The sequence below is a fragment of the Bacillus stercoris genome (assembly GCF_029772985.1).
Taxonomy (GTDB): Bacteria; Bacillota; Bacilli; order Bacillales; family Bacillaceae; genus Bacillus; species Bacillus stercoris.
The window spans coordinates 230,344-287,569 of the sequence record NZ_CP121861.1 but is presented as its reverse complement, the minus strand read 5'-3'; the positions used below and the strand labels follow the sequence as shown (position 1 = coordinate 287,569).

Here is a 57,226-nt window from a genome sequence, read left to right as displayed (position 1 = left end):
ATAAATTGCAAGATGAGCATAACAACAATTGGGCGGATCTTAATTCTTTTTTTGCCGCTGCTCGCGATCCACGCGAGGCCTAAAAACACGATTAAACCGATAATCCCAATCAAATACTTCATATGTGTTTCTCCTTTATTTGTATTCGCTTACAATCACTGTTTCCTTAGAAAACGGAAAGCAGTCTGCCTTCCGTCAGCTTTTTAATAGTTGTCCCCGCTTGATGCGTTTTCTCCTTTTACGATGGAAACGCCTGCGCTGGCGCCGATTCGGCTTGCTCCAGCCTCAACCATTGTGTCTACATCTTCTTTCGTTCTGATTCCGCCAGATGCTTTCACGCCGATATCAGGGCCTACTGTTTTGCGCATTAAGGCGATATCTTCCTTCGTTGCGCCGCCTGTAGAGAAGCCTGTTGATGTTTTCACGAAGTCCGCTCCCGCAGAAACCGCTAAACGGCACGCACGTTCTTTTTCTTCATCGGTCAGAAGGCATGTTTCGATAATGACTTTGACAAGCGCTTTTCCGGCTGCAGCTTCCACCACTCCGCGGATATCCGCTTTCACCACATCGTCTTCCTTGTCTTTCAAAGCGGCAATGTTAATGACCATGTCCACTTCAGTGGCGCCTTTTGAAATCGCGTCTTTTGTTTCGAACGCTTTTGTTTCAGTTGTATTGGCACCGAGCGGGAAGCCGATGACCGTACAAACGTCGACTCCAGTTCCCTTGAGCTCTTTCGCAGCAAGCGCCACCCATGTCGGATTGACACATACTGAAGCAAACTTGTATGTTTTCGCTTCTTCAATAAGTTTTAGAATTTCCGCTTTTTGTGTATGCGGTTTCAAAGCTGTATGATCAATTATGTTAGCTAATGACATCCTTCGCACACTTCCTTTTTTGTTAAGATATTTTTTAGCATAACCGACTTTTGAACATATGTAAATTGGTAATTGAAATTTTGTTCAGCGAACGGTTTGAACGTGTCACAAATCATTAACAAGCGCCCTTGCGGTATGCTGGTCAATGATTAAAACATTGGCATATTTTCCAATTAATGCTCCGTGAATGGAAGATACTTTTCTGCTTCCGCCGGCCACTAAAATCGAGCGTTCCTTCAGTCTGAGGTCTTCAAGCTCAACACCGATGGTCCGGTCATTGATGGCACTGCTGCAAATATTCCCTTTCGCATCAAAAAAGCGTGAACAAATATCCCCGACGGCCTGTTTTTTCAGCAGGGCTTTCTCTTCTTCGTTAAAATATCCGAGCCGAAACAACAGCGCTTCGTCACGGACAGTGCCAACCGTGAAGAGAGCGATATTCGCCTGCTTGCCCATTTCAATGATCCGCTCAATATGACGGTCTTTCTCTACCATTCGCTTCACATCCGCATTATCAAACACGACGGGAAGCGGGAGATAGCGCGGCATCGTTTGAAAAGCCTCCGCAAACAGCTGAATTGTTTCAGCGGAATACGTGTTCACCCGCGAATGGCTGATACCGCCTTTCAGCTGGACGACCTCGACGCCTTTTACCTGCTTCGGCTGCATGTTTTGCGCGATTTGATACATGGTGGTTCCCCAGCTGACGCCGACAATGTCGCCGTCTTTTACCGTTTCATGCATATATTCTGCACCATAGCGGCTTAGGTCATGTGTAATTCCTGCATAATCGGGTGTCGGGGAAAACACAACATGAGCCTCGAGGAGACCATATTTCTCTTCAAGCATGGAACCGAGCGCATCCAAATCCTCAAAAGGGTCCATGACGCGAATCTGGACATACCCTTTTTTCTTTGCATATTGCAGCAGCCGGGAAACGGTTGGCCTTGAAATGTTGAGCTGCTCAGCAATTTGCTGCTGACTGTAGTCAGACTGATAGTAAAGCCTTGCCGCTTCTATGCTTAATTGTTGTTTTTCCCGATCCATTCCGCACCTCCTTGTGGATCAGTCCTGATGAAAACTGCTTTTGATTTGCTTTTATTATACAGGCTGGCGCCAGCTTTCATCCACCTGATTTCTGAGAAACTGAAAAACGCTCTTGGCGCGGACCCGCCCAGAGCTCACCTCTCCCATGACATATGCTGATAAATGCCTTTCATAATGGCATACATTCCATATAAGATCAGGCCTAACGCTAATATAGATAGAATCAATTTGCCATGCGGCTGCTGCGCGAGTTCGGCGAGCGCGCCGTCAAAGCCTCTTGTGTCGTCGGGATCAGCGGTCATGGCTGTCTTGATGAGAAAATAGCCGATAGCCGAGAAAATAATGGCCCGGGCGATATTGCCTGCGCGTCCGGTGTTTTTCGTAATGCATATCATCTGTTTGTTCATTTTTGACGTATCGAATTCTTTCATAAAAGCAGCCCGAACGCCTTTCATAAATTGAACAATCGCAAATACGATAAAACCCGCACCCGTAAGCCCTGTAAGCCATTGGCCGAACGGCTGCGCCAATATGTAAGCTGACCACGTCTGTTCTGAAGTGCCGCCTTTCCCTTGGCCAAACACAAATCGCAAGGCATTCCAAGCGATGGATGCGTAAACGGCGGCACTGAAAAAGTTTCCTATTCTCCGTGACAGGCCGCGCCTGCTGTTTCCGTGGCCCTCCGTGTCCTTGATCGCGCTTAACACCATCCAGATCACATAGCCGATAAGGCCGACACCTATTAAAAAAAGCAATAACGATCCATACGGCATGTGTGATAGCGTTTGGAGCGCTCCCCTCGAGTCTTTCGCGCGGCCTGCCCCGGCAGCCGTCATAAATGCCAAAATCCCAAGCAGAATAAAAACGCCGCCGAATGCAAAATAACCAAGCCTACCGAATCGTTTGATCCAAGGCTTGGTTTCCTGTTTTATTTTTGACACGTACTGGTCTTTCCCCGCCATGTGTCCAACCCTCTTTCAAGAAATCTTTACTGTAACATTCCCGATTGGACAAAGTTGAAACAGCTTCTGCCTCAGCTGTGGCCGGCTGAGATACGTTTTTGCTGATCAGCTGACTGTGCAGGCATCATCCAAGCAGCCGCGGCGGCAGCTGTGACTCCGCCTGCTACTTTTCCAATGATCATGGCCGCCGCCATTTCTTTTTTCATTCCGGCTACAAAACCGAGATGGCTGCCGAGTACAAAGGCGCCGCTGACCGCAAACGCGACATTGATGACCTTTCCTCTCGGCGTCATATCCTTTAATGAAGCCAGCATCGGGATATGATGCGCCAAAGAGGTCACTAAGCCTGCTGTTGCTGTCTCATCTAAATGAAGGCATTTCCCAAGAGCCTGAAGCGGTTTTTTAAAGGTTTTTGTAATAAAAGCCGTCATCGGAAACGCCCCTGCCAGAGCAATGGCGATGGTCCCTGTCGTTTGTATCCCAGTCTCGGCATTCTCCATTCCCGGAATCAGCACAATGCCTGTCAGCGTTTCAACGGAGACAGCCGCAAGCCCGATAATCGCAACCACACTGACCGCTTTCCCGAAGAGATGAAACAACCGAATCATACTGTCGGTATACCTCCATAACCCAAAAGCGATCACAGCAGATAACAGACTCGGGATCAGAAGGTTTTTACCTATCATGCCGATGTCAAAGCCCGCGCATAATCCGCCGGTGAAACAACCGATCGGCACTGTGCACAACCCGATTAATATGCCTTTCGCAAAATACGGATGGTCCTTTTTTTCGATGATGCCAAGAGCGACGGGAATCGTGAAGACGATTGCCGGTCCCATCATTGTTCCTAAAAACACCCATGAAAACAGCCCGGCCTGCGGATCTTTCGCCATTTCTCCGGCCAGCGCATATCCTCCCATATCAATCGCCAAAATGGTGTTCGCAAAGGAAGAAGGGTCCGCGCCAATCGCTGTGTAAACAGGAGAAACAATGGGAATCAGGATTGCCGCCAGCACGGGCGCCAGTGACACAATACCGATCATAGACAGCGCAAGCGGCCCCATAGCTTTAAAGCCGTCCGCAAACCGCTCGCCTAGCCCCCATCTGTTTCCCAAACAATAATCCGCCGCTCCCCATAGTAAAAAGGCAGCCAAAATGAATACAACCGTGTCATTCACCGTCATGGTTTTCTCCTTTTTCAAACGTATGATTGGTTTTATCATATCATCTGAAATCATTGATTGGAGCTGAATCTTATTCTATATGAGCTAAAAATTCTTTGATATCGGCTTTTTCAACGGCTGTTATAATGCGTCGCGCTTTTTCCTGCGGAACCGTTACTCTCAATTTTTCTTTTATGTCTTCTTCCGACAGCTCATTTCCCGGAGCCCCTTTTGGACAGTCCACACGCGCTTCGCAAATCCGGCCGTCTGATAAATAGGCCCGGACAATCGTGAAACGGCCTTTCGGAACGGCATGTGGAGCCGGCTGAATAGCATTGTCATATACTCGCTGAATTCGCCCCATTGTTGTTTGAATGTTGCTAGGGATCGGCTGGCTGTTGAAATGTTCAACGGTCAGCTCGTGTCCTTGCAAAGCAAGAGAAATCACATATTCAACGCTGAAACGGCCTTCCTCTCCAGTTTTCGGAGACCGTTCCGTCAATGCAGCATCTCCGCCTGGCGGAAAAACCACTTCAACCCGCTCGGTATTGGCAGCAGAAATGGCTTCTCTAGAGATAAGCTTTCGTACCGCGTCTGCAGCATGGTGTGCCGCGGAACAAAATGGATAGATTTTAAACCATAGGCCCGGCTTTACGATTCTCCACGGTGCGCCCCAATCGTTTAGCAAAGTGTGTTGTGCTTTTTCCAAATCACCGTACAGATTGAAGAAACCAGTTTCTCCATCAAGTGCCGTACGGGACCCGCCAAATTCTGATTGGGCCAGCTTAACGGCCAGCAAGCCAGCCTGGGCCGCCAGACCTGCGTGCAGCGGTTTCATTTCTGTTCCAAATTGTACCCTCATCCCAGCAGATTGCGTAGCCGCAAAACCAATCGCTTTTTCCAGCTCTTTTTGAGGCAGTCCCTCAACATAACCTACGGCGCAGGCGGCAGCAATCGCACCAAGCGTTCCCGTATTATGCCAGCCCTTTTCGTAGTGGCGGCTGCCAATTGATTCGCCCAGCCGTGCCATTACTTCAACACCAACAACATAAGCGCCAAGAAGCCGCTCGTCATGTCCGCGAGCGGCAGAAGCCATAAGAGCAGGCACGATGACTGCACTTGGATGCCCTCTTACATCGGAGTGGACATCATCGAAATCCAATGCATGGGCGATAAATCCGTTGAGCATCGCGGATTGTAATGGCGCGGCCTTTATGCCTTGTCCGATAATAGGAACAAGGGGCCGGCCTCCTTCATCCTCTATCAGACGGAGGAGCTTTTGAATGCCTTTATCTTCTCTTCCTGCGAATGAAGCGGCAGTAAAATCAAGTAATCCTTTTTTTGCTTCGCGAATCGCGTCAACTGAATGCTCCGGCTGTGACGTTCTCACAGCCTCTGCAAGACCTGCTGTCAGCCCTTGTTTGCTCATTTGATGGTCTCCAATACAATAACCGCCAGCTCCGCAAAGTAGTGAGAGGCAACCGTAAGGGCTTCTTCATCCAGTGTAAAGGCCGGATGATGCCACTCCTCCGTTCCGTTCGTTCCCATCCAAACAAAAAATCCCGGGATCTTCTCTTGATACAGAGCGAAGTCTTCTCCGCCCGGAGACTGCTCAGCGTGAACGGTTTGATAGCCAAGCCGTGCCGCAGCTTCGGATGCCGCATTCAAAAAGGTGCCGTCATTCTGAACGGAAGGCAAATAAGGAAACCACCTGAATTCGGCTTGTGCCCCATAGCCCGCTGCAATTCCTTCAACCACCCGTTTCATATGCTCTGGAACAGCCTGCCTCGCTCCTTTTTGAAAGGTTCGAACCGTTCCCTCCATTTCAGCTTGATCGGGAATCACGTTCCACGACGTGCCCGCCTGTACTCTTGTGATACTGACGACTGCGTTTTGCAGTGAGCTGATGTTTCGGCTGACCACAGATTGCAGGCCGCTGATGATTTGTCCTGCGGCAGCAATTGGATCAATACTGTTATTCGGGATGCCGGCGTGACCGCCTTTCCCTTTGATGACGATCTCAAACCGGTCAACACTTGCCATTAACGGACCTTCCTTTACACCAATGGTCCCGACAGGCAGATCCGGCTTATTGTGCATGCCGAAAATGGCAGAAACACCATCAAGCCCGCCAGCTTCTATGACCTTTCTTGCTCCCGCGGCAATTTCTTCGGCCGGCTGAAAGATAAAACGGACGGTACCTTTCAGCTCGTCCCGTCTTTGGTTCAGCAAAATGGCTGTGCCAATAATAGAAGCGGTATGAAAATCGTGTCCGCACGCATGCATCGTACCGTCAACCTTAGAAGCAAACGGCAGGTTCGTCTGTTCATGGATCGGGAGTGCGTCAATGTCCGCCCGTATCGCTATCACAGGGCCGTCTTCCCGTCCTTTGATTTCCGCAATCACACCAGTCTCCAATTGAGGAACGTCCAGTATTTCGATTTGCTCCTCCTCAAGCCAGCGGCGGATTTTTTTCGTCGTTTCAATCTCTTGAAATGACAGTTCAGGATGTTCATGAAGATCACGCCGCATATTGATTAAACGGGTATGAAACGTTTTGTCGGCCATTGTTCTTCTCCCCTTCTTATATAAGCTCTGCAGGCTCTCCCACCTGCTTGATAAATCGTTTCGTCCGTTCGTTTTTCGGATGGTCAAACAGTTCTTCTGGCGTTCCCTGCTCGATAATATGGCCGTCTGCCATAAAAATCACTTGATCAGCGACCTCTTTTGCAAACGCCATTTCGTGTGTCACGATGATCATCGTTGTTTGTTTTTCCGCAATGGATTTGATGACCTGAAGCACTTCTGCGACGAGCTCAGGGTCAAGCGCTGACGTTGGTTCATCCAGTAAGATCGCATGCGGATTGACCGCAAGCGCCCGGGCGATGCCAATTCGCTGCTGCTGGCCGCCTGACATTGTGATCGGATAGCTGTCAGCCTTATGCTCCAGACCGACTTGTTTCAGAATCTCCATTCCAATGCGTTTTGCTTCGTCGCGTGATTTGTGTTGAGCCACAATTAAAGCTTCTGTAATGTTTTGCAAAGCCGTTTTATTTTTAAACAGATTGTAGTTTTGAAAAACCATGGCCGTTTGCTGGCGAAGCCGATGTGCTTCTTTGCGTGTGAATTTTTCCGCGTTCAGTTTGGCTTCTCCGATTTCAATGAGGCCTTGATCCGGACGCTCTAATAGATTCAAGCACCGGAGAAGCGTTGATTTTCCGGAACCGGACGGACCGATGATCGCTACCACTTCTCCGCGCTTCACTTCTAGATCAATTCCATCGAGCACGACGAGATCTTTAAACGCTTTGCGAATATTTTTTACTGTTATCAACTGATTTCACCTCTAAGTCCGGTATGGCTTGCTCATGGCGCGTTCAAACAAGTCCTGCAACATGCTGTAGATAATGGTAAGAACCCAATAGACGATCGCAACCGCCAAATACGTCTCAAAATATTTGAGGTTTCCTGAGGCGTACATCTTCCCTTGGGCGAACATCTCCATGACCCCTAATGTAAAGGCCAGTGACGTTTCTTTTAGCAGTCCGATAAATGTATTACCCGTTGCCGGAATCGCATTTCGGATCGCTTGCGGCAAAATAATCCGTCTGTATGCCTGAAGTTTTGTCATGCCGACAGACAGACACGCCTCCAGCTGCCCGTCATCAACCGAATTGAGGGCCGCCCGGAATATTTCTGCCAAATAAGCGGCGTTTTTTAAGCTTAACCCGATGATGGCGGCAGTGAGAGCTGTCATTTTGCTCATCTCTGGAAATAGCTGCGGCAGCCCGTAATAGATTAAGAACAGTTGCACAAGTGTCGGCACGCCCCGGAAAAAGGATATATACAGCTTTGACAGCTGATGAAGCACTGGAATTTTGTTCTTTGTAATGAGTGCGAGAATAAGTCCTCCGATAATGGCAAAAATCATAGCCGCTATGGCCATAAACAAGGTGATCGGAAGGGCCTGAATTAAAGTCGGGAACGCTGATATCATGAATTCCCAATCAATCGTGTTCATTCTGGTGATTCACCGCCGTTTCTTAATGCTTCTGTTCTACTGTGATATCTTCATTAAAGTATTTTTCAGAGAGTTTTTTCAGTGTTCCGTCTTTACGCAATTCGTCAAGTGCCTTATTGACTTTTTTGCGGAGCTTGTCGTGTGCATCGTCCTTGGCGAATGGGAATGCAACCTGTTCGTAAACAATCGGATCTCCTGCAAGCTTTAATGGCAAACCGGTCTTCTTGATTTGCGCGATCAATACAGTTCGGCTGTTAACATAAGCGTCAACACGGCCGTACGCAACATCCTTCAGCGTGCCCTCTTGTGTTTCGTACGTTTTAATATTGATTTTTTTATCAGGATCTTTGCTTTCAAGGTTTTTCGCGTGGTTTGAACCAAGAACGGCCGCGACTGTCTTCCCTTTTAAATCGTCTACTGATTTGATATCTGTATTGTCTTTTTTGACGACAATCTGTGTTCCCGCATAAGCGTATGGTTTCGTAAAGTTATACGTTTCCTTGCGTTCGTCTGTCACAGCTACCTGGTTGGAAATGGTGTCAAGCTTGCCTGTTTGAAGCTCTCCCATCAGCCCGCTGAATTCAAGAAGCTTCCAGTCCAGCTTCATGTCAATTTTCTTAGCGACTGCTTCCATCACTTCTACATCAAAACCTGTCAGCTTTCCGTTTTCTTTATATGCAAATGGGTAACTTTGTCCTGTCGCACCGACATGAAGCACATTGTCATCCTCTTTACTGCTGCTGTTTCCATTGCCGCAAGCGGAGAGCACCGCTAATAATGCAGCAACGACCAGCACAGTCCATTTTTTCATTTTCATTTGATTTTCCCGCCTTTTCTATTTTTATAGATCATGTCGCAATTGTTTTTTCATATAAACTGTGATATGCCCTTTGCCAAGGTCTTGTTCACCTGCGCGGACATATCCTTTTCGTTCGTACATCTCAATCAGCCACGGATGCTTATCCGCTGTTCCGAGTGAGACAAACGGAACCTTTAACGTATCGCGGAGGATTATTTCCTCCAGCCATTGAAGCAGTTTAGTTCCGATTCCTTTTTTACCGGTATCGGGGTCCACAGCAAACCACCAGATATGTGGAACGCCATACGGTCCCGGCTGCTGTCCCCACGGCATTCTTAAGGAGATGGTCGCGATAATCCGCCCGTCTTCTTCCATGACGTAGCAGGCGTTTTTCCGGATATTTTTCAGCACCAAATCCAAATCCGCATGAGCGGCGGCAAAACGAATGCCGAGCTTTCGAATCGGTTCATAAGCCCGCAATGTCAGCTCGAGAAGCTGTTCAGCATCACGTTCAACTGCAAGGCGATATTGTGGCTTCATCTAGCGTTCCTCCTTACTTTGCATAGCGGTTGACCGGCTTTTCCAAACCGAAGTGCTCTCTTAATGTTGTGCCTTCATATTCTTTTCTGAACACGCCGCGTTCCTGTAAAATCGGAACCACTTGATCAACAAACACTTCAATTCCTTCTGGTAGAAGCGGAGGCATGATATTAAACCCGTCACACGCTTCCTTTTCCACCCATTCCTGCATCTTGTCAGCGAGCTGCTCCGGCGTGCCGACGAAGATATGGTGTCCTCTGGAGCCTGCAACGTATTTGTAAAGCTCGCGTATCGTCATATTGTCCCGTTCAGCCATTTCCTGAACAAGCTTGAAGCGGCTCTTCACCGCATTGGAAGCTTCTGCGTCAAGCTTCGGCAGCGGCCCGTCAAGCGGATACGCAGACAAATCAATTCCGCCTAAATAATTTTGGAGAATTTGCAGACCGACGGATGGAATAATCAGGTCTTGAAGCTCCTTGTATTTGGCTTGTGCCGCTTCTTCGGTATCAGCAATGATCGGGAAAATCCCCGGCATGATGGCGATTTTCTCTGGATCACGTCCGAATCCCGCAGCCTGTTCTTTAATGGATTGATAAAATTCTTGAGCGGATTCCAGGTGGTTTTGCGCTGTGAAGATCACTTCTGCTGTTCTGGCAGCCAGCGCTTTTCCGTCTCCTGATGATCCTGCCTGGATAATGACTGGCTGGCCCTGCGGCGTTCTTGAAACGTTCAGTGGCCCGCGAACCGAGAAATATTCTCCTTTGTGGTTCAGCTCATGCATTTTTTCCTTCTCAAAGAATTCACCTGTTTCTTTATTGCGGATAAAGGCGCCCTCTTCCCATGAATCCCAAAGCCCCTTTACAACCTCGACAAATTCCTCTGCCCGCTTGTAGCGCAAATGGTGTTCAAGGTGTTTTTCACCGCTGAAATTCAGCGCTGTTGATTCAATCGATGAAGTGACGACGTTCCATCCGGCACGGCCGTTGGACAGATGATCCAATGACGCAAACTGTCTGGCAATGTGAAACGGCTCGCTATATGTAGTGGAGGCTGTTGCTGTCAGTCCGATTCTTGATGTGACCTGTGCCAAGGCAGAGAGCAAGGTGAATGGCTCAAACCTTGTTAATACATTTGGATGTGATTTACTGTCAATTGATAGGCTATCTGCTAAAAACAGCATATCCAGCTTGCCCCGCTCCGCTGTTTTCGCAAGTTCTTTAAAATAATCCAAATTCATGCTCGCATCTGAAGGCGCGTCGGGGTGCCGCCAAGACGCGACGTGATGGCCTGTACCTGCTAAAAATACCCCTAATTTGATTTGTTTCTTTTTGCTTGTCATGACGATACTCCTTTTATCATGTTTTAGGCTGAATAATCCGAAAAATAAACTCCTATATTCCTAGTCGTTTAATATGAATAAATCAAAATGTACCTTTGTCTTGGACGTTTGTCAATGAGTTAAGATCAAATTTTTCTTTTTAAGCTGAAAAGAATCTCGCAGCATCATGGGATGGCATTTGTGCAACCTGTATCCTTACAAAACAGCCTGATGATGCTGAGACTCGTTTTGATTCAAAGTTTTATATAAATGCATATCTGTACTTCCGACCATACGCGTTTTGCCGCCGCTTTTGCTCTTTGCTAATAAACGCACGTGATCGCCGTCGCAGATCGGTCCATTTTGACTCATTCAGAAGCTGAGACATCGCATAAAAAAATGAGCTGATCCCGGGTTCATACCGAAATCAGCTCATTGTCTCTTAATTAAGTTCTAGAATACTTTCTTCCGCTTTAGCAGAAAACACTTTAGGCTCAAGGCGATCTAGGTCTTCATGAAATAAACTTACTTTTTGGATTTGCCGATTGTCGTAGTGGTGAAAGTAGTAGTTTCCCGTGTCGCTGCACATCACAGAAGTGTATTGCGTATAATCAATTTCGTCTTCTTCCGTTATCACAGCACCCTTGGGTATCGCCATGTTTGCCAAAAGCTGAAAAGCTGCTGATACACCTTTCGTTTCATCTGCCGCAGGCTCTAGATGTTCTTTCAGAAAACAAGCTCTGACAAACCGTGAAGGCGGTGTATAATCTCCCGGCAGACCCACTGTACCCGAGCCTTGGCCAAAAGCGGACAGCATCAATCCGCCCAACTCCTTGCTCTCGAATTGTTTCGGCCTTATTCCTATATATTGCCGAAGATTGGCCACATGCCATAAAAAGTCGGGGCTGTTCGTCATGACACCTGGTTGATTGTCATAGATTTTGATGCCGTCTGCTCTCGGTTCGATCGTCAGGCTGCGTCCCGTCCGGTCTGACAATATCCAGTGCAGCGGTAAAACGGTATCTAATAGATCTAATTTCTTCTCCACAATTGTTAAAGAGTGGATCTTTTCTTTTACGTCATCCAAAGACTTACAAACTGATAGCGCCCATGTTACAAATTCATGCGGGGCAATATGAACGCCGTCTCCCCGAAGCGTTTTTTCGTACTCCGCATATCCCATAAAATAAAGCGCCGCACAAGATAAACCGCTTTCATTAACTCCGTCGGCAAATAATATATTTCCAAGTTTTCTCCCCATACCGATAAACGCGTACTGTGTTTGATGCACCCTTCCGTCAGCTTCACTCTTCCAGCTGTAACGGCGCGGATAGAGAATGACCTCCGTCCCCAGCTGAAATGCGAAATCCATTGTTCTCGCTAATAAATGATTCCGGTCAGCAGTTTCCAATGTAAGACTTGTGCACATCTGATTCAGTCCCCTTTCCATTTCAGGCTAAAATCATACATTTTGTGAACAACTTGTTTTATCAGCATAACGAAAGACAAAGAGATTCGTCAAAAGATTGACATCACCTTCCAACATAAAGACGAAGAGATTCTTTCAATGTACTATGCTGATGTTTATGGTGAAAGCTTCCTTTTTATTTTTACTAGCCCCTGCTGTATCAGAGCCAATCAGAAATGTTGCAGTTTCATGATCAATCGCTGATATTATAAGGCAGCAGGAAAAGAAGTTGTAGCGTCCATTCCGCAAAAAAACCTCATGGCGCTTACAGACCGGCCGGGCACAACATAACAAAAAATCCAGCCTTAAAGGCTGGATTTCATTATTATTTCGCCAAAACAAGCTCGTGAATCGCATGCGCAACCCCATGTTCATTATTGGAGCGTGTTTGAAAGTTCGCGGCTTCCAATACTTCTGGGATGGCGTTTGCCATGGCAACCCCGCAGCCCGCCCATTCGATCATTGTCAGGTCGTTCCCGTTGTCGCCTATGCACATGACTTCCGCCTGTTCAATTCCAAGCAGCTGTGCCAGCTGGCGTACAGCATTTCCTTTGCTGGCTTCCGGGTGCAGAATTTCGTAAAAGAACGGCGCGCTTCTGACCATTGTATATTTTTCACACACGTCTTTTGGAATCGATGTAATGACGCGGCTTAAGTTCTCCGGTTGATCAATAAACATCACTTTCGGGATGAGGATATCTTTTGGCACCTCGTCAATCTTGCGGAAATGAAGCGGCACCTGTGTCACATAGGATTCATATACGGTAAATTCGCTAATATCCCGGTTAGGCGTATACAAATGAGATGAGTCAAAGAAATGCATCGGCGTCTTCAGCTCTAAGCTCAGGTCATATAATGAAGTCAAATCATCATAGCCGAGAGACAGCTCTGAGACCACTTCATTTGTATGCGTATTTTGAACAAGCGCTCCATTGTACGCGATAACATAGTCGCCTTCTTCAATTAAATTCAGTTCATCTAAGTATCTCCGCACACCCCCGATAGGCCGGCCGGTGCAAAGCACGATTTTGACACCTTCCGCTTTTGCCGCGTGAAGCGCGTCGCGGACCTCCTCTGTTACTTCATGATGATCATTTAAAAGTGTTCCATCCATATCAATTGCAATGAGTTTGTACATCCTGCATCTCCTTCATGTCGTTTTCAGTCTATAGTCCCATCATATCGTTTTTCCTTTTTGATATTCAACCGGAAGAGATGGTTTTCTCCGGATTAGACGCCGCCCTTGTCTTCGGATACGTTTTCGTGGTTCCCGCTTTCTTTCTGTTTTCACGACGTTTTCTGCTTTTTTCTGTTTCATCAGCATAAAGCCGGCAGCTAAAAACGGAATGCCGGTTATATTCAAGATGGCAAGCTTCACACCCGCCGCGATGAAAAAGAACCCCCATGAAGATGCAGAATTCCGTCTGATCATAACGTAAGCCGCCATTTCCAGAACGATCAGGATGGCATGAAGCACGATGCCATAAATAAGCAATACAAGGGCAAAAAACAACACATAATTCACGATTGCCCCTGAGTACACCATAGCGCGCATCATTTGGATAAACGATAAGGACTGCATGGAGCCGCTGATGACATTAGGGTTATAGATCGTATAGTCACTAAATAAATGTTTGACCTTGAGAAAAGCCCATAATATAAATATCCACTGAATGATATGTAAAACAAGTCCCGCTGCCACCAGTCTTTCGGCTTTTTTATTTCTCATCTTTCTCCTCCCTGCCGGTCTTTGATTCGATTCTTGTCATCGTTTTTGTCTGTCCGTTTTGCTCCCATATCAATGTCCCGTTTTCTCCTCTTTTCAGCGTGCTTTTGAGCGGATAATAGGGACCGAGATACTGAATCTCGATAGACCCGTCAGCGCTTTGGGAGATCACCTTGTATGCCATAAAAGGCAGCTGTACCTCTCCTCTTCCTTCCATTACTTCCGTTTCCACAACCTCGTCTTTGGTAAATGTGACCGTTGCTGATTTCACGCCGTCCGTTGGCCCGGGGGCAATCCCCTCATCCCACGTTCCGTAATAAAACGGCGTCTCTTCTTTTTGCTGCTGGCAGCCCGATACCATCATGCATACAGCAATGAATAACAAAATGCCATATTTGTTTTTCAAGGAGATCCACATCCTTTCCTCCTTTTTTTAGGCGAATGCCGTGACACTGTGCCAATGACTACATAAGTTATAAGGAATTCACCCACAAGGAGATTGATCATAATGAACCCTTATCAATATTACAGCCCACAGCTGCCTCAGCAGGAACCTTACTATAGCCACTATGAATACAGCCCTTATCCACAGCAGGATATATACGAGCCATACCAAATGGAAAGACAGCCTGCATTGGAAAGAAGAATCGCGGCACTTGAACGGCAAAATGAACAGCAGTCGAGAGAATTAACCCGTCTCACAAACGAAGACCGCCGTCAAAATCGGGAAATTGCACGGATTGCCGAACAGGTCAATCAGCTAAGCCAGGCTGTTGAACGCCATACACGCCGCTTAAATCGGCTCAATCAGCGCCTCCGCACAGTAGAAAACAGACTGAATATCCCATTTACTGCAGGGGAAGGCGGTTTCTGAGCAAACAAAGAAAAAAAGCGGAATACGATTCTCCCAATTCAGGGTTTCGTTTTCCGCCATTCTTATATGTTAAAACGGAACATTTACATAAAAAGGGTTTGTACCCAGTATACAATCTTTACCGTTTTCATTCAAAGACAGAGGGGCCGAGGAAAATAATTGTAGTTCCTCTTTGACAGAATTTCTTTTCATGCCAGTTGCATGATAATACCGACTCACGTCAATCGATCACATGGAGGAATGATTTATGCATCATACACAACACGGCTTGCAGCAGCTGAACCAATGCCGCCAGACTGCTCAGCAGCTCATTCAGCAAACACAGCAAAGCAGCCAGCAATACCGCCAAATGCTTCACCAGGAGCAGCAAAACATCCAAATGCTGCAGCAGATTCTAAATCACGAACAACAAGCTGCACATACAATTCAACAAGCGCTGCACGGACATGACATGGCGATTCAAAAATGCCAGCAGGTTGTCAACATGTGCAACCAAATGCAGCAGGAACTTACTGGACAATCCAGCGTGATGAATACGAATGTGTCTACACTTCCATTCGGCCAAAATACGCCATTTCAACAGCAATCCTACCAGCAGTAGGATAGAAAAAGCTCAACACAATGCGAGTGTTGAGCTTTTTTCTTACTGTTCTTTGCGAATATGTATATCCTGAATAGACTGTTTCGGCGCATGAAATCTGCTTTCGGCTTCACTTCTTGCCTCAGCAAAAGCCCGTGCCTCCACATGATCCTTGTAGACATCCAGCTGAATCAAATACAGCGGGCGCACTTTAAAGCCGTGAATAATGGTCACAGCCCACAACGGGAGCACAACAAAAACGCCAGGCAGATCGGGCAAAACAAAACCAAACGCAAAAATGAAAAAATAAATGATGCCGTACATTATCCACTTTCTATTTCTAACCTTGATGCCAATAAATAAAAAGGCAAAAAAACTGGTAATGGCAAAAGGCATGAAAATAAACAGCATCCACCAGCTATGCAGCCATTCCCAAGCGGCACCTCTTTTTGTAATTCCCATATTTTTCTCCTCCTATTTACCTATAATAATCGATTAGGCATACCGCGTCACCTATAAATGAAAAAACGTTCTTCCTTGAAAATAGTGATAGACGGAGAATGGGTTTCTTGCTATATTATTAATTGATAATGATAATCATTACTAATCTATTTACATACATATTGGGAGGGTTTTTGATGAAAAAGAACACATTGCTCGTGGGCATGCTTGTGCTGCTTCTCATGTTTGTCAGCGCTTGCAGCGGCACGGCTTCTAAAGGGAGCTCAAGCGATTCTGCTTCCGAAAAAACAGAAATGAGAACATATAAATCACCTAAAGGGAACGTCAACATTCCTGCACATCCAAAACGCATCGTCACTGATTTTTATCGGTGAATTGCTTTCTGTCGGAGCCAATGTAGTCGGCTCAGGCTCGTGGTCATTTGATAATCCGTTTTTAAAATCAAAGCTGAAAAATGTGAAGGATGTCGGTGATCCAATCAGCGTTGAAAAAGTGATGGAGCTTCAGCCTGACCTCATTGTTGTCATGAATGAAGAGAATGTCGATAAATTAAAGAAAATCGCTCCGACTGTTGTCATACCTTATAACACAGCGAAAAACGTCGAGGACACAGTCAGCATGTTCGGAGATATCGCAGGAGCGAAAGACAAAGCAACCTCATTTATGGCTGACTTTAACAAAAAAGCGGACGCGGCTAAAAAGAGAATTGCCGGCGTCATCGACAAGGATGCGACCTTCGGCATTTATGAAAACACAGACAAGGGCGAATTCTGGGTGTTCAATGACAATGGCGGACGCGGCGGCCAAGCTGTATACAATGCGCTCGGGTTAAAAGCGCCTGAAAAAATTGAACAAGATGTCATCAAAAAAGGAGAGATGAAACAGCTCTCTCAAGAGGTGATTCCTGAGTATGCCGCAGATTATATGTTCATTACGGACTACAACCCGAAAGGCGAAAGCAAAACACTCGACAAGCTGGAGAATTCCTCTATTTGGAAGAACCTTGACGCTGTTAAACATAATCGCGTGTTTATCAATGACTTTGACACGTTCTACCCGTACGATCCGATTTCTGTCAGCAAACAGGTGGATATTATCGCCGACATGCTGATCAAACGGGCCGAAGAAAATAAAAAGTAAAGAAAAAGGCACAGTCATGAGGGACTGTGCCTTTTTTATGATTCATTTTAATGCTGACTGTGCGGAGCCCGGCATATCTTCAAACCTGACTTCCTCCCAAGTCTCGACATACTTTCCTTTCGCCTTCACCTTCAAATACGCGTTCTTCCGAAGCTCTTTGCCGGCGAAAAAGGTCACTTCTTCTTTTTTCCCGGATGCATTGTATCCGTCTAATGTATATTCAGTACCGCCCGGGCTAAGATGTCTGCCATCTCGATCAATCTGCACATAGACATCTTGCTGGTGAATAAACGGATTAAATCGGTCTGTAACATCATTATGAAAAAAGAGAAGACCGCATATTACGGCAGCAGCCGCCAAGACGGCCAGGATCGCCAATGCTTTTTTCATCTTTGCACTCCCCTTACTTGTTCATTTTTTTCAAATAATTTGATCGCACCACGAGGAAGAACAAAAGCTGAAAAATGAAAAACCCTCCGATCGTGAGACTGAGCGGCCCCGCTACATCGGAATAGCCTTCGACGGCCAATGTTCTCAGGGCAAACAGCGTATGCATGACGGCAATGACAAATGGAAAGAAAAAGAGAATCGCCAATTGTATCGTCACGCTTTGTGACATTTCACGCTCACTCAGGCCGATTTTGGCCAGTGAACGGTAGCGCTCCCGATCTTCATCTAAATCGGTGAACAGCCTGAAATATAAGAAACTTGCTGCCGCGACAAAGAAGACGATCGCGATAAACAGCCCGATGAATAAACTCAAGCTCGGCAGCTGCACCGTATCATAGTAAGTCCCGGCTTTTGCCATAAAATCAGAATGCACGTCGATATAGTTGCCGTAAATCTCATTTTTCAAGGATTGGCTGATCCCAAGACTGTCTTTCCAATGATCATAGCTGTAACCGTATAATGACGCTTTATCACCTAGTGATTTAAGCTGATCAAAGGTTTGATCGTTCACCGCGATGATGGCATTCAATGAAATCAGCGGTTTTTGGACTTCTTTTACCGACAGTTTTTGGTCAGACGGCTTGCCTTTTTGATTCAGCAGCTTCAGCTGATCCGGCGCTTCGTTTTTGAAATTGCGGTCATACGTGCCCGGAAAATAGACAGCCTCATCACTTTTCAGGCCGTTCAGCTTAACATGGAAATATTTTGACACATCCGATTCGCTGATCATGTAAACAGGGGGAACAGTTTCTCCTTCCTGATAGCGAACATAGGAAACATCTATTTTGTCTTTCTTATACGTAAAGCCGTGTGTTTTCAGTTCATGGTCAATATCTTTCAAATGAGTCTGTTCTTTTGGATTGTTGCTGAAAGATATATATTCCATCTCATAAGCGGACTCTTCAGCCCCGACGGTCGATTTGTACATGGCGAGCACGCCTGTCGCCGTAAACGCAACCGCGGAAATAATGCTGACGATAAAGAACAGGCGGGCGTTGTCTTTTAAACGATAGACAAGATCAGAAACCCAAATGACATTTTTCCCGCGCAAATAAAAGGTTTTCCACTTCTTCAGCGCGCGCAGAATCCAGATGCTGCTTTGGCTGAAAAAGAAATACGTACCGATGACGGTGAGCAGTAAAATGATAAACGGTTGAGTCCCGTGGACATTGCCTTTCAGAACCATTCCGTACCCGACGCACAGGCAGGCGATGCCGAATAAGGACAGAAGCACGGACGGCTTCGGCTCCGGCTTAATCTTGTCAGTGCCCTTTATTAATTTGATAACGGTATTTGATCTGACAAAAAGGATTGTGAACTGCGATAAAAGGAAAAATAAGAGCAGAAATCCGCCGGCCGTAATGCCGAGCGCTTTCCAAGGCATATACAGAGGCAGCGCGTCCATTTCTAAAATATAAGCGCCGACCGTAAAGAACGTCTTTGAAAAAATGAATCCTCCGATAATCCCGGCTGCAATCGACATGACGCCAATGATCATGTTTTCCGCTGTAATGAGCTTTCTCAGCTGCACCGGCGTAATACCCTGCATAAGCAAAATGCCGAATTCTTTATTTCTCGATTTCAAAAATGCATTAACCGAATACAGAACAAATAAGAAAGAAAAAACAAAGATCATCCATTCTGCAGCGGTTAGGCCTTTTTTGGCGATGTTATTCAGGTAGCCTTCCTTTAATGCCGGATGAAACAGGAACATCGCAAAGGTAAAGAAAATCAAAACGGAAAAGGCGCTGCTTAAAAAGAATGCAAGATAGGCCCTTTTGTTTCTCGTGACGTTTTTATAAGCGAACTGAAGAAAGGTCATTTGCGTTTCCCCCCAGCATAGACAGCACATCAAGAATTTGTTCATAAAAGACTTGGCGGTTTTCCCCGCGGTAAATCTCATTAAACAATTCGCCGTCTTTTATAAAGATGACGCGGCGGCAGTAGCTTGCCGAAACCGGATCGTGGGTCACCATCAAAGCCGTGACATGATCATCCCGATTCAGGCTCTGCAACGTTTCCATGACGTCTTTTGTCGCTTTGGAATCAAGGTTTCCAGTTGGTTCATCGGCCAGAATGAGTGACGGCTTATGAATGACCGCTCTTGCGATGGCGGCCCGCTGGCGCTGGCCTCCGGATACTTCAAACGTCCGTTTGTTAAGCAGGTTTTCGATACCGAGCTTTGCCGCGATGGCGTGCAGTTTTTCTTCCATGACAGACGGCGCTTCTTTTTCAAGCGTTAACGGCAGCATGATATTTTCACCGATTGTCAGCGTGTCCAGAAGATTGAAATCCTGAAACACAAATCCGAGCTGCTTGCGTCGGAAATGAGCGAGCTTTGTCCGCTTCAGGCGATGCGGGTTTTCTCCGTGAATCAGGATATCGCCTGAATCTGGACGGTCAATCGTTGAAATGATATTCAAAAGCGTTGTTTTTCCGGACCCGGACGGCCCCATCACCGCCGTGAACCCGCCTTCTTCTATTGAAAATGAAATTTGCTTTAAGGCTTGATAAGATACTTGTCCTTTATAGGTTTTATTTATATGTTTGACTTCAAGCATATTCGCCATGAGAATCCTCCTTATGATTTTATTCTTGTTGATCTGGGCTGCTTTCATGTAGTGCCGGGGCATTTAACATAAAAATCCCCTTGACGTAAATCCATGTTATCAAGGGGAAACAAAACGAGCTATGTTGTTTTCTTAACGCAGCCTTACATTTTTGTAAGAAATGAAAATCGAACCGATGTCCCTTCACCGGGAGACGAGCTGATGTCCACCGTATGATTGAGCTTGTCCGTAATTTCTTTGACGAGATGGAGGCCGATTCCCGTAGATTCTTGGTAACGCCGCCCGTTTTCGCCGGTATAATATGGGTCAAACACCCGCTTGATGTCTTGCGAGGGAATGCCGACACCGTAATCTTTGACTTCAAGCACCGTCCTGTCTTCATCACGGAAGACATTCAGCTCCAGTCTGTCACTCTTGCCTGCCGAATACTTGACCGCATTTGTAACCACTTGGCCGACCGCAAATTTGAGCCATTTTGCATCAGTGTAAATCTGATGGTCATCGCGAATGTCCATTTTCGGATAAACGCGGTATTGAATAAAAAATCGTTTATAGCTTTGAATGACTGATTGGAGAAGCTCTGATAAGGAAACCGCTTCGACTTTAAAATCCCGCTCAAACAGGTCGAGCCTTGATGAATAAAGAAGCGTCTCCAGCCCGAATTCAATCTGCCGAACCTCTTTTTTGATTTGTTCAAAAACGGGTTCATCCTCTTCCTGAATGATTAAATTAATGACCGACAGCGGCGTCTTCACTTGGTGCACCCATTGATTCATATACGTCACTCGCGCTTCCAGCTTAGCTTCGGTCTCATGGAGCTTCTGGTGTTGCAGCCGGATTAGCTCCATCTGCTTTTCATATAGCTCTGAACAAAACACTGAAGAACCGAGATACGGGATGTCCGTCCCTTCCTGCTCCGAGCTGAGCCAATGATACACACCGCGGTCTTTGTACCAGCGATAGGCAAGATAGCCCGCCAAAATAAGAAGCTGCACGCCCAATATGTAAAACAGGTGAGAAAAAGAATGAAGACCTGCAAACCAGTAATAAAAGAAGACAAACAGCCCTTGAAGGAGAAAAAGCAGAATCAGCACTGCATGAGACCGGAGAAACAGCTTCATGACTGCGCCCTCAGCTGGTAGCCTTCGCCCCGCACCGCTTCAATAGAAACAGGTGCATTCAGCTCCCGCAGTTTTTTTCTGAGCCGCGTGATATACACGTTAAGTGTATTATCATCGATGAATATGTCGGTGTCCCACGTCTTTTCCATGAGACGGTCCCGACTCGTCACCTTTTCTCCCCGCTCCAGCAGCACTTCCAAAAGCTTGCTTTCTTTTTTAGAAAGCTCGCTTTTTTCATCCTGAAAACGCAGTTCAAAACGTTCCACAAAGAGCTGGACGCCGGCATATTCAACCACTTTCTCCCCCTGCTTTGCGGCGTACTCTCCGTACGCCCTCCGGATCTGGCTTTTGATTTTCGCCAGCACAATATCGTAGGAAAACGGTTTTTCGATATAATCGTCTCCGCCGTTTTCAATCGCCATCACCTGATCCATTTCCCCGCTTCTGGCTGAAATGAAAATGATCGGGCTTGTGGAGTGCTGGCGGATCTGGCGGCACCAATAATAGCCGTCATAGGACGGCAGGTTGATATCAAGCAGCACCACATCGGGCTTTTCCCGCAAAAAGACATCAAGAACAGCCGTAAAATCCGCGGCGACTACTGTTTGATATCCGTATTTTTCAAGGTAATTCTGCAATAGTCCGCGAATGTCTTCACTGTCTTCCACAATCATGATTTTATTCAAACTGAACCACTCCCGTTTCTTACACTGCTGCCATCATCATAATCGTTTTGGGCGTACGGACGCAACACCGCGCAAAAAAACCGCCATCCCGGCGGTTTCTGGTCTCTTCAGCCGACCTGCTGCTTAGCTGCTTTACCAGCTGATCCGAACTCTCTCATTTTGCTTCGCACTGTCTCTTCCACGGCTTCAATGCCGGGTGTCATATAGCCGCGCGGTTCGTACAGATCGCTGTTTTCCTGAAACATGCGGCGTGTTTCGTCTGTCCAGGCGACCATACATTCCGTATTGATATTGATCTTCGCGTGGCCGAGCGTGATGGCTTTTTTGATCTGATCCTGCGGAATCCCGGATGCCCCGTGAAGAACGAGGGGAATATGAGTCATGCGGGAGATAGCCTCCATTTCCTTAAATCCGAGATTCGGCTCACCCTGATATTTGCCGTGTACAGAGCCGAGGGCAGCGGCCAGCGCGTCGATATTGGTTTCTTTGACGATCCGCTCACATTCTTTGATATCGGCATAGCGGACCCCGCCGACCAGGCCGTCTTCCATTCCGCCGACCGTGCCGACTTCCGCTTCTACTGACACGCCGTGCTTTGCGGCATAATCGGTGACTTCTTTTGTCATCGCGATATTCTCGTCAATCGGCTGATGGGAGCCGTCAATCATCACTGAGCTGAATCCGGCGTCAATGGCCTGTCTGCAGCGTGCCGCACTGCTTCCGTGATCAAGATGAAGCACCACGGGAACGGTAATCGCCATGTCCTCCATTAACGCGCCGACCATGGCGGCAATCGTTTTAAATCCGCCTAAATAGTCGACCAGGCGATCGGAAGCCGCGGCGATGACCGGTGATTGCTCCTTTTGCGCCGCCTGCAAAATCGCCTTCGTCCACTGCAAACCGTTGATATTAAACTGGCCGATCGCATACTGCTCCCGCTTTGCATCTTCAAGAAGCTCTTTCATCGATACAAAAGCCATGTCCACCCCTCCTTTTTCCATTAGATATTGAAGTATTTTGATACGACGTCCACTGTTGTTTTTTTCGCTGTTTGAATGGCTTCCTCAGCACTCAGCTTATAGTATTCAGGGCGGAAGAGCTCAACCGATACAACATCTGAAAAACCGATTTCCTTCAGTGCTGATAAGTGGGCATCTAAGTCAATCGCCCCTTGTCCCGGCCAGACGCGGTCTTCATCCGTTAAAAAGCCGATCGGGAAGTCTTCGGTATCATCGATATGATAGATGAAGATTTTCTTTCCGTCCGCCTGCTTTAAGCTCTCAATGTTCGAACCCATGGCATGGAAGTGGAAACTGTCAAGGACAAGCCCTACATTGTCCCGGTTGACTGTGTTTATGATGTCATACGCCTGTTCAAACGTATTGACTGTACATTGCGGGTGGCCGACAAATTCAAGCGCGATTTTTACGCCATACGGCTCCGCGATATCTGAAAGCTCAGTCAGCACCTCTACACTGCTCTTTTTGATCTCTTCTTTTACAATCTTCTGCTCTGTCACAAGCGGAACGGCTACCACATAGTTCACACCGAGTGTTTTGCACGTTTCCATCATGCCTTTAAACTCAGTGATGATCTCATTATGGCCCTTTTCATCACGATTGTTGAAGAAAACAAGTGCATTTAAGGCAAGCGGCTTGATGTGATGAGTTTGAAAATACTCCGCAAGCTCAGCCAGTGAATGGTCTTCTAAGTACTCCGGCAGCTTATCCATTGTGCGGATTTCAATATAATCATAGCCGTGCTTTTCGCATAGCTCTAAATCCTTTTTAAGGTTTGAGTTTTCCAATGTTGTGGCTTCATTAAAACAAAGTTTCATGTCAGACTCCCCCATCTGCGTGTTAGATATGAAGGGAGTTCGGCAGGAAGGCTGTTCGCCATATCCCGCCGAACTCCATGCTCAGCTTATGCCAGACCTAATTCTTCTTTCATTTTTTTAAGCATAAATCGGCTTGATTCATCCGCTCTTTCGTCGACCCAAGCAAATACGGCATTCGTCGCAATTCCGTCGAACTTCATCTCTCTCAGCTTTCTGAAAATCGTTTCAAAATCAACCTCGCCTTGGCCAATGTCCAAATGCTGGTGAACCGTTACTTTCGCGTCAGGCGGATTGACGATGTAGCGCAAGCCATGAGCCGCTTTATGATTATAGGTGTCTGCAAATAAAACATGTGTGAGGCGGTCCCCGGCTTCGTCAAACATGGTCTCAATGTCGCCTTTTCCGTCATCATAGAAGAACGTATGCGCAGTCGAGTAGACAAGATTGATCCAATCCTTGTCAAGCGCACGGATCATATCCATCGCACCTTTGTGCGTTTCGATAAAATCGTATGGGTGGGCTTGAAGGTTGAGTTTCATGCCTTCTTTTTCAAAGACTGGGAGAAGCTCATCCATGGATTTGATAAATTTTTCTTCACTTGTTAAAGGATCATATTTTGATCCGCTGAATTCGCTGTTCATCAAATCTACTTCAAGTTCAACCGCAATTTCGATCGCCCGCTTCCAATTGCGCACCGCTGCCTGCCGGCGGTCTTCATCAGGACCCGCCCAGTGGTAAAGCGGAAGGAGTGATGAAAGCTTAACACCTGTATCCCTTAAAAGGCGCTTTAATTGTTTGATCTTTGCTGAATCGACTTTCGGATATTTATAGAATGGACAAAAATCCTCTCGCGGCGAAAGTTCGATATATTCGTAGCCAAGCTCCGCCGTTTTATAGACCGTTTCCTCCAAAGTTAAATCATCACGATACATGGATGGATCTAATGCTAACTTCATATTTTCACTCCTCTGTTTTTTAGTTTTGAACTGTTGTATAAGATTGATAGAATTCCGGTCTTTCTTTCAATTCAACCTTTTCTTTTTGTCCGGATTCTTGGGCCTTCACACAAGCATCCGTTGTAACAGCGGCAATATAGCCGTCCCATGCCGTCGGTCCGCTGACCTCGCCTTTCTTTTGAATCGAATCAATAAAGTCTTGGATTTCCACATCGTACGCAGCCACAAAGCGTCTCTGCCAATCCATCAAAATATCAATGCTGAATTTGCCTTCTTTTCTCAAGCTGATGCTTGATGGCTCGGGAAGCTTGATGATGCCGTCTTCTCCGACGATTTCGCATTGAATGTCATAGCCGTATTTACAGTTCACATAGATTTCAGCATTGATGACGATGCCGCCTTTTGTTTCAATCACGACGATTTGCGGATCTTTTAAATGCGGAAGCGCGTTTTTCGATTTTTTCGGATAGATGACTTGGACGGACTCATAGTCATCGTTGACGAGCCAATGGAGCACGTCAATTTCATGAACAAGCGTGTCGACTACAGCCATATCCGTTGTATAGTTATCTCCTACAGTCGGGTTGCGGTGCGCGCAGTGGATCATAAGCGGCTCGCCGATGACGTGATTATCGAGCGCCTCCTTCAGCTGTACGTAACCGCTGTCATAACGGCGCATGAAGCCGACTTGAACTAGGCGTTTGCCCACTTTGATTTCTTCTTCGACGATGCGCATGCATCCTTCAGCCGTTGTCGCGAGCGGTTTTTCACAGAATACATATTTCTGGGCTTTAATCGCTTTCAGCACGCTTGACTCATGCGCAGGCCCCCAGCTTGTCACTAAGACAGCGTCTACATTTTCGTCTGCAAGCAGGCTGTCATCATTCGGATACACCGTCGCGTTTAATTGGTATTGCTCAACGACTTTTTGTGCAGCTTCTTGATTAACATCCGTTACAGCTACGATTTCTGCGCCGGACAGCTTATTCGTGATGCGGTTAATATGTTCTTTTCCGATTGCTCCAGTTCCAATTACGCCAATACGTAAACTCATTGACAGCCACTCCTTCTGTTGATTACATGATTTTGCTTTCTGTTCCTTGCTTTACTTGGCTCCGAGGAGATCCGTAGAGTTCCTCTTGAATTTGTTCAAGCGACTTGCCAGACGTATTCGGCGCAAAGAGCAGCCCGATGATCATGCTGGCCGTCACACATCCGAGTAGAATTGCAGCCATCGTTCCAATGCCGAAATTGGTGATAATCATTGGGACAAACAGACTCCAAATCCCTATTGAAATACGGACAAGGAAAAACATCAGTCCCTGTGCGGAAGCACGATATTTCGTAGGGAAGATTTCACTCGCCCATAACTGATAGTTCGCTTGCTGCCCGGCCCCGTTATTAATGCCGATCACGACAATAAACAGGAGCAGAATCGGCAGGCCTTCAACCGGCAGCAGAAACAGTGTCCAGCCGATCACCGCCATAAAAGCGGCGATTCCAAATACGGTCTTTCTATGTTTGTCGGCAAAGGGCATGAAGATCAAGGCAACCCCCAATCCTGTGAAGATAAACAGCCCCATTTGCAAAAGATTGGCCGTGCTGGCAGATACACCGCCGACCTGCTGATAAATGTATGGCATAAAGAAGCCCATGACCCCGGCGGCTAAGTTCCAAATCAAGTACACACCCATCAAAAACAGGATGCTTTTGAGATACATAGGCTTGAGCAAATCAAAATACGATGTCTTATTCAATACAGCCGCCTTCTCTGCCTGAGCATCCGCCGGCTGATTTTTTGACTGCCAGGCATCTGACTCCGGAAGCCTGATTCTCAGGATGTACGTAATCAGCGCAATCACAAGCAGATGGGCAAATACGATTTTATTCCCCAAGAGGCCCAAGTCACCGGCCAGTACGGAGAGAAGCAGTACAACAACTGCCCCCGCGGCCCAAGCGACTTGTGCCACGCCACAATGACGGGCCCGATTCTTCTTTGGCGCATTTTCCGCAATAATGGTCCATGATGCGGTAATATCAGCTCCTACCGATAAACCGATAATCATGTAACCGCTTAACAACATGGGGAAATTAACCCCAAATAAAACCAAACAAATCCCTAGTGCATAAACCAGCATACTATTGGTGTAAACAGCCTTCCGTCCGACTTTATCAGCCAGAAACCCGCCGAGCAGCGCGCCGACAGCAGCAGAAATCGCGTTTGCGCTCAGCGCGCCGAGCAGCCCGATCTGCGCATCGGACAGCTTAAGGTAACTGACCCATAACGATAAACCGGCAGAGCCCGCCACAATTGAACCGAAGATCAATATAGTTGGCCAACGCTGCCGCGATTGTCCGTTTATTGAAGGCTGAATCTCCATTGGTATTGCCCATATGTTCAGTCCCCATTAAGCCAAATCCAACAACTGCTGATCAATATAGTTTCTCGCGATCAATGCATATTCAAGCGGGTTTGCCACATCGGGGTCCTGTTCAGCTTCAATGACAATCCATCCGGAATAACTGTGCTTTAACAGCAGCTGATATACTTCTCTAAAATCAATGCAGCCGTCACCGGGAACTGTAAACATGCCTTTTAAAAATGATTGCCGGAACGATTGCCCTTCAAGCCTGCATTGTTCCATGACGTTCAGGCGGGCATCCTTAAAGTGCACATGCTTAATGCGGCCGATATGCTTCACAAGCAACCCCATGTAATCGCCGTCAGAAATATACGCATGGCCTGTATCATAGAGGAGGTGCACATGCGCAGGGTCTGTTCCTGTCATCAGGCGGTCCACTTCTTCCGCTGTTTGGACACCAGTGCCGAGATGGTGATGATAGACAAGCTTCAAGCCATGCTGATCGGCAATTTTGCCAAGGTGATTCAGCCCTTCGCAAAGCCGCTCCCATTCATCATCCGTAAAGTGCGGCTTCTCTGTGAACACGTTTCTCTCCAAGCTTTGCACGCTGTACGTTTGCTCAGAGACAACTGCGACATCCGCGTTTACTTGCTGCAAATACTCACAATGCAGGGTAAATGCCTTTGCCGCTTCACCAAGTCCGTCACGCAAAATAAAACTGCTGAACCATTTGCCTGCAATGCGTAAATTCCGAAGCTTCAGCTCTTTGTTCAGGATGGCAGGTTCGGGGAAAAAGCCCCCGACCTCCGTGCCTTGAAAACGTGCGACAACGATATCACTTAACAAATGCTGAAGTGTATTTCCCGCTCCAATTTCAGGCATGTCATCATTCCGCCACCCAATGGGAGCGATTCCCCACAGGATTTCATTTTTGCCCATCTATGGTGCCTCCCCTCTAATACTGCTTCGCAGATTCCAGCTTTTTCTCTTTTGCTTCGTATGCTTTCTGAACGCTTTCTTGTTCAGATACCTCTGCCACTCCGACATGCCACCAGCTGTCATATCCGTCCGTCATTGTTTTTGGCAGAACCTTCATTTCTATTAACGTTGATACATCCTGTTTCTTCGCATCCTCTAACGCCGCTTTTAATTCTTCTACTGTGTTCGCGCGGTAGGTTTTCGCGCCGTATCCCTCAGCGACTTTCGCGTAATCGACATTCAGGATTTGGTTGTCGTCTGTGCGGAACTCGCAATAGTAGCTGCCACTGCCGTGATCCATTTGCAGGTTGTTGATGCATCCGAATCCCGAGTTGTCAAAGAGCAGTACATTGATTTTCTTGTTGTACTGAATCGCCGTAATCAGCTCGGAGTGAAGCATCAGGAAGCTGCCGTCTCCGACAATGGAATACACTTCTCTGTCAGGATGGGCAAGTTTAAGACCGAGTGTCCCTGACACTTCATAGCCCATGCAAGAATATCCGTACTCCAGGTGATACGTATTCGGAACATTAGAATGCCACAGACGCTGCAAATCTCCTGGAAGTGAGCCTGCTGAACAGATGATGACGCTGTCTTCGGGAATCGTCTCATTGATTGTCAGCAATGCCGTTGTTTGCGGAAGCTCAGTATTCAAGGCGTCGGCATATTCATTCATAACATCTTGAGAGAAATGATGTTTGATTTCCGGATCAAATGCTTCCCGCTTAAACGTCACTTTGCTGAGGCGTTCGCGTTCAGCGAGCCATTCGTCCTTCAGCTCCCGGATCGTTGTGCCGAACTCGCTCTCATAGCCTTCAAGCAAGACGTGCAGTTTGCCAAGCGTCACTTTCGCATCCGCTACCACTTGGAATGCATCAAGTTTATACGCCTGCATTCGGCTGACATTAATGTTCAAAAACTTCGCGTTATCAAAATCAAAAGCGGTCTTAGAGGATGTCGCAAAATCTGTATACCTTGTGCCGATGCCGATAATCAAATCAGCTTGGCGGGCCGCTTTATTTGCTGCAAGTGTGCCTGTGATGCCCATTCCGCCAAGGTTGTTCGCAAAATCAGCCTCAACAGTAGACTTTCCTGCCTGTGTTTCAACTAATGGAATGTTATAGGCTTCAGAAATGGCAACCAATTCATCCCGCGCATCGGAGTATTTTGCGCCTCCGCCGACGAGGATCACAGGTTTTTTGCTGGATTTAATCAGCTCGGCCGCACCTTGAAGCTCGCGCTCGCTCGGCTGCATGCGATCAATATAGTGAACCCGTTTGACGAAGAAACTTTCATCAAAATCGTATGCTTCCCCTTCAACATCCTGAGAAATACAAATCGTTGCCGGACCTGCTTTTGCCGGGTCAGTCATGACTTCAAACGCGCGCAGCAAACTGCTCATGAGCTGTTCAGGGCGCGTAATGCGGTCCCAATATCTCGAAACAGGTTTCAATGCATCGTTTGTTGTAATCGCCGCACTGTATTCTTGCTCCATTTGCTGCAGTACAGGGTCTGGCTGTCTTGTCGCAAATGTGTCTGCCGGAATCAAGAGAACTGGGATATTGTTTGCCAATGCAGTGCCGGCTGCTGCCACCAGGTTAGCCGCTCCCGGTCCGACGGATGTAGACACCGCATATATTTTTCTTCTCAGCATTTGCTTGCTGTACGCCATGGCCGCATGCGCCATTCCTTGTTCATTTTTCCCTTGATAGACTTTCAAATGGCCTGCATCCTGCTCAAGCGCCTGCCCGATCCCCAATACGTTTCCATGGCCGAAAATCGTGAAAATCCCTTCGACAAAAGGCTCTTCCTTTCCATCTACATGGATGTACTGCTGGTTTAAGAATTTAATCAGCGCCTGTGCTGTTGTTAAGCGAATTTTCTTACCCACAAACGATCCCACCTTTACTCGATCTTTTTCAATTATGACTGTGCTTCAATAAGCTGTACGATTTCATCCGCAGTCGGCATCGCTTCTGACGAACTGTGCTTGCTCACCACAATGGAAGCTGAAGCACTGCCGTATTTCAATGCCGTTTCGATGTCTTTTCCGGTGACAAGGCCATAGATAAAGGCTGACGCATAGGAGTCACCGGCTCCAAAGGTTTTCAGCACTTTTGTCTTGTACGCTTGGGCGCGGAATACCTCGCCGGATTTGCTGTATGCGTAAGAGCCTTCGACGCCGTGTTTGATGACAACGAGGTCGGCTGAATGGCCAAATAAATGATTGACGGATTCTTCATTGCTTCCGCCTGTGCGGTTTTCCATCACATCAAATTCATCGCGTGTGCCGATGACGATATCAGACTGCTCGGCAACCAAAGAATAATAAACGGCTGTTTCATCTGATGACTGCCACGTATACGGGCGGTAATCCAGTTCGAACACCACTTTAACCTGATGCTTCTTCGCGTATTGAACAGCTTTTAACACCGCTTCCCGTGACGGGCTTTTGGCGAGCGCTGTCCCGGAGACAAGCAGCATTTTCGCATTTGCGATATAGTCCTCGCTTACCTCTGAAGGCTCAAGATAAAGATCCGCCACATCATCGCGATACATTAAAATGCTGCATTCTTCAGGGCTGAGGATTTCTGTAAATGCAAGGCCTGCTTTGTGTCCATCTTGATCAACAATCATCTGTGTAGTATCCACGCCGGTCTTTCTCATATAGGACTCTATGAATCTTCCATGCTGGTCATCTGGAATTTTGCCGATGAAGCCCGCTTTTAAGCCAAGCTTCGCGCTGCCGATCGCGATATTCGCAGGTGAACCGCCGACATATTTCGAAAATGTCATCGTTTCTTCCATTGGGCGGTTGTATTCGACTGCGTTCAGATCAATACATGCCCGGCCGATGGCAACAATATCAAAAGCCTTCTCTTCATTGAATATATACTTCATCGTAAACAGCCACTCCTCACTTGTTAACGTTCTAAAATCCACTCATGCGCCGGGTCATTATGAAACTTCCATTTCCGCGTCGGCCCTGCCATGACATTTAAATAGTAGGATGTGTATCCGTCCGGCACACCTACCGGGTGGTATCCCGCAGGAACGATGACAACGTTTTCATTTTCTACAGTCATTGTCTCATCAATAGAACGGTCATCTGTGTATACGCGCTGAAACACAAAGCCCTGCCCCGGGTCTAACTCATGGTAGTACGTTTCTTCTAAGAAAGATTCTTCCGGCAAATTGTCTTGATCATGTTTGTGAGGCGGGTAGCTGGACCAGTTGCCGCTGTCTGTATAGACTTCAACCACTAATAGGCTGTTAGCTGAAGGGTCTGAATCCGGAAGAATGTTATGAACAGTACGTTTGTTTGAAAACTTCCCGCGATGCTCAATTCCGTTGTCCACTGCTTTGATCAGCTTTGTCGGCAGCTGTTTTTCCGATGGAGAATAGCAAAGCGCCACTCTTGCATCGCTGACCGCTGTAATCTCAAATGCACGGTCATTTGACATATAGACGCTGTCTGTCGGTTTTCGTTCAAATACGCTTTCACGCGTGCCGATATTCTCAAAAGTCGACTCATGGTCCGTCACTGTAATTTTTCCCGTTACCGCCACAATACAGATTTCTTGTTTTTTCAATTCTTCTGCATAGCTGGAACCGGAAGCTAGATCTAACACCTTAAACTCTACATAAGTGAGATCAGAGTTGGATTTCGTTACTTCGTGCACCAGTTTGACTCCATTAGACACTTTATGTGACTGCGGCTTACGCAACAAATAACTCATAGTGAAGCCCTCCTCTTTCTATTGGCAGAATGAGTCCGAACAGCGCACATGGACACCGTTCGGCTTTTCGTCGTTTAGTTGAAATCAGGTTCCGGATATCTCGCCGTCACCACTTTTTTACGCGTATAGAAGTCGACGCTGTCTTTTCCGTTCGCATGCAGCGTCCCAAAGAATGAAGACTTCCAGCCTGAGAATGGGAAGAATGCCATTGGAGCCGGCACACCAAGGTTGATGCCGAGCATTCCCGCATCAATGTTTTCACGGAAATAGCGGATTGCGTTTGCGTTGGATGTAAACAGGCAGGCGCCGTTCGCAAACTCAGACTTATTGGCAATTTCAATCGCTTCTTTCAGGTTTTTCACACGGATGATAGATAAAACCGGAGCGAAAATTTCATCTTTCCAGATCGTCATCTCTGTTGTGACATTGTCAAAGATCGTCGGGCCGACAAAGTAGCCGTCGTCAGACACATTTTCACGGCCGTCACATACGAGTCTCGCGCCTTCTTCAAGGCCTTTTTCGATATAGCTGAGCGTGCGTTTCTTGTTGTCTTCGCGAATCACCGGTCCTAAGAACACGCCGTCATCAAGGCCATTGCCGATTTTAATGTCCGCCACTTTTTCCTGCAGCTTCGCCATAAATTCATCAGCGATACCTTCTTCAACCGTCACAACCGCACAAGCCATGCAGCGTTCACCGGCAGAACCGAAGGCAGCACCGACGATGTTTGTGACCGTGTCTTCAAGATGCGCATCGTTCAGGACAATCGTATGGTTTTTCGCGCCGGTCAGAGATTGAACGCGTTTTAAGTGTTCGCTTCCTTTTTTGTAGACGTATTCGCCGACCGGCTTGGAGCCTACGAATGAAATCGCTTTAATTTCAGGATGCTCGAGGATGCCGTTCACAACGTCATGCGCACCGTATACGACGTTGAATACCCCTTTCGGAAGGCCCGCTTTTTCAAAAAGCTCAACCAACTTCTCTGTTAACAGCGGTGTCCGCTCTGATGGTTTTAAAATAAATGTGTTGCCGAGTGCGATCGCCATCGGGAACATCCAGCAAGGGACCATCATCGGGAAGTTGAATGGCGCGATTCCACCGACAACTCCGATTGGGTAGCGGTAGTTGGCCGCTTCAACGTCCGTTGCGATGGAAGCAAGCGAATCACCCATCATCAGGGAAGGTGCTCCAGCGGCGAACTCTACGTTTTCAATCCCGCGTCCCACTTCACCTAAAGCTTCTTTTGTGTTTTTTCCGTTTTCAATGGTAATCAGATGAGCCAGTTCTTCTTTATGCTGGGACAGCAGCTGCTGGAAGTTAAATAGAATTCTGGCACGGCGAGGAACCGCCACCTTTGACCATGTTTTAAATGCTTCAGCCGCTGTTTGCGCTGCGTAATCAATATCCTCTTTTGTAGAAATCGGCACTTGGCACAGTACTTCTTTCGTCGCCGGGTTGACGACATCTTCATATTGATCTGTTTTGCTTTCAACCCATTCACCGTTGATGTAGTTTTTTAATTTTCTGATTTCTGTCATTCTTATTGCCTCCTTCATTAGTAAACACATACACTTGTATGGATGGTTCAGGATAGATTCATATCAATATCCACTTTTCAGTAAGCCAAGAATTAAACGCTTTCAAAAAAACCAAAAAAATAAATGGCGGATGTATATTTACATACAAGCAACCATTTCATGCACACCAGGTTACTTTTTGGTCATTTCTTGGTTATATTCTAATCGCATAATACCCATAAGTCAATCATAAACACTACATTTTTTCATTATTTTTATGATATTAATCTTTTAATCAATAAGAAGAGTGACGAGAAATCCATCGAATCTTGCGAAAGATATATAACGATGTTATCATTTTTTAAGCAACTATTGATTAACTTTTGGTTTTTATTATATATTTAAGTTACGTAAAGATTCAAGAAGGAGTTTTTGATATGAAACTGATGCGGATTCAGGAAATGGAGGAGTACATTTTATCGCATGGCACTGTTTCCTTAGATGAACTGTGCCAAGTGTTCAATGTCTCTAAAAACACAGTCAGACGTGATATCAACAAGCTAACAGAAAAGGGTGCGATAGAAAAAGTATACGGCGGCGTAACTTCTATTGAAAAAACCGCATTAGTTCCTTTTGAAAATCGCACCATTCAGCACCAGGATGAAAAAACAAAAATCGCCCATTATGCTTCCCGTTTTATTGAAGATCACGATTTGGTCTTTATTGATTCAGGAACGACGACAAAGTCTATTCTTGATACGCTTGACCCTGCCAAAAATGTCACCATCTTAACCAACAGTTTAGACATTATCAATGCGGCGTCAGCTTTGAAGAATATCAACTTAATCATTATCGGAAACAACTATAAGAGAAAAACCCGCTCCTTTGTCGGCATGGACGACCCGGCTATGCTTGATAAGTACAATATCAACAAAGCCTTTATGTCCGCTACCGGAACGACGCTGACACACGGATTGACCAATTCGGATCTGCTGGAGTATGAAATTAAAAAGAGGATTTCAGAAAAAGCAAAAGAAGTGTATCTATTGGCTGACCATTCTAAATTCGGAAAATCAACGCTTCTGACATATGCGCCGTTTGACAGGCTGCATTGCATTGTGACCTCTCAGCCATTAGACGACGAGTACACGCAATACTGCAATGAGCATCAAATCGGCATTCATCTGGCCTAACGTTTACAATAGTGTTGAGAGTTTATCATCCATTTTATTCTAGGAGGCAGATCATGAAAAAAGCGAAGCTCGGAAAATCAGACTTGCAGGTATTCCCTATCGGATTAGGAACAAATGCTGTCGGAGGACATAACCTCTACCCGAACCTGAATGAAGAAACCGGAAAAGAATTGGTGCGCGAGGCGATTCGTAATGGCGTGACCATGTTAGACACCGCTTATATTTACGGGATCGGCCGTTCCGAAGAATTAATCGGTGAAGTGCTGCGTGAATTCAACCGTGAAGATGTCGTCATCGCGACAAAAGCCGCTCACAGAAAACAAGGCAATGACTTTGTCTTTGATAATTCACCAGCATTTCTTAAAAAGTCAGTTGATGAAAGCCTGAAGCGTTTGAATACCGATTATATCGATTTGTTCTACATTCACTTCCCTGACGAACATACGCCGAAGGATGAAGCCGTTAACGCGCTGAATGAGATGAAGAAAGCCGGAAAAATCCGCTCCATCGGTGTATCCAATTTCTCTTTAGAGCAATTGAAAGAAGCAAACAAAGACGGTTTGGTAGATGTATTGCAAGGCGAATACAACCTGTTAAACCGTGAAGCGGAAAACACATTCTTCCCGTATACGAAGGAGCATAATATTTCATTTATCCCTTACTTCCCGCTCGTATCTGGCTTATTGGCAGGAAAGTATACAGAAGATACAACGTTCCCTGAAGGCGACCTGCGCAACGAACAGGAACACTTCAAGGGCGAGCGTTTCAAAGAAAATATTAGAAAGGTCAATAAGCTTGCTCCGATTGCTGAGAAACACAACGTGGATATCCCTCACGTCGTATTGGCCTGGTATTTAGCAAGACCGGAAATTGATATTTTAATCCCTGGAGCAAAACGTGCCGATCAGCTGATTGATAACATCAAAACAGCCGACGTGACGCTTTCTCAAGAGGATATTTCGTTTATTGATAAGCTGTTCGCATAAGAAAATAAACCCGCCTTCACGTTTAAGAAGGCGGGTTTATTTGCACATTTATACTTAAATGGATTTAAATTTTCATTTTTTCATTTTTTTAAAATTGAAGTTACTTTTTTCCCTAAAATCGTAGTATGATAGGAATTGTTGAGCAGAAAATGCACATTGCAATCTTTCTTTTGTCTTATTTTTCTTTGGTTCTGCTTACGAATATCATCTTAGAGAAGAGGTTGAATACGATGAAGGTTTTGCTGAAAAATGAAGGCGGGCTGACAAAGGAAGTCAAAGTCGGATTTAGCTGGACGACTTTCTTCTTCGGTTTTTTCCCTGCGTTATTCCGCGGTGATTTAAAATGGGCTGCGATCATGTTTATTATTTCTGTCGCTCTTGGCTCATTTACGTTAGGAATTGGCGGCTGGGTCAGCGGCATTGTTTTCTCATTTATTTATAACAAGCTCTACATAAAAGAATTGATTGAAAAAGGATACCGCCCAGCAAACGAGGAATCCCAAGCGATTTTAGAAAGAAATCAAATCGTTACGCCCGCAGCATAAGAATGAAAACCTTACCCCATTTGGAGTAAGGTTTTTTCATGCCTGTTCCTCATCGAAGAACAGGCCAAAACGATTTCGCATATGACAATCACAAGATCATCTCTCTATGCTGTTGTAAACCACGTATATAGATAAGCTGTTGTCCCTTCATAACCAAACACCATAAACAAATTCCAATCATCATAGATGACGACATGCCTGCTTTCATCCATAAACAGCGACTCATCAATTTGAATACCGTTATTTTCATAGGTATGGATTCGCTGTAAAGCAGATGCTCCGTCAATTTCGGAAAAAATCCCATGTTCTATTACCGGTTCCAGTATGTTCGTTAATACAGCATCTCTAGTTTTCTCTATTGCTGCTCTGTTCCATTCCCGGCTTGCTTCGGCATACTCTTCCCTCTCTAGTAATAAACAAAAGACATCTTCAATTGATTTATCTTCTGGCCTTTCAGCTGTTAAGTAAAAAACGAATGATTCTGAATCAGGCTGGCGAAATTCCTGAATGCTGATATGCGGTAAAACATCCAATTGGCTGCTGCATACTTTCTTAAGCTTTTGCTTTTTCAACATAAAAAAGCCTCCTTATATTCATATCCTTGCGTAAAAAAGGTTTTGGCGCTTACAATAATTTTGAAAGGAATGATCACAATGGCAAATGCTCAATTCCCTCTTATCACACATAACCTATCTGTCGATCTTGTGAATACTGTAATCGTAAGCTATGATAAACGGCACGAACTCATCCCGTCAGAAAAAGACCTGATGACATGGTTTGAAATAATGGGAGAAACAGCTCCTTTTCTCAGTTCTTTGACGCTACAGGAAGTCCGGGGACAATTGCAGCGGATTCATCAATTCCGGGCTGAGCTGAGAAAACACTTTGAGTGTATCGCCGAGGGCAGTGAACCTTCCCCAGCTTTTATCTCTTTCCTACAAGATCAAATCACCGCCGCTCCTTTTTCTTATCAAATCATAGATGACAAACTTGCCCGCATTCCGAATGGAAAACCAGATGATTCCATTTTATCGCTTATCGCTTACGATGCGTTATGGCTGATTCACACAAAAGAAATCCAACAGCTGAAACGATGTGCAAATGAAAAGTGCATTTTGCTTTTTCTTGATAAAACAGGAAGACGAAAATGGTGCTCCATGAAGATATGCGGCAACAGACATAAGGTCTCACGTCATCAGAAAAAAATAAATCATGAGTAAGAATCCGTTCCCCAGCGAACGGTTTTTTTATTGTTCCGAAAAACTAACCCCTAAAAATAAAATTGACAGGTTATTATTTACCTATTATTCTATACATACTGGAGGGATAAATTTGGAAAACAACTTCTTTTTAAAAATGAAAGGGACAGGAAAGACGCCTTTACGGGTAAACGGCAAAGACGCTGTTACAGGGCTTATCGGAGGATTTATAACCATACTGACACTCGCTTCGCTGACCGCTTACACATCAAGCCCATGGTTAATGGCGCCTTTTGGAGCAAGCTGTGTGCTCGTCTTCAGCGCTTGGAATGCTCCATTATCACAACCGAGAAATGTGATTGGCGGCCATTTTATTTCCGCGCTTACCGGGATTGTTGTCCTTCACATATTTGGCGCCCATCCATGGACCTTTGCATTGGGGACAGGGCTTGCCATTTGCTTGATGATGCTGACCAAAACCACTCATCCTCCTGCCGGCGCCGACCCGATTGTTGTCATTCAAGGGGCATATGCTTGGAGTTATTTAGTATTTCCCGTGCTCATTGGGTCTGTCATCATCGTGATTATCGCTCTCATTATTAATAACTTACGCAAAAATCGCCAATACCCCGCCTTTTGGCTTTAAAGTTTCCGTTTTTTCAAAACAAATGTTTCAAATGAGATAGGAAATGGGTACTAATCTATTAACTTTGTTACATATTTTTAGTTACTCATTGGCTCAACAACTGAGGAGGAGACATTTGTGAAGAAAGACACAAGGAAATATATGATCTACTTTTTCGGCGCTTTAGGGGGACTGCTTTACGGTTACGATACAGGCGTTATCTCCGGGGCACTCCTGTTTATCAATAACGATATTCCTTTAACGACATTGACAGAAGGATTGGTTGTCAGCATGCTGCTCCTTGGCGCGATTTTCGGTTCGGCCTTGAGCGGCACATGCTCAGACCGCTGGGGCAGGAGAAAGGTTGTATTTGTCCTTTCCATCATTTTCATTATCGGAGCGCTCGCTTGCGCATTTTCTCAAACAATCGGCATGCTGATTGCATCTAGGGTGATTCTCGGATTGGCCGTCGGCGGTTCAACGGCGCTTGTGCCCGTATATCTTTCAGAAATGGCACCGACAAAAATTCGCGGTACACTCGGCACAATGAACAACTTAATGATCGTCACAGGAATTTTGCTCGCCTATATCGTGAACTACCTGTTCACACCGTTTGAAGCGTGGCGCTGGATGGTCGGTCTGGCCGCGGTGCCTGCCGTGCTTTTATTAATCGGCATCGCATTCATGCCGGAATCGCCAAGATGGCTCGTGAAGCGCGGCCGTGAAGAAGAAGCGAGACGAATCATGAACATCACTCATGATCCCAAAGACATCGAAATGGAATTGGCAGAGATGAAGCAAGGAGAAGCTGAGAAAAAAGAAACGACACTCAGCGTCCTAAAAGCCAAATGGATTCGCCCTATGCTTCTGATTGGCGTCGGCCTAGCTATTTTCCAGCAGGCTGTCGGCATTAACACGGTCATCTACTACGCGCCGACCATTTTTACGAAGGCTGGTCTTGGCACGTCAGCTTCCGCACTCGGCACAATGGGAATCGGCGTCCTTAACGTCATCATGTGTATCACTGCCATGATTTTAATTGACCGTGTCGGACGCAAAAAACTTCTGATCTGGGGAAGTGTCGGCATTACACTGAGCCTTGCTGCTTTATCAGGCGTGCTCCTGACACTGGGGCTTTCCGCATCAACAGCGTGGATGACAGTAGTCTTTCTCGGCGTCTATATCGTCTTTTACCAGGCGACATGGGGTCCGGTAGTGTGGGTGCTCATGCCTGAGCTCTTCCCATCCAAAGCGCGCGGAGCCGCGACAGGGTTCACGACTTTGGTGTTATCGGCAGCCAACCTGATCGTGTCGCTCGTCTTCCCGCTGATGCTAAGCGCAATGGGCATCGCATGGGTCTTTATGGTTTTCTCAGTCATTTGTCTTCTCTCATTTTTCTTCGCTTTCTACATGGTGCCGGAAACCAAAGGGCGAAGCTTGGAGGAAATTGAAGCAAGCCTGAAAAACCGGTTTAAAAAGAAGAAAAGCACCCAAAACCAAATGCTGAATGAGCGTACATTATAAAAAAAGGAATCGTCTCCTTATGGGACGATTCCTTTTTCTGTTTACACCATGACCTTGCAAATATTGTTCGTAAATTCAACAGGGTCCTGAATCGGCAGGCCTTCAATGAGAAGCGCCTGATTGTATAAAAGGTTTGTGTACAGGCTCAGCTTTTCTTTATCCTGTGCAAACGCGTCTTGGAGCGTTTGGAATACCTCGTGATTCGGGTTAATTTCCAGCACTTTGTCCGCCTTTACATTTTGGCTGTCAGGCATCGCGTTTAAGATTTTTTCCATCTCAATTGTTACTTCGCCGTCAGCAGCAAGGCAGACTGGATGTGATTTAAGCCGTTTTGAGATTCTGACGTTTTTCACCTTGTCTGACAGAATGTTTTTCATTTCCTCAAATAGATCCTTATACTTGCTTTCCTCTTCCTCGGACTGCTTCTGATCCTCATCCGTGTCTATGCCAAGTTCTCCGCTTGATACGGATTTGAATTCTTTTTCCTGATAAGATGCCAGCATTTTAATCGCAAACTCATCGATGTCCTCAGTAAAGTAGAGAATTTCATAGCCTTTATCCGCCACCATTTCTGTTTGCGGCAGTTTCTCAATGCGATCGTATGAATCACCAGTCGCGTAATAAATGTATTTCTGCTCCTCTGGCATTCTGGAAACGTACTCATCTAAGCTGACCAGTTTTTTCTCTTTTGAAGAGTAGAATAATAGGAGATCCTTCAATTGATCTTTATTCGCGCCAAAATCATTGTACACGCCGAATTTCAGCTGTCTGCCGAACGACTTGTAGAACGTCTCGTATTTCTCGCGGTCTTTTTTCAACAGGCTTTGCAGCTCGCTTTTGATTTTCTTGCTGATGTTTTTCGCGATCAGCTTCAGCTGGCGGTCATGCTGCAGCATTTCTCTGGAAATGTTCAGCGACAGATCCTCAGAATCGACCATGCCCTTCACAAAACTGAAGTGATCCGGAAGCAGATCTGCGCACTTATTCATAATCAGCACGCCATTGGAATACAGCTCCAAGCCTTTTTCATATTCCTTGGAATAGTAGTCAAACGGCATGTTTTCAGGGATGAATAGAATCGCGTTGTAGCGAACCGCTCCATCCACACTGATATGAACGTGTGTCAGCGGTTTATCAAACCCGTAATGCTTTTCAGCATAGAATTTTTCGTAGTCCTCATCTGTCAGCTCGCTTTTGTTCTTTCTCCAGATCGGCACCATGCTGTTGACCGTCTGCTCTTCCTGCACCTCTTCAAACTCATTTTCGCTGCCTTCCTTCGGCTTATTAATGGTTGTGTCCATTTTAATTGGGTAGCGAATGAAGTCGGAGTACTTCTTGATAATCGCTTTTAAACGATATTCCTCTAAAAACTCGTCATAGCTGTCATCTTCTGTGTTCTCTTTGATTTTCAGGATAATGTCTGTACCGACAGAATCCTTTTCACACGGCTCAATCGTATAGCCGTCTGCACCCGCAGACTCCCATTTATAGGCCTCCTCGCTGCCAAGTGCCTTACTGATAACTGTCACGACATCGGCAACCATAAATGCCGCGTAAAAACCGACACCGAACTGCCCGATAATGTCATGCCCGTCTTTCAGCTCGTTTTCCTTTTTAAATGCGAGGGAACCGCTTTTTGCAATCGTGCCGAGGTGCTGTTCCAGCTCATCCTTTGTCATTCCGATCCCCGTATCAGAGATGGTTAATGTTCTCGCATCTTTGTCAGCCGCGACCTTTATGTAGTAACTGTCTTTATCAAACGTAAGCGCATCGTCCGTCAGCGCTTTATAATAGATTTTGTCAATTGCATCACTAGAATTGGAGATTAACTCGCGCAGGAAAATTTCTTTTTGGGTATATATGGAGTTAATCATCATATCCAGCAAGCGTTTAGATTCTGCTTTAAACTCTTTTTTCGCCACTCTTGATCGCTCCTTTAACGTTATGTAAACCCTTTTCAGCATCTATTTATCACATAGGGTGACAATTGTCAATCAGATTGATAGATGCATATATATGTAAATTTAACATTAGTTGGACTTGTTTTCACTCTTTTTCACGCTCATTCTAATAAAAAAAGAGAGGCTTCATCATCCTCTCTTTTTTTCTGGGTCATTCCAACGGCCAAACTCCCGCTTCATCCATATATGCACCGGGTAGAAAAACAAACCGAACGGTATCAAAAACAATAGATTATGCCATGAAGCATTCAGAAATGTGCTTGCAGTCACCGGAAACGTAATCTCTTGCAATACAAAAGAGATGACAGTCAGCACAACAAACGCCGATGGAATCGTGATAAAGCAATAAAACTTGAGCTCCTTCTTATGCTTTACTTTCAAAACACACAAACCTCCTAACAATTTCCCAATCCATCTTAACATATGTTGGCAGTTCTTTTTCTGCATGTTTATCACTGCATAGAGCGGGAAGACAAATAGAAAAAGGAGGTCTCGTCATGGGAAGACTTGAAAACAAAACCGCAGTGATCACAGGCGCCGCGACAGGCATTGGACAAGCGACGGCAGAGGTTTTTGCCAATGAAGGCGCGCGTGTAATGATCGGAGACATCAATACAGATCAAATGAAAGAAACAGTCGAAGCAATCAGACAAAACGGAGGACAGGCGGATGCCTTTCACCTCGATGTGTCAGATGAAAACAGTGTGAAAGCATTTGCTGATCAAATGAAGGAGGCGTGCGGAACGATAGATATTCTGTTTAATAACGCCGGCGTTGATCAGGAAGGGGGAAAAGTGCACGAATACCCCGTTGAGCTGTTTGACCGCATTATGGCCGTCGACCTGCGCGGCACGTTCCTTTGCAGTAAATACCTGATCCCGCTCATGCTCGAAAACGGAGGCTCCATCATCAACACCTCCTCCATGTCAGGCCGTGCCGCGGACCTTGACCGCTCAGGCTACAACGCAGCAAAAGGCGGCATCACCAACCTGACAAGAGCGGTGGCGATCGACTACGCACGAGATGGCATCCGAGTTAATTCCATCTCTCCGGGTACGATCGAAACGCCGCTGATTGATAAACTGGCCGGCACCAAAGAACAGGAAATGGGCGAACAATTCCGCGAAGCCAACAAATGGATCACGCCGCTCGGACGCCTCGGCCAGCCGAAGGAAATGGCGACGGTGGCATTGTTCCTCGCTTCTGACGACAGTTCCTACGTCACAGGAGAAGACATCACCGCAGACGGCGGCATCATGGCGTATACGTGGCCTGGGAAGATGCTGTTTGATGAGAAATGGAAGGAAGAGACAAAGTAACTGAGATAGTCAGTTAAAAGAAGAATTTAAAAACATTATGTATATATATAAATACAAATATAACAAGACCGGGAAAAGATATACTCTTGCCGGTCTTGTTACATAATGTTCAAGCTAGTTCTTTATGTATTTTTATTACCAAGCGTTTATTCCGCCAACTATACCGCCAACTATGCCGCCAGTAATTGCTCCGCCGGCACCACCAACCGGTCCGCCAACAGCTGCTCCACCGACGCCTACTGTGGAAGCACCGACTAATGCACCTGAAAAAGCTCCGCCAAGGGCACTTCTCCAGCCTCCGCCATCAATTTGTTCCATTTCTTTTACGTTCAATTCTGAAAGATGATTATTATTTTCCATTTATGCTATTCCCTCCTTAAAGCCATTTTCCGGCGATTAATGACCCGCCTAAATAACCAACTGACCCTGCAATTGCACCTGCATGGGCACCAAGAATAACACCTGGAACTCCTCCGACTACACCTGCGCCGGCACCTGTAACAACTGCACTGCCAAGATATTTCGCATAACTTCCTCCATCAATTTGTTCAGCTTCTTCAAGAGTCAATGCCTGAAGTTCAACGTCTTTTATGCTTTTTGCGTTCATCAATATTCCTCCTTAAAGTTATTTAGGTAAATAATAACTAGTATAAATTTACCATGGGAATTATAATATTACATAATAAACCCTAAATCAATATTTTTTTCCATAAAATTATCTATAACCTATCGATCAATTTATATATAGTAAAAGAGAGCTTAACCTAATTCAGTTATTTAGGTTAAGCTCTCTTAATTAATTCTCTAATTCTTTTTTCTGCTGCCTGTTTGAAAATTTATATGTAGTATACATGATGAGACTAAAAGGAATTAGCCATAAGATATACATAAGAATTTGGAATAAGAATTCTTTAGTTGTAAAAGGAAATGTAATGATTTTAAATAATACCGACGTTGCCATATACAGAATAAAAGTAAAAACAATTAAAAGAAAGTACGAACTCTTCTTCTTCTTTTTCAGATTGACTCTTAAAATACCTTTTGACATAGCTCTTAATCCATAATATCCGCTTCCAACAAACAATATGATAATTGTCATTAACGTGCTCGGCATTTTAAACATAATCGAAAGTATAAAAGAGACAAAAACCAAAGCAATTACTAAAAGAAAGCTTTCATGACCTATCTTATTTTCAATATGACTTATTCTCTCATCCTTCATCAGTTTCTTCCTCCCTGTTATGCGTCCAAAATACATCATTCAGAGTAACCTTCAATTCTATACAAATTTTCAAACATAATTGTAAAGAAGGATTATACTTCCCTTTTTCAATTAATCCAATCGTCTGTCTTGTCACTCCAATTTTTTCGGCAAGTTGTTCCTGTGTTAAATTCGCTCTTGTTCTTTCCAACTTCAAATTATTATTCATTGGCAAGTCTCCATTGGTTTATTTATCTGTAGCATATCATATATAAAAAAACCATGCAAATTATATATTGCATTTATCCATATATATTTTACATTTTGTCTATTATATCTTACAATAAATTTAACATCAATAGGAGTTGGTAAAATGAAATTGTTCTATAGCTATATAATCGCAGGGGGTTTATTTTGTATATCTCTTTCTTATTTTTTTCACTTAGGTGTATTTAATCTTGCTTTATATCTTATCTACATCAATTACGCATTTATATTATATAAACGTGCCAAAAGCTCTAAATAACAATAAATATTTACCTTAAAAAGGTTGACAAACCATGAAAATGTAATAAAATGATGTCTATTCTTTATATTATATATATTCTAAAAAATGACCTTCATTATGGAGAGTAGTATATGTTTTTTAATAGATATCATTGTGTACGACAACTTGATCAAAAAGATTGTGGAGCAGCCTGCCTATCAACAATTGCAAAACATTATGGCTCAAAGCTCTCTCTAGCTTATATACGTGACATTGCTGGAACTGATACACAAGGTACTAGTGCTCTTGGAATGGTAAAAGCCGCCGAACAGTTGGGGTTTTCAGCAAAAGCTGTACGTGCAGAGCATACAGCTTTTGATCAGTCATTTACTCTTCCAGCAATTGCACATATTATTATAGATCAACAATTATTGCATTATGTTGTTATACATAAAATTAGTAAAGATAAGATTATCATTGCGGACCCTGGAAAAGGGATCGTTACATATCAAAAAGATGATTTTTTTAAGATTTGGACAGGCATCTTAATACTTTTAGCACCTACTGAGACTTATAAAAAACAGACCGAGACAAGTAATATAAGTGCCGATATTTTCAGGTTGATTCTTCAGCAAAAATCGTTGATTATACATACGTTTTTAGCATCCTTTATTATTACCATCTTCGGGATCCTCGGTACTTTTTACTTTCAGACGATCATCGATCAAATCCTGCCTAATGGATTAAGTAACACATTACATATTCTTTCAATCGGCCTTTTGATTATGTATTTATTTAAGGTTTTCTTAATAGGTTTTAGGCAATACCTAATGATTCTCCTAGGACAAAAATTAAGTATCTCCATTATGTTTGGATACTTTCAACATGTGCTTACATTGCCAATGAAATTTTTCAGCAATCGAAAAGTCGGCGAAATTATATCCAGATTTACTGATGCTAATAAAGTGATCGATGCGGTTGTCAGTGCATCGCTTTCGGCCATACTCGATACCATTATGCTTATTATGGTTGGGATTTTCTTATATCTGCAGAATACTACTTTATTTCTCATCACATTGGCTTTCATACCTTTTTATATTTTGACGGTTTGGATTTTTATAAAACCCTACGAAAATATAAATAACTCAGAAATGGAAAACAATGCGCAGCTGACTTCAAAGATTGTCGAGACGCTTAACGGCATCGAAACTGTTAAAGCATACAATGCGGAATATATGATGTCATTTGAAACAGAAAAAAGATTTGTCAAATACTTACGATCAGCTTTTAAACATGGAGTTATTGATAATCTTCAGAGTTCCATAAAAATGTTTTTGGATTTAGCAAGCGGTGCATTGATATTGTGGATCGGATCAACTCAGGTCATGAAAGGCACCCTTACTATCGGTCAGCTTATTACATATAATGCCTTATTAACCTACTTCTTAAATCCTTTACAAAACATCATCGGCCTACAATCTAAGCTTCAGTCAGCTTCTGTTGCGTCCAAAAGGCTCGGAGAAATTCTAAAGCTAGAACCCGAATTAAAAGAGAATAAGGAACGAATAACATCGACGTCGTCTATTACAGGTCCGCTTTCTTTTAATAAAATCAATTTTCGATACGGAACTCGAAGGCTCATCTTAAAAGATATTACACTGCATATTCAAAAAGGAGAGAAAGTTGCCTTTGTTGGAGAAAGCGGTTCAGGAAAATCTACTTTGACTAAGCTTTTAATGAAATTTTATACAGCTGAATCAGGTGAGGTTTTAATCAATGGTTATCATATAAATGATATTCACACCAATGCGTTAAGGGAAAGCATAAGTTATATACCTCAAGAATCTCATTTTATACAAGGATCAATTCTTGAAAACCTTTTGCTTGGGAACTCAGGAAGTTTTACCTTTGAAGAGATTATAGAAGTATGCAAACAAACAAACGTACACGATTTTGTCAATGATTTACCAATGAGATACGATACTCTCGTAGAGGAAAACGGGTCTAATTTATCTGGAGGCCAGAAGCAAAGACTTGCAATTGCCAGAGCATTATTAAGAAAACCTAACATTCTCATAATGGATGAATCAACAAGCAACCTCGATACGACGACCGAACAGGGAATATCAAAGATGATTTACGCTCAGACTGTCGATGTAACTACAATTATAATTGCTCATCGATTAAGTACAATTATGCATTGCGACAAAATATTTGTCATGGAAAATGGAGAAATCATAGAGTATGGGAACCACAATGATTTATTGAAGAAAAAAGGAAAGTACTATGAGTTGTGGGAGAACCAAATGCCATCGAGAGAGATGGTGACAATTTAGATGAAACGTAACTTTTTCAATTTACATGATTTGAAGGATAGCAGAGAATTCTACGAATCAAAACCCAAACCAATTGGTGTTTTCTTTACATATATACTGATAGCTTTACTTATTGCATGTATTGTTTTTAGTTTCTATGGAAAGAAAGAAGTGATTCTAAAAACGACAGCTGACATCCAATATACCAAACCTAACAGCAACGTAACAAACGAAGTAGCCGGCAAAGTAAAAACAGTTGATATTAAACAGGTTAATAAGGTGAAAAAGGGAGATACCCTATTAACTCTAGACAATACCGAAATCCAAGCGCAGAAAAAAGCTGTTAAAGCAGATATCAAAGATGTAAAAGAACAAGTTGGGTTAAACAAAACTCTAAAAAAAAGTATTGAAAATGACAAAAATTTATTCAGCGAGGACGATCATTGGGGTTATCAAGATCAATATCTCTCGTACGAAAAACAAAGTAATTTGTTAGAGTCATCAAAAGAAAATGCAAAAACTCAGCAGAAAAACCTTAAGAAGCAGAAAAAAAGCATAAAAAATAGTCTGGATAAGACAAAAACCAAAGTGAAACGAAAGCTTCAAAGAATTTCTGATCTGCAAGACTCAATTAAAAACAATAAATCCTTTGCCAAACAGGATGATAAGTACAGTTCTTACTATAGTAGTTATCAAACTAACAAACAAAATCTAGAGCAGCAGCTTGATGATCTACGGAAGATGAAAGATGAGCTCGATAAACACAGTTTCTCACAGCAGAAAGAGAATCTAAACGGACAGCTTGAAAGTTTAAAACAAGATATGCTAGTAAAACTAAGTGAAGAAAAAGACGAATTAAATCAATCATTTGATGAGATTAACAGTTCAATGAAAAGTGACGATTCTGACAGTGATTCCGATAACTCAGAGGAAACAAATTATAAGCTTTCAATTGAACAGCTTAAAACAAATTTGCTAAATCAAACATCTCAAAAGCAAACAGATCTTCAGACCACTCTTAAATCAAAAGAAGATGATCTAAAGATGATAGATTTACAATTAGAAAAATATAAAATAAAAGCAACAAGTGACGGCTATGTTAATGTATTAACAAATATATCTCCAGGTGATTATTTACAAGCAGGCACCGCCATTTTGACTATTGTTCCTGATAAAGAGAAGCTTAAAGCTAACATTTATATTCCGAGTCATGAGATCACAAATATTAATGAAAAAGATGAAGTAAGATTCCATATTGAAAATACAAATCAAACAATTAAAGGTGTCATTACAAAAATAAGTCCAGACAGTATTAGTGATCAAAACGGACAAAAATTTTATATTGCTGAAAGCACAATAGAAAGCAAAGAAATTGAAAAAAATAACGGAACAAAAATACACTTAAAAAATGGCATGCAGACTGATGTATCAATTATCGTTGATTCAAAAAGATATATTGATTATTTTTTAGATGTATTACACTTACGTTAATTTCCATCTAGAGAAAATGTGCATATATGTCTCAAAAGCAGATGCGGATCTGCTTTGAGGCATTTTATTTTTTATAAGAAAGGTAGAGGACTTTTAGAATCATGTCTCAAAACAAACTGTTATTTTTACTCTTTTTATTCTCTTCTATCGTTCGCCTTTTCTTCAATACAGTATTGTCCCCCACTGTAAGCTGGAAGTCTTGGACGGTGAATATTGTTTTTATTCTTTTGTCTCTTCTATTTCTAAATCTCACCTTAAAAGAAAGAAAATCAAAAGACCAAGTATCATAACGACCCAAAGCCCGGATCAAGTTCTCCGGGCACTTCAAAGCAACACAACCTTATACTTCTTCACATCCAAAAACTGCAAAAACTCCCTCGCCAGCACTTCCGGCGCATGCGCCTTCCCTTCATCGAGCCGATACAAGATCAGCCCGATAATCATCGCCGATACATAATAGGCATAAAGCTTTTTCTCCGCAGGAATATTAGTTTGCTGATGCAGATAAAATGATTCCAACGCTTTGAGCAACTCGGGTATCACATGAGGAACAACCCAGTCCCGATTGAGCAAATGGACAATAGGCATGCGGTCTAAAGCAGAAAGCAGGCCGGCGAGCGCCTCCTCCGCTTCTTCGAAGGAAAGCTCATTCGGACTTGAGGCAATCGTCAGGTGATCTATCATCTCCGCACATGATTGCTGAATCATGGTCTGCAGCAATTCCTCTTTGCTGGCATAGTGATCATAAAAGGTTGCGCGGCGGATATTGCTTTTCCGGGTCATGTCAGAAATCGTGATGGCCGTATAGTCTTTTTTCTCTGCCAATACGTCCAGCAAAGCCCTCTGCAGCGCTTCTCTCGTTCGAACCACACGCCTGTCGATTTGCTTGTCCTCCTGCCGCTTCCTTGACGGGGCCTGTCCAAACAGCCAATAAAACCGCTTTTGAGAAACGAGCTCCCATACCTTTTGGCTGATAACTTCCGGAGACGCGTCCGCATCCTCATTCAGCCAATAGAGGATAATCGCGTACGTGTACAAAGCCCGGTAATGTCCGTAAATCTCCTGTTCGATCGGCGTCAGATTCACATTGACCGGAGCCAGCAAAACATCCTGCTGAAACACCTCCTTAAAAAAACGATGAAACTGTCCTCTATTCATCATCGTGCCAAAAAAGGATCGATGCTCGTGGACAAAGGACAGAGTCGGATGCACGGTGTGCCGTTTTTTATTTAAATGGAGTGTGTCCATATGCTTGAAGGCGTCATAGAGCGCTTCGCCCAGCCCTTCCTTCATGTCTTCGACCACATCCTCAATAATGGAGAACTTGTCTTCATAATAAAGGTAGAGCGTCCCGCGGCTCACTTTGGCCTTTTCAGCGATTTCTTTCATTGTGATGTGTTGAATATCTCTTTCTTCCAATAAAGCAAGCAGCGCCTGTTTCACTTGAGCTTCAGCAGATTCCGCCACAAAAACACCCCCCAGTCATTAGACAGATATTCGATATATGTACGGTAACGTATAGATGGTTCACCGTTGTCTTTCTTATAGAAAAGGTACCACTTTATAATAGGTCCGAGAAAAGAAGAAAGCAAATGAGGGGGATTTACAATGGAACAGCAAATAAAAGACGACATCCAGCGTGTCTTTCAGCTTCAGAAAAAACAGCAAAAAGCATTGCGGGCATCAACAGCGGAACAGCGGAGAGAAAAGCTTCAACGCTTTTTAGATTCCGTCATCGCCCATGAGGAAGAAATCATCGAAGCGATCCGCAAAGACGTTCGCAAACCATATCACGAGGTCAAAAAAGCGGAAATCGAAGGAACAAAAAAAGCAATTCGAGATAATATGAACAACCTGGAAAAATGGATGGCGCCTAAAGAAGTCGGTTCATCGTTAAGCCCCGAGGCAAATGGGATCCTCATGTACGAGCCAAAAGGCGTCACACTCATCCTTGGCCCGTGGAACTATCCGTTTATGCTGACAATGGCGCCGCTTGCCGCTTCTCTCGCAGCCGGAAACAGCGCGATTGTGAAGCTGTCCGATTTTACGATGAACACAAGCAACATTGCCGCAAAAGTAATCCGAGATGCTTTTGATGAAAAAGAAGTCGCGATTTTTGAAGGAGAGGTTGAGGTGGCAACCGAACTTCTGGATCAGCCATTCGACCATATTTTCTTCACCGGAAGCACAAATGTCGGAAAAATCGTCATGACAGCGGCTGCCAAACACTTGGCATCTGTCACACTTGAACTTGGCGGCAAGAGCCCGACGATCATTGACAGTGAATACGATCTGATGGACGCAGCAAAAAAGATCGCCGTCGGGAAATTCGTAAACGCCGGCCAAACCTGCATCGCACCTGATTACCTGTTCATTAAAAAAGACGTTCAGGACAGGTTCGCGGGGATTTTACAAACAGTCGTCAACGCTGGATTTATGGAGGATGATCATACCCCAGACCGCAGCAAATTTACGCAGATCGTCAATGACCGCAACTTCAACCGCGTCAAAGATCTGTTCGACGATGCCATCGAAAAAGGGGCGGAAGTGGTGTTCGGCGGCGTATTCGATGCCAGCGACCGCACGATCTCACCAACCGTTTTGAAAAACGTCACGTCTGACATGAAAATCATGCAGGAGGAAATCTTCGCACCGATCCTGCCAATGATGAACTATGAAGACATCGACGAGGTCATCGATTACGTAAATGACCGCGATAAACCGCTTGCACTTTATGTGTTCAGCAAAAACCAAGACCTGATTGACAACGTCCTTCAGCACACGACATCAGGAAATGCCGCCATCAATGATGTTGTCGTTCACTTCAGCGACGTCAACTTGCCGTTCGGCGGCGTCAACACAAGCGGAATCGGCTCCTATCATGGGGTATACGGATTCAAAGAGTTTTCTCATGAGAAGGGTGTATTGATTCAAGCCGCTAAATAATTGTAGTGAAGAGAATCTGCATTAACTTGCAGGTTCTCTTTTTATCATTCTATTAACCTAAAGACAAAAAGGTAAAATAAAGAAATGCATAGTGATAAAATACCATTTTCACTACGAGACCAAATTCCTCTAGTATATCTCATTGAAACCACACAGCCTCTAACGTATAATATCCCAGAAAACCTCAAAGGAGAGAATATTATACATGGAAAAGCCAGCTGGATTTTGGATTCGGGCAGTTGCCTCTATTATTGATGATTTAATTATCTATTTTTTTGCTTTTATTATGATCCAAATTAACACCTTCATTGTCCTGCCTCTCATTGATGCAGGAAGCTCCTATATGACAGAAGATCAATATAAATTTTATATCCTGATATTCGGTACGATCCCTGTTATCGCCATCATATATATCTTCGGCATTCTTTATTATAGCTTGCTGACTTCTTCAAAAATGCAAGCAACACTAGGCAAAAAACTTATGGGTATCATCGTTGTCAATCAGTATGGCGAGCGAATTTCATTTTGGCACAGCTTTGGCCGTTCTTTCGCTTACATACCATCAGGAATTTTGTATATCGGTTACATTATGGCGGCTTTCCCCTCTAAACTGGCATTACACGATTATATTTGCGGGACAAAGGTGATCTATAAAAATAAACATCTTGATTGATACCAAAAACAGGCTGCCGAGATCACCTCGCCAGCCTGTTCTGCTATTTCCCAAAAGCCATCAGCTTCGTATAACTTCCAATATAAAGTGTTCCGTCCTCAGCGAGCTGAGGAGAAGACACGACGTTGCTGTCGGTTTGATAGCTCCATAATTCATTGCCGTTTGCGTCCGCCGCATAAACCTTCATATCATCTGACCCGAAATAAACCGTTCCCTTCGCGTCAATCAGCGGCGCCGTTCTGACAGGGCCGTCTGTGTAGAATGACCAGTTCATATCCCCGTTTTTGCTGATGGAAAACAGCTCGCCGCTTCCTGAGCCGATATAGATGTTGCCGTTATGGTCGATCGCAGGCGATGAACTTGAGAACCCGTTGAGCGGGAATGTCCATTTTAAGCTGCCTGTTGACGTATACGCATACAGCTGTCCGTCTTGGTTGCCCGCATAAACAGTGCCATCCTTATCAATCACCGGATATCCTTTAAACGCATTTGACGTCGTTCTGGACCATTTCACCTGTCCGGTTCCGGAATTGATCGCATAAAACACATTATTATATGTGCCGACATACACGGTGCCGTTTTTGGCAAGCACCGGCACAGAGCTGACGACACCATTTGTTTTCAACTTCCAGCGCTCTGTCCAAGTTGATTTGGACGTCGGTTTGATCGCGTGAACATAATTATCAAGTGTTGAGAAGTACAACGTGCCGTCTGAACCGATCACCGTTTCAGAGCTTGGCCCGCCGCTTAACGGAACCGTTGTTAAAATCTCACCCGTTTCCTTGTCGATAAAATAAATCTTTTTATCATAAGATGCCAGATAGATAACGCCGTTGGTTCCGAGTACAGGGGATTGTGTGAACGTTTTTCCCAAATTGCCTGTCACCCATTTGACTGAGCCGTCCGGATTAAAGGCTTTCATTTCCCCGTCTCTGGAATGAAGATATACTGTGCCGTCTCCGTCAATCACAGCCCCCGCCCCATTCTGCGGAGTCGTTCTGATGTCGTTTTGCCATTTCAGCGTCCCGTCTGTATTTCCGGCGAACCGGCTTTCGCGTGACCAGTTAAACATGGCAGGCGCCATCGCTTGTACATCATATCTTCCTGTCAAAAAGCCGGATGCTTCATTATTTTGAGAAAACACCGTTTCCGCCGCATAAGCAGCTGCCGGCTGAAGCACTTTGGCAACGGGCACATCAGAAACAGCGCCGGCAGAAACAGCAGCCGCCACCGCAGCTCCCGCTATCAGAGTTTTCATTCGAAATGACTTAACCATCATTGAGACCCCCATTATACGTATTTTCTAATATGTGACCATCATAACATATTCATCCATTTTATCATTCTACTTCACAAAACCATCACAAACTAGAAAACTATGTAAGAGTATGCGCAGACGTTTTTTCAGCACCCGAACGAAATGCAGCCACAAACCAAATAACATTGACAGCAGCCGCAGCGAGACTAACCCCGACTACAAAAATCACCTCAGAAAGCAGGTGGTCACTAAAGAAACTAAACATCAAGCTAAAACCGGCCGAAGACAAATGGATCAGCAGCCCAAAGCCGCAAAGCACCGCCATGACATATCTCATCGCATCTACTCCGAGCATATAAATGAGAAAAGGAATGAAATACAAGACAAGGATCATCCCGACAGATGACCACATGCCAACTGAATTAAACTGATTGGACGCCGCTCCCGTTCCGGCCAGCGGCGAAAGTGAAGCCGCCACGATCACAGCGCAAAAAAGAAACGCAGAAATGGCTGTCATGATTGCCACGCTGTTTTTTCTAGACATCAAACTCCTCCTCAGATAGAAATATTAACCTTTTCATTATAAGGGAGCTGAGTAGAAAATTCATTATTTATTAATAAATTCCAGAATGCACAGGCAAATGCTACGCTTCTTTCTAGTATATTTATATAGTAGAAAACAAAGGATAAAAGACTCATTTTTCTGTAATATCAGGATTTTATCACCATATCATATTGCATGCACTTGTTTTTCAAAGTATACTATTCCAGATTAATTCAGAGGAGAGAGAAAAATACATGGAAAAACCAGCAGGATTTTGGATTCGTTTTTTAGCTTATTTTATTGATGGCATTATTGTATCTGTTCCTAGTTATATTATTCTATTTATTATCAATTCTGTGTTTGTAGCTGGGGCTGTGGCAGCAAACCCTTACATGACCCAAGAGGAGTATATGGTGACATACATGACGATTGCATTTTTGCCTACTATGCTGATCATGATCGTCATCAGTGTGTTATATTACGGACTGCTCACAGCATCTAAAATGCAAGGCACACTCGGCAAAAAAATTCTTGGCCTGAAAGTGGTCAATGAACAAGGTGAACGGGTTTCTATCGGACAGGCAATTGGCCGTTATTTTGCCTATATCTTATCTGGAATCATCTTTTATATTGGATTTATCATGATCGCCTTTGGTGAGAAAAAAGGCCTGCATGACATCATTTGCAAAACACGTGTCGTGTATAAATAATACAAAAAAGTCTAGCGCCAATAGGCGTCTAGACTTTTGTTTTCTTTACAATAGGCTGCCACAACAGATACGTAGCACTTCTCCACAGCCACTCAAACGGCCCCATTCGAAAGACGAGAAGCCAAAGATGGCTGAAGACCATTTGAACGGCACAAACAGCAATCGTAATGAGCACACCGGCAGCAGGGTACACTTTTCCATACAGCCCCAAACCGTAATGATAGAAAATCCAAGTACATACAATAGACTGCATCAGATAATTGGTAAATGCCATCCTCCCAACCGGAGAGAATGATTGCAGCACTGTTCTCACGCTTGTTTTATGATACAGATAGACAACCGTTGTGACATAGAAAAACATGAGAAACGGTGCGCCAATCAGCAGAAATAGTTCCTTTTCCGTTACACTGTACAGCACCTGGGCACCGATGCCGATGATAAACCCGGCCATCCATAATCTTTTTAATCCTTTCCGATGCTTTTCCGGTTCGTGCAAATACCGTGACTTTGCCGCCGCAGCTCCCAGCAAAAACATGCTGAAATAAGGAATGGATGCAAAGAAGAAGTTGAGCGGATTATACGTAAGCATGCCATTCGAAGACATGTAAACTAGCCGATCGTGGATCCTCTGTTCTGCAATGTCCCTCAGGCTGCCGCTTCCATAAACATGCATCGCTTGCTTTGCCTGCTGCGTTACCGCTTGTACCCATTCCTGTCCGTATGATTGATCAAAACTTGTCAACATGAACGGCAGGGAAAACAAAAGATATAAAGTGACCGCCCATATCAGCAGTGTTTTCGGCTTTGCTTTTCGAAACAAGAGAAGGATAAAACCAAGCAGGGCATATTCTGTTAAAATATCCCCGTCCCATATCAAAAAGGCATGAATCGTTCCAAACAAGAGAAGCGCTGCTAACCTTCTCACATATAACGGAACAAACCGCCTCCCTTTGTTTACGGCTCTCTCCATCATGACAACCATGCCAAATCCAAATAAAAAGGAAAACAATAAAATACATTTTGTTTGGATGAAAAATTTCAGTATGGCGGCGGCAGCAAAATCGGCTTCAGACCACTTATCTGTGAAAAAATTCTCTTTTCCAAGCATAGACAAATACATATCCGGATAACTGAAATGTGCCAGATTGACAAATAAGATACCGAAAATCGCCATTCCTCTCAGCACATCAAGCACACCGATCCGCTCATTTGCCAAAGTCGGCTGTAATGAAGACATAGCCATCACGCTCCTTTTTTCTGTACCTTAAGAGTATGAAAAAAAGGAGCACGGAACCATCGATTTAGGTGTCAGGCAGTCATGAAAACCTTACAATCCTGTCATCTTTATGGTTTCATTATCTTTAAATCCAACGCTTCAATATTCTGCATAACGCGATCAAAGCGCAAAGCCTGAGGCTCACTTGGGAAAATGTGGCCTTCATAAGGGTCGCCTAACGTCCGGAAAAACGGTTCAAATAATCCTGGAACCAAGACACCCACCATCTTTGTATAATGAGAATCCAGTCGATAGGAGTGAACGGTATTTGCAGGGACATGCAGGAAATCTCCCGGGTTCAGCTGAATTTCCTGGCCATCTGCCCACATCGTCATCTGCCCTTCAAGGCAATAAAATGTTTCTGTATGATGTTCATGGTAGTGATCAACGATTCGGTCGCCTTTAGGGCCGTCCGATACTACGACGATAAACTGGCCGTCTGTATTTTTTTGGGCAGCCACAATACGGTGAAGCTGATCTCCCGTCAATAATCGATCTCCTTCTCCAGATTCAAGAACGTATGGAACGGCTCCATCTGGCAGCTCTGTAAGTTCCGCTAATGTTGCCGAACATGCAGGCTTTTCTTCATCCAGAAATACAATGTCCGCTACAGCGGCAGCTTCTGCAAATCGCTCGTTTGTGACTTCTTCGCTTGCGAACGGCGGATGTTCAGCGTGATTATACGGATTCCCAATCACGGAATACATGTGGGCTGCGTTTCCTTTCATCGTGTAAGACACCAGTCTTGTTCTGTGGCTCTGCATCCGGTAGCTGTGCGGTATCCCCGCCGGAATGTTGGCATAATCACCCGATATCAATAAATAGTGTTCTCCATCAAGTGTCAGCTCAAGCTTCCCGTCCAAAACGAGAATTCCTTCATGTGTATTCTTGTGGACGTGAAGCGGAAAGGCATCTCCTTTTCCCCCGGAAAGCAGCACGATCTCAAACAGGTCGCCCGTGCTCCTTCCATTCGCCATCACCGTGACAACCTGTCTGCCGAACAAATAACACTCGCCTTCCCCACTCCGGAGCAAATACGGCATTTTTTCTTTAGGCAATGAATGTTTCCATAATGTTTCCATAATGTTTTCATAAATCGTTTCCTCCAATATAGACCAGTCTATATACTATAACTTTCTGACTAGACCGTTCTATATAATTGTAGGAGAAAGGATAACAAAATGCTACCCTTTTTTTCTCACCAGCACTGGTATTTGTTCGGCAATGAGAAGAAGGGGCGTTTTGTCTTTATTCGTTAACGAAAGCATAATACCGCCCTCAATCATCGAATTAATCAGCATTCCAAGCTGATTTGCCTCTTCTTCTGCAAACCCGTTTTTCATTAATTTTCTGGCAAAAACCGCTTCCCAGCTTTGAAACACCTTCATGCAAACCGTCCGCAGCGGTTCACTGATTAACGCTGTCTCACTCGCCAGCAAACCGACTGGAATACCTGTAATGCTTTCTGTGTTGTCGAATTGGCTGGCTGTTTTTTTGATAAAAAACTGAATCGCTTCTATTGGATCAGAGCACTCCTCCATGCTTTGCTGTATCAGATGTTCAATCAATTTCCCTGTATATGTAACCGCTTCAATTGCTAATTCTTCTTTGCCATTCGGAAAAAAATGATAAAGCGATCCCTTAGGAGCACCGCTTTCTTTCACAATCTGGTTTAAGCCTGTCGCGTGATATCCTTGCAGCTGGAACAGACGTGACGCCGTGTGAAGGATTTTTTCACGTGAATCTCCTCTGCTAGTCATTAAAACATTCCCTCCTAGGT

Annotated in this window: 58 protein-coding genes and 2 pseudogenes (1 of these 60 cut by a window edge); 15 read left to right on the top strand and 45 right to left on the bottom strand. The window is 44.6% G+C overall.

Annotation, left to right across the window (positions count from 1 at the left end; genetic code table 11):
* The 16 genes from nupC to QA442_RS01470 form a co-directional block, all read right to left on the bottom strand.
* Positions 1 to 122: the beginning of a nucleoside permease NupC gene (gene nupC / locus QA442_RS01545; protein ID WP_003244143.1), read on the bottom strand. Its footprint begins 1,060 nt before the window's first position; the window shows 122 of its 1,182 coding nt (coding positions 1-122); its start codon is at positions 120 to 122; its stop codon lies beyond the left edge, outside the window.
* Between the two features lie 81 nt (positions 123 to 203).
* The gene (deoC, locus tag QA442_RS01540; RefSeq protein WP_095431046.1) at positions 204 to 875 is read right to left on the bottom strand and encodes a deoxyribose-phosphate aldolase; all 672 of its coding nucleotides are present in this window, start codon (positions 873 to 875) and stop codon (positions 204 to 206) included.
* 105 nt (positions 876 to 980) lie between these two features.
* Entirely contained in the window at positions 981 to 1,922 is a 942-nt protein-coding gene (gene deoR / locus QA442_RS01535) for a DNA-binding transcriptional repressor DeoR (RefSeq protein ID WP_095431045.1), read from the bottom strand.
* Positions 1,923 to 2,056: 134 nt separating this feature from the next.
* Positions 2,057 to 2,884, bottom strand: coding sequence for a DUF1206 domain-containing protein (locus QA442_RS01530; protein ID WP_095431044.1), 828 nt, complete (start codon positions 2,882 to 2,884; stop codon positions 2,057 to 2,059).
* 71 nt (positions 2,885 to 2,955) lie between these two features.
* On the bottom strand, positions 2,956 to 4,068 hold the full coding sequence (eutH, locus tag QA442_RS01525) for an ethanolamine utilization protein EutH (RefSeq protein ID WP_095431043.1): 1,113 nt from the start codon (positions 4,066 to 4,068) through the stop codon (positions 2,956 to 2,958).
* A gap of 70 nt (positions 4,069 to 4,138) precedes the next feature.
* Complete coding sequence (locus tag QA442_RS01520; protein WP_095431042.1) at positions 4,139 to 5,476, bottom strand: MmgE/PrpD family protein; 1,338 nt, start codon at positions 5,474 to 5,476, stop codon at positions 4,139 to 4,141.
* A complete protein-coding gene (gene sndB, locus QA442_RS01515) occupies positions 5,473 to 6,615 on the bottom strand; it encodes an N-acetyl-sulfur-metabolite deacetylase SndB (RefSeq protein ID WP_095431041.1) in 1,143 nt (380 codons plus the stop codon). The genes QA442_RS01520 and sndB overlap by 4 nt, the downstream gene beginning before the upstream one ends.
* Positions 6,616 to 6,631: 16 nt before the next feature.
* Positions 6,632 to 7,381, bottom strand: coding sequence for an amino acid ABC transporter ATP-binding protein (locus tag QA442_RS01510; protein WP_095431040.1), 750 nt, complete (start codon positions 7,379 to 7,381; stop codon positions 6,632 to 6,634).
* A gap of 12 nt (positions 7,382 to 7,393) precedes the next feature.
* Positions 7,394 to 8,068: an amino acid ABC transporter permease gene (locus tag QA442_RS01505; RefSeq protein WP_015385098.1), complete on the bottom strand. Its 675-nt coding sequence runs from the start codon at positions 8,066 to 8,068 to the stop codon at positions 7,394 to 7,396.
* A 22-nt stretch (positions 8,069 to 8,090) separates the two neighbouring features.
* The gene (locus QA442_RS01500; RefSeq protein ID WP_003227109.1) at positions 8,091 to 8,885 is read right to left on the bottom strand and encodes an amino acid ABC transporter substrate-binding protein; all 795 of its coding nucleotides are present in this window, start codon (positions 8,883 to 8,885) and stop codon (positions 8,091 to 8,093) included.
* Positions 8,886 to 8,909: 24 nt separating this feature from the next.
* Positions 8,910 to 9,407: a sulfur-containing aminoacid acetyltransferase SnaB gene (snaB, locus tag QA442_RS01495; protein WP_095431039.1), complete on the bottom strand. Its 498-nt coding sequence runs from the start codon at positions 9,405 to 9,407 to the stop codon at positions 8,910 to 8,912.
* Between the two features lie 13 nt (positions 9,408 to 9,420).
* Positions 9,421 to 10,746, bottom strand: a complete 1,326-nt coding sequence (locus QA442_RS01490; protein ID WP_095431038.1) for an LLM class flavin-dependent oxidoreductase — start codon at positions 10,744 to 10,746, stop codon at positions 9,421 to 9,423.
* 421 nt (positions 10,747 to 11,167) lie between these two features.
* Positions 11,168 to 12,154 (bottom strand): penicillin V amidase, encoded by a 987-nt coding sequence (locus QA442_RS01485; RefSeq protein ID WP_095431037.1) that lies wholly within the window; start codon positions 12,152 to 12,154, stop codon positions 11,168 to 11,170.
* Between the two features lie 364 nt (positions 12,155 to 12,518).
* Positions 12,519 to 13,331 carry a sugar-phosphatase gene (gene yidA / locus QA442_RS01480; RefSeq protein WP_095431036.1) on the bottom strand — a complete coding sequence of 271 codons (813 nt, stop codon included), beginning with the start codon at positions 13,329 to 13,331 and terminating at the stop codon, positions 12,519 to 12,521.
* Positions 13,332 to 13,370: 39 nt separating this feature from the next.
* Positions 13,371 to 13,922 (bottom strand): hypothetical protein, encoded by a 552-nt coding sequence (locus QA442_RS01475; protein WP_095431035.1) that lies wholly within the window; start codon positions 13,920 to 13,922, stop codon positions 13,371 to 13,373.
* Complete coding sequence (locus QA442_RS01470; protein WP_095431034.1) at positions 13,912 to 14,337, bottom strand: DUF3255 family protein; 426 nt, start codon at positions 14,335 to 14,337, stop codon at positions 13,912 to 13,914. The genes QA442_RS01475 and QA442_RS01470 overlap by 11 nt, the downstream gene beginning before the upstream one ends.
* 90 nt (positions 14,338 to 14,427) lie before the next feature.
* On the opposite strand from QA442_RS01470, the gene cotNE reads away from it, so the two are divergent.
* Together cotNE and QA442_RS01460 are read left to right on the top strand one after the other, a co-directional pair.
* The gene (gene cotNE / locus QA442_RS01465) at positions 14,428 to 14,793 is read left to right on the top strand and encodes an inner spore coat protein CotNE (RefSeq protein WP_014666005.1); all 366 of its coding nucleotides are present in this window, start codon (positions 14,428 to 14,430) and stop codon (positions 14,791 to 14,793) included.
* Positions 14,794 to 15,040: 247 nt separating this feature from the next.
* Positions 15,041 to 15,394, top strand: coding sequence for a hypothetical protein (locus QA442_RS01460; RefSeq protein WP_014666007.1), 354 nt, complete (start codon positions 15,041 to 15,043; stop codon positions 15,392 to 15,394).
* 42 nt (positions 15,395 to 15,436) lie between these two features.
* Here QA442_RS01460 and QA442_RS01455 read toward each other — a convergent pair whose 3' ends face one another.
* The gene (locus QA442_RS01455; protein WP_069150640.1) at positions 15,437 to 15,835 is read right to left on the bottom strand and encodes a hypothetical protein; all 399 of its coding nucleotides are present in this window, start codon (positions 15,833 to 15,835) and stop codon (positions 15,437 to 15,439) included.
* 176 nt (positions 15,836 to 16,011) lie between these two features.
* Between QA442_RS01455 and QA442_RS01450 the strand changes: the two are divergent.
* Positions 16,012 to 16,975, top strand: a pseudogene (locus tag QA442_RS01450) (iron-hydroxamate ABC transporter substrate-binding protein).
* Positions 16,976 to 17,017: 42 nt separating this feature from the next.
* On the opposite strand, the gene QA442_RS01445 reads toward QA442_RS01450, so the two are convergent.
* From QA442_RS01445 to iolA, 15 genes and pseudogenes are all read right to left on the bottom strand, one after another.
* The gene (locus QA442_RS01445) at positions 17,018 to 17,365 is read right to left on the bottom strand and encodes a YxeA family protein (RefSeq protein ID WP_014666010.1); all 348 of its coding nucleotides are present in this window, start codon (positions 17,363 to 17,365) and stop codon (positions 17,018 to 17,020) included.
* Positions 17,366 to 17,378: 13 nt separating this feature from the next.
* Positions 17,379 to 19,247: an ABC transporter permease YxdM gene (yxdM, locus tag QA442_RS01440; protein ID WP_071581959.1), complete on the bottom strand. Its 1,869-nt coding sequence runs from the start codon at positions 19,245 to 19,247 to the stop codon at positions 17,379 to 17,381.
* A complete protein-coding gene (yxdL, locus tag QA442_RS01435; protein WP_069838360.1) occupies positions 19,222 to 19,995 on the bottom strand; it encodes an ABC transporter ATP-binding protein YxdL in 774 nt (257 codons plus the stop codon). Before yxdL ends, yxdM begins: the two co-directional genes overlap by 26 nt.
* Before the next feature lie 143 nt (positions 19,996 to 20,138).
* Positions 20,139 to 21,116, bottom strand: a complete 978-nt coding sequence (yxdK, locus tag QA442_RS01430) for a two-component system sensor histidine kinase YxdK (protein ID WP_069838359.1) — start codon at positions 21,114 to 21,116, stop codon at positions 20,139 to 20,141.
* A complete protein-coding gene (gene yxdJ / locus QA442_RS01425; RefSeq protein WP_014666014.1) occupies positions 21,113 to 21,802 on the bottom strand; it encodes a two-component system response regulator YxdJ in 690 nt (229 codons plus the stop codon). Before yxdJ ends, yxdK begins: the two co-directional genes overlap by 4 nt.
* A gap of 107 nt (positions 21,803 to 21,909) precedes the next feature.
* Entirely contained in the window at positions 21,910 to 22,782 is an 873-nt protein-coding gene (gene iolJ / locus QA442_RS01420) for a 6-phospho-5-dehydro-2-deoxy-D-gluconate aldolase (protein WP_069838358.1), read from the bottom strand.
* A gap of 20 nt (positions 22,783 to 22,802) precedes the next feature.
* Positions 22,803 to 23,639, bottom strand: a complete 837-nt coding sequence (gene iolI, locus QA442_RS01415) for a 2-keto-myo-inositol isomerase (RefSeq protein ID WP_279473489.1) — start codon at positions 23,637 to 23,639, stop codon at positions 22,803 to 22,805.
* Positions 23,640 to 23,725: 86 nt separating this feature from the next.
* Entirely contained in the window at positions 23,726 to 24,595 is an 870-nt protein-coding gene (locus QA442_RS01410) for a sugar phosphate isomerase/epimerase family protein (RefSeq protein WP_014666017.1), read from the bottom strand.
* A gap of 19 nt (positions 24,596 to 24,614) precedes the next feature.
* Positions 24,615 to 25,649 (bottom strand): bifunctional inositol 2-dehydrogenase/D-chiro-inositol 1-dehydrogenase, encoded by a 1,035-nt coding sequence (iolG, locus tag QA442_RS01405; protein ID WP_279473488.1) that lies wholly within the window; start codon positions 25,647 to 25,649, stop codon positions 24,615 to 24,617.
* 22 nt (positions 25,650 to 25,671) lie between these two features.
* Positions 25,672 to 26,989, bottom strand: a pseudogene (iolF, locus tag QA442_RS01400) (myo-inositol transporter IolF).
* Positions 26,990 to 27,003: 14 nt separating this feature from the next.
* Positions 27,004 to 27,897, bottom strand: coding sequence for a myo-inosose-2 dehydratase (gene iolE / locus QA442_RS01395; RefSeq protein WP_279473486.1), 894 nt, complete (start codon positions 27,895 to 27,897; stop codon positions 27,004 to 27,006).
* A gap of 16 nt (positions 27,898 to 27,913) precedes the next feature.
* Positions 27,914 to 29,827, bottom strand: coding sequence for a 3D-(3,5/4)-trihydroxycyclohexane-1,2-dione acylhydrolase (decyclizing) (iolD, locus tag QA442_RS01390; RefSeq protein WP_279473484.1), 1,914 nt, complete (start codon positions 29,825 to 29,827; stop codon positions 27,914 to 27,916).
* A 32-nt stretch (positions 29,828 to 29,859) separates the two neighbouring features.
* Positions 29,860 to 30,837: a 5-dehydro-2-deoxygluconokinase gene (gene iolC / locus QA442_RS01385; protein ID WP_279473482.1), complete on the bottom strand. Its 978-nt coding sequence runs from the start codon at positions 30,835 to 30,837 to the stop codon at positions 29,860 to 29,862.
* Positions 30,838 to 30,860: 23 nt separating this feature from the next.
* Positions 30,861 to 31,676, bottom strand: coding sequence for a 5-deoxy-glucuronate isomerase (gene iolB, locus QA442_RS01380; RefSeq protein ID WP_279473481.1), 816 nt, complete (start codon positions 31,674 to 31,676; stop codon positions 30,861 to 30,863).
* A 74-nt stretch (positions 31,677 to 31,750) separates the two neighbouring features.
* Positions 31,751 to 33,214 carry a methylmalonate-semialdehyde dehydrogenase gene (iolA, locus tag QA442_RS01375; RefSeq protein WP_040081255.1) on the bottom strand — a complete coding sequence of 488 codons (1,464 nt, stop codon included), beginning with the start codon at positions 33,212 to 33,214 and terminating at the stop codon, positions 31,751 to 31,753.
* 416 nt (positions 33,215 to 33,630) lie between these two features.
* Between iolA and iolR the strand changes: the two genes are divergently transcribed.
* From iolR to QA442_RS01360, 3 genes are all read left to right on the top strand, one after another.
* Positions 33,631 to 34,386 (top strand): myo-inositol utilization transcriptional regulator IolR, encoded by a 756-nt coding sequence (gene iolR / locus QA442_RS01370; RefSeq protein ID WP_003227050.1) that lies wholly within the window; start codon positions 33,631 to 33,633, stop codon positions 34,384 to 34,386.
* A gap of 53 nt (positions 34,387 to 34,439) precedes the next feature.
* Entirely contained in the window at positions 34,440 to 35,372 is a 933-nt protein-coding gene (locus QA442_RS01365; RefSeq protein WP_014666025.1) for an aldo/keto reductase, read from the top strand.
* A 230-nt stretch (positions 35,373 to 35,602) separates the two neighbouring features.
* Entirely contained in the window at positions 35,603 to 35,917 is a 315-nt protein-coding gene (locus QA442_RS01360; protein ID WP_014481421.1) for a hypothetical protein, read from the top strand.
* Positions 35,918 to 36,021: 104 nt separating this feature from the next.
* Here QA442_RS01360 and QA442_RS01355 read toward each other — a convergent pair whose 3' ends face one another.
* Entirely contained in the window at positions 36,022 to 36,492 is a 471-nt protein-coding gene (locus QA442_RS01355; RefSeq protein WP_279473477.1) for a hypothetical protein, read from the bottom strand.
* Between the two features lie 69 nt (positions 36,493 to 36,561).
* Here QA442_RS01355 and QA442_RS01350 point away from each other — a divergent pair, with 69 nt between their 5' ends.
* The 3 genes from QA442_RS01350 (at position 36,562) to QA442_RS01340 (ending at position 39,265) form a co-directional block, all read left to right on the top strand.
* Positions 36,562 to 37,137: a CGNR zinc finger domain-containing protein gene (locus QA442_RS01350; RefSeq protein ID WP_423856555.1), complete on the top strand. Its 576-nt coding sequence runs from the start codon at positions 36,562 to 36,564 to the stop codon at positions 37,135 to 37,137.
* Positions 37,138 to 37,273: 136 nt separating this feature from the next.
* The gene (locus QA442_RS01345) at positions 37,274 to 37,762 is read left to right on the top strand and encodes an HPP family protein (protein WP_231516588.1); all 489 of its coding nucleotides are present in this window, start codon (positions 37,274 to 37,276) and stop codon (positions 37,760 to 37,762) included.
* A 117-nt stretch (positions 37,763 to 37,879) separates the two neighbouring features.
* A complete protein-coding gene (locus QA442_RS01340) occupies positions 37,880 to 39,265 on the top strand; it encodes a sugar porter family MFS transporter (protein WP_064671725.1) in 1,386 nt (461 codons plus the stop codon).
* Between the two features lie 41 nt (positions 39,266 to 39,306).
* On the opposite strand, the gene htpG is transcribed toward QA442_RS01340, so the two are convergent.
* The gene (htpG, locus tag QA442_RS01335; protein WP_279473474.1) at positions 39,307 to 41,187 is read right to left on the bottom strand and encodes a molecular chaperone HtpG; all 1,881 of its coding nucleotides are present in this window, start codon (positions 41,185 to 41,187) and stop codon (positions 39,307 to 39,309) included.
* A gap of 168 nt (positions 41,188 to 41,355) precedes the next feature.
* Positions 41,356 to 41,607, bottom strand: a complete 252-nt coding sequence (locus QA442_RS01330; RefSeq protein WP_279473473.1) for a hypothetical protein — start codon at positions 41,605 to 41,607, stop codon at positions 41,356 to 41,358.
* A gap of 116 nt (positions 41,608 to 41,723) precedes the next feature.
* On the opposite strand from QA442_RS01330, the gene QA442_RS01325 reads away from it, so the two are divergent.
* A complete protein-coding gene (locus QA442_RS01325; protein ID WP_103749147.1) occupies positions 41,724 to 42,545 on the top strand; it encodes an SDR family oxidoreductase in 822 nt (273 codons plus the stop codon).
* 135 nt (positions 42,546 to 42,680) lie between these two features.
* Here the strand turns inward: QA442_RS01325 and QA442_RS01320 are convergent, their stop codons facing one another.
* From QA442_RS01320 to QA442_RS01305, 4 genes are all read right to left on the bottom strand, one after another.
* Entirely contained in the window at positions 42,681 to 42,905 is a 225-nt protein-coding gene (locus tag QA442_RS01320) for a bacteriocin (protein ID WP_119995492.1), read from the bottom strand.
* 16 nt (positions 42,906 to 42,921) lie between these two features.
* Entirely contained in the window at positions 42,922 to 43,152 is a 231-nt protein-coding gene (locus tag QA442_RS01315; protein WP_024123461.1) for a hypothetical protein, read from the bottom strand.
* Between the two features lie 189 nt (positions 43,153 to 43,341).
* Entirely contained in the window at positions 43,342 to 43,767 is a 426-nt protein-coding gene (locus QA442_RS01310) for a DUF6773 family protein (RefSeq protein WP_095431017.1), read from the bottom strand.
* Positions 43,757 to 43,975 (bottom strand): helix-turn-helix transcriptional regulator, encoded by a 219-nt coding sequence (locus QA442_RS01305; protein WP_095431016.1) that lies wholly within the window; start codon positions 43,973 to 43,975, stop codon positions 43,757 to 43,759. Before QA442_RS01305 ends, QA442_RS01310 begins: the two co-directional genes overlap by 11 nt.
* 410 nt (positions 43,976 to 44,385) lie before the next feature.
* Here QA442_RS01305 and QA442_RS01300 point away from each other — a divergent pair, with 410 nt between their 5' ends.
* Both QA442_RS01300 and QA442_RS01295 read left to right on the top strand, forming a co-directional pair.
* Positions 44,386 to 46,569, top strand: coding sequence for a peptidase domain-containing ABC transporter (locus QA442_RS01300; protein WP_095431015.1), 2,184 nt, complete (start codon positions 44,386 to 44,388; stop codon positions 46,567 to 46,569).
* Positions 46,570 to 48,039 carry a beta-barrel domain-containing protein gene (locus QA442_RS01295; RefSeq protein ID WP_095431014.1) on the top strand — a complete coding sequence of 490 codons (1,470 nt, stop codon included), beginning with the start codon at positions 46,570 to 46,572 and terminating at the stop codon, positions 48,037 to 48,039.
* Between the two features lie 324 nt (positions 48,040 to 48,363).
* On the opposite strand, the gene QA442_RS01290 is transcribed toward QA442_RS01295, so the two are convergent.
* Positions 48,364 to 49,506 carry a TetR/AcrR family transcriptional regulator gene (locus QA442_RS01290; protein WP_071581972.1) on the bottom strand — a complete coding sequence of 381 codons (1,143 nt, stop codon included), beginning with the start codon at positions 49,504 to 49,506 and terminating at the stop codon, positions 48,364 to 48,366.
* A gap of 141 nt (positions 49,507 to 49,647) precedes the next feature.
* On the opposite strand from QA442_RS01290, the gene QA442_RS01285 reads away from it, so the two are divergent.
* Together QA442_RS01285 and QA442_RS01280 are read left to right on the top strand one after the other, a co-directional pair.
* The gene (locus QA442_RS01285) at positions 49,648 to 50,985 is read left to right on the top strand and encodes an aldehyde dehydrogenase family protein (protein ID WP_095431012.1); all 1,338 of its coding nucleotides are present in this window, start codon (positions 49,648 to 49,650) and stop codon (positions 50,983 to 50,985) included.
* A 205-nt stretch (positions 50,986 to 51,190) separates the two neighbouring features.
* The gene (locus tag QA442_RS01280) at positions 51,191 to 51,658 is read left to right on the top strand and encodes an RDD family protein (protein WP_014666039.1); all 468 of its coding nucleotides are present in this window, start codon (positions 51,191 to 51,193) and stop codon (positions 51,656 to 51,658) included.
* 43 nt (positions 51,659 to 51,701) lie between these two features.
* Here QA442_RS01280 and QA442_RS01275 read toward each other — a convergent pair whose 3' ends face one another.
* Entirely contained in the window at positions 51,702 to 52,934 is a 1,233-nt protein-coding gene (locus QA442_RS01275) for an outer membrane protein assembly factor BamB family protein (RefSeq protein ID WP_071581974.1), read from the bottom strand.
* 100 nt (positions 52,935 to 53,034) lie between these two features.
* Positions 53,035 to 53,460: a DUF5391 family protein gene (locus tag QA442_RS01270; protein WP_069150660.1), complete on the bottom strand. Its 426-nt coding sequence runs from the start codon at positions 53,458 to 53,460 to the stop codon at positions 53,035 to 53,037.
* Positions 53,461 to 53,714: 254 nt separating this feature from the next.
* Between QA442_RS01270 and QA442_RS01265 the strand changes: the two genes are divergently transcribed.
* Entirely contained in the window at positions 53,715 to 54,170 is a 456-nt protein-coding gene (locus QA442_RS01265) for an RDD family protein (RefSeq protein ID WP_040081225.1), read from the top strand.
* Positions 54,171 to 54,198: 28 nt separating this feature from the next.
* Here QA442_RS01265 and QA442_RS01260 read toward each other — a convergent pair whose 3' ends face one another.
* From QA442_RS01260 to yxaF, 3 genes are all read right to left on the bottom strand, one after another.
* A complete protein-coding gene (locus QA442_RS01260) occupies positions 54,199 to 55,407 on the bottom strand; it encodes a DUF418 domain-containing protein (RefSeq protein ID WP_279473472.1) in 1,209 nt (402 codons plus the stop codon).
* Between the two features lie 107 nt (positions 55,408 to 55,514).
* Positions 55,515 to 56,528 (bottom strand): quercetin 2,3-dioxygenase, encoded by a 1,014-nt coding sequence (locus QA442_RS01255; RefSeq protein WP_279473471.1) that lies wholly within the window; start codon positions 56,526 to 56,528, stop codon positions 55,515 to 55,517.
* Between the two features lie 102 nt (positions 56,529 to 56,630).
* On the bottom strand, positions 56,631 to 57,206 hold the full coding sequence (gene yxaF / locus QA442_RS01250) for a transcriptional regulator YxaF (protein WP_071581976.1): 576 nt from the start codon (positions 57,204 to 57,206) through the stop codon (positions 56,631 to 56,633).
* Between the last annotated feature and the right edge of the window lie 20 nt (positions 57,207 to 57,226).

What these genes read in the sequence shown, in the direction of transcription:
- deoC (WP_095431046.1), bottom strand. Translation starts at nt 875, where the DNA reads ATGTCATTAGCTAACATAATTGATCATACAGCTTTGAAACCGCATACA.
- deoR (WP_095431045.1), bottom strand. Translation starts at nt 1,922, where the DNA reads ATGGATCGGGAAAAACAACAATTAAGCATAGAAGCGGCAAGGCTTTAC.
- QA442_RS01530 (WP_095431044.1), bottom strand. Translation starts at nt 2,884, where the DNA reads ATGGCGGGGAAAGACCAGTACGTGTCAAAAATAAAACAGGAAACCAAG.
- eutH (WP_095431043.1), bottom strand. Translation starts at nt 4,068, where the DNA reads ATGACGGTGAATGACACGGTTGTATTCATTTTGGCTGCCTTTTTACTA.
- QA442_RS01520 (WP_095431042.1), bottom strand. Translation starts at nt 5,476, where the DNA reads ATGAGCAAACAAGGGCTGACAGCAGGTCTTGCAGAGGCTGTGAGAACG.
- sndB (WP_095431041.1), bottom strand. Translation starts at nt 6,615, where the DNA reads ATGGCCGACAAAACGTTTCATACCCGTTTAATCAATATGCGGCGTGAT.
- QA442_RS01505 (WP_015385098.1), bottom strand. Translation starts at nt 8,068, where the DNA reads ATGAACACGATTGATTGGGAATTCATGATATCAGCGTTCCCGACTTTA.
- QA442_RS01500 (WP_003227109.1), bottom strand. Translation starts at nt 8,885, where the DNA reads ATGAAAATGAAAAAATGGACTGTGCTGGTCGTTGCTGCATTATTAGCG.
- snaB (WP_095431039.1), bottom strand. Translation starts at nt 9,407, where the DNA reads ATGAAGCCACAATATCGCCTTGCAGTTGAACGTGATGCTGAACAGCTT.
- QA442_RS01490 (WP_095431038.1), bottom strand. Translation starts at nt 10,746, where the DNA reads ATGACAAGCAAAAAGAAACAAATCAAATTAGGGGTATTTTTAGCAGGT.
- QA442_RS01485 (WP_095431037.1), bottom strand. Translation starts at nt 12,154, where the DNA reads ATGTGCACAAGTCTTACATTGGAAACTGCTGACCGGAATCATTTATTA.
- yidA (WP_095431036.1), bottom strand. Translation starts at nt 13,331, where the DNA reads ATGTACAAACTCATTGCAATTGATATGGATGGAACACTTTTAAATGAT.
- QA442_RS01475 (WP_095431035.1), bottom strand. Translation starts at nt 13,922, where the DNA reads ATGAGAAATAAAAAAGCCGAAAGACTGGTGGCAGCGGGACTTGTTTTA.
- QA442_RS01470 (WP_095431034.1), bottom strand. Translation starts at nt 14,337, where the DNA reads ATGTGGATCTCCTTGAAAAACAAATATGGCATTTTGTTATTCATTGCT.
- cotNE (WP_014666005.1), top strand. Translation starts at nt 14,428, where the DNA reads ATGAACCCTTATCAATATTACAGCCCACAGCTGCCTCAGCAGGAACCT.
- QA442_RS01460 (WP_014666007.1), top strand. Translation starts at nt 15,041, where the DNA reads ATGCATCATACACAACACGGCTTGCAGCAGCTGAACCAATGCCGCCAG.
- QA442_RS01455 (WP_069150640.1), bottom strand. Translation starts at nt 15,835, where the DNA reads ATGGGAATTACAAAAAGAGGTGCCGCTTGGGAATGGCTGCATAGCTGG.
- QA442_RS01445 (WP_014666010.1), bottom strand. Translation starts at nt 17,365, where the DNA reads ATGAAAAAAGCATTGGCGATCCTGGCCGTCTTGGCGGCTGCTGCCGTA.
- yxdM (WP_071581959.1), bottom strand. Translation starts at nt 19,247, where the DNA reads ATGACCTTTCTTCAGTTCGCTTATAAAAACGTCACGAGAAACAAAAGG.
- yxdL (WP_069838360.1), bottom strand. Translation starts at nt 19,995, where the DNA reads ATGGCGAATATGCTTGAAGTCAAACATATAAATAAAACCTATAAAGGA.
- yxdK (WP_069838359.1), bottom strand. Translation starts at nt 21,116, where the DNA reads ATGAAGCTGTTTCTCCGGTCTCATGCAGTGCTGATTCTGCTTTTTCTC.
- iolJ (WP_069838358.1), bottom strand. Translation starts at nt 22,782, where the DNA reads ATGGCTTTTGTATCGATGAAAGAGCTTCTTGAAGATGCAAAGCGGGAG.
- iolI (WP_279473489.1), bottom strand. Translation starts at nt 23,639, where the DNA reads ATGAAACTTTGTTTTAATGAAGCCACAACATTGGAAAACTCAAACCTT.
- QA442_RS01410 (WP_014666017.1), bottom strand. Translation starts at nt 24,595, where the DNA reads ATGAAGTTAGCATTAGATCCATCCATGTATCGTGATGATTTAACTTTG.
- iolG (WP_279473488.1), bottom strand. Translation starts at nt 25,649, where the DNA reads ATGAGTTTACGTATTGGCGTAATTGGAACTGGAGCAATCGGAAAAGAA.
- iolE (WP_279473486.1), bottom strand. Translation starts at nt 27,897, where the DNA reads ATGGGCAAAAATGAAATCCTGTGGGGAATCGCTCCCATTGGGTGGCGG.
- iolC (WP_279473482.1), bottom strand. Translation starts at nt 30,837, where the DNA reads ATGAAGTATATATTCAATGAAGAGAAGGCTTTTGATATTGTTGCCATC.
- iolB (WP_279473481.1), bottom strand. Translation starts at nt 31,676, where the DNA reads ATGAGTTATTTGTTGCGTAAGCCGCAGTCACATAAAGTGTCTAATGGA.
- iolA (WP_040081255.1), bottom strand. Translation starts at nt 33,214, where the DNA reads ATGACAGAAATCAGAAAATTAAAAAACTACATCAACGGTGAATGGGTT.
- iolR (WP_003227050.1), top strand. Translation starts at nt 33,631, where the DNA reads ATGAAACTGATGCGGATTCAGGAAATGGAGGAGTACATTTTATCGCAT.
- QA442_RS01365 (WP_014666025.1), top strand. Translation starts at nt 34,440, where the DNA reads ATGAAAAAAGCGAAGCTCGGAAAATCAGACTTGCAGGTATTCCCTATC.
- QA442_RS01360 (WP_014481421.1), top strand. Translation starts at nt 35,603, where the DNA reads ATGAAGGTTTTGCTGAAAAATGAAGGCGGGCTGACAAAGGAAGTCAAA.
- QA442_RS01355 (WP_279473477.1), bottom strand. Translation starts at nt 36,492, where the DNA reads ATGTTGAAAAAGCAAAAGCTTAAGAAAGTATGCAGCAGCCAATTGGAT.
- QA442_RS01350 (WP_423856555.1), top strand. Translation starts at nt 36,562, where the DNA reads ATGATCACAATGGCAAATGCTCAATTCCCTCTTATCACACATAACCTA.
- QA442_RS01345 (WP_231516588.1), top strand. Translation starts at nt 37,274, where the DNA reads ATGAAAGGGACAGGAAAGACGCCTTTACGGGTAAACGGCAAAGACGCT.
- QA442_RS01325 (WP_103749147.1), top strand. Translation starts at nt 41,724, where the DNA reads ATGGGAAGACTTGAAAACAAAACCGCAGTGATCACAGGCGCCGCGACA.
- QA442_RS01320 (WP_119995492.1), bottom strand. Translation starts at nt 42,905, where the DNA reads ATGGAAAATAATAATCATCTTTCAGAATTGAACGTAAAAGAAATGGAA.
- QA442_RS01315 (WP_024123461.1), bottom strand. Translation starts at nt 43,152, where the DNA reads ATGAACGCAAAAAGCATAAAAGACGTTGAACTTCAGGCATTGACTCTT.
- QA442_RS01310 (WP_095431017.1), bottom strand. Translation starts at nt 43,767, where the DNA reads ATGAAGGATGAGAGAATAAGTCATATTGAAAATAAGATAGGTCATGAA.
- QA442_RS01305 (WP_095431016.1), bottom strand. Translation starts at nt 43,975, where the DNA reads ATGAATAATAATTTGAAGTTGGAAAGAACAAGAGCGAATTTAACACAG.
- QA442_RS01300 (WP_095431015.1), top strand. Translation starts at nt 44,386, where the DNA reads ATGTTTTTTAATAGATATCATTGTGTACGACAACTTGATCAAAAAGAT.
- QA442_RS01295 (WP_095431014.1), top strand. Translation starts at nt 46,570, where the DNA reads ATGAAACGTAACTTTTTCAATTTACATGATTTGAAGGATAGCAGAGAA.
- QA442_RS01285 (WP_095431012.1), top strand. Translation starts at nt 49,648, where the DNA reads ATGGAACAGCAAATAAAAGACGACATCCAGCGTGTCTTTCAGCTTCAG.
- QA442_RS01280 (WP_014666039.1), top strand. Translation starts at nt 51,191, where the DNA reads ATGGAAAAGCCAGCTGGATTTTGGATTCGGGCAGTTGCCTCTATTATT.
- QA442_RS01275 (WP_071581974.1), bottom strand. Translation starts at nt 52,934, where the DNA reads ATGGTTAAGTCATTTCGAATGAAAACTCTGATAGCGGGAGCTGCGGTG.
- QA442_RS01270 (WP_069150660.1), bottom strand. Translation starts at nt 53,460, where the DNA reads ATGTCTAGAAAAAACAGCGTGGCAATCATGACAGCCATTTCTGCGTTT.
- QA442_RS01265 (WP_040081225.1), top strand. Translation starts at nt 53,715, where the DNA reads ATGGAAAAACCAGCAGGATTTTGGATTCGTTTTTTAGCTTATTTTATT.
- QA442_RS01260 (WP_279473472.1), bottom strand. Translation starts at nt 55,407, where the DNA reads ATGTCTTCATTACAGCCGACTTTGGCAAATGAGCGGATCGGTGTGCTT.
- QA442_RS01255 (WP_279473471.1), bottom strand. Translation starts at nt 56,528, where the DNA reads ATGGAAACATTATGGAAACATTCATTGCCTAAAGAAAAAATGCCGTAT.
- yxaF (WP_071581976.1), bottom strand. Translation starts at nt 57,206, where the DNA reads ATGACTAGCAGAGGAGATTCACGTGAAAAAATCCTTCACACGGCGTCA.